This is a genomic window from Glutamicibacter sp. JL.03c (assembly GCF_025854375.1).
Taxonomy (GTDB): domain Bacteria; phylum Actinomycetota; class Actinomycetes; order Actinomycetales; family Micrococcaceae; genus Glutamicibacter.
Genome location: NZ_CP107575.1, coordinates 2868302 through 2925432, shown reverse-complemented (window position 1 = coordinate 2925432; position 57131 = coordinate 2868302). Strand labels below are relative to the sequence as shown.

Here is a 57131-nt window from a genome sequence, read left to right as displayed (position 1 = left end):
AGGCCGCTGTGGCGAAAATGAACAAGGACGCCATCATCTTCGCGTTGTCCAACCCGACTCCTGAAATCATGCCGGAGGACGCGAAGAAGTTCGCTGCGGTAGTCGCGACCGGTCGCAGCGACTTCCCTAACCAGATCAATAACGTTCTGGCCTTCCCAGGCATCTTCCGTGGCGCGCTGGATTCAGGCGCCAAGAAGATCACCGAAGGCATGAAGATCGCTGCAGCTCACGCGATCGCCGACCTGGTCGGCGATGACCTTGCTGAGGACTATATCGTTCCCTCAGCTCTTGACGAGCGCGTTATGCCAGCGGTCGCCGCTGCGGTGGCCGCTGAGGCTGAATCAGCAAAGTAGTGTGCTGAGCTCCTAACAGGGCGCTGCGCTGATGACGCTGCCTGCAATCACCACTGATTGCAGGCAGCGTTTTTTATTGTCCACATCTGGTTTGTTTCTTGGGTTCTGATTTCTGCTGCGGGCTGATGCTGATTTGCAACAAGTCGCTCAAGGAGGAACATCGTGGAAGATTTGCGGCTAGGACGCTGTTCGGTGCGTAGCACCCTGTCAGCACGAGCACAGGAAGCGATCCTCATTTTGGAGGAGCTGAAACTGCGCGGCTATTGCCTGTTGACCTACCGGGTGCCTCGGTCATCGCCCGTTATCGTTTCGACTGTGGGCCTGGGTTGCGTGAAGCATCCAGAGATCTCCATCAGCACTGGGCTTGGAAAGCACGACGTGGCCTCCGGCTTGTTGCGCTACTTGGCCGAGCAGGTGCTTCAACATGGCAAAGAATTCACCGCTGGCTGCCATGGTTCGAGCTTCTACGGGGAGTTCGTCTTCCGCGGGGCGCACTGCGGCATGGACCTTTTCGATGGCATTGATGACGGCTACGAGGAGGTATACCCGGATCGGCTAGTTTGTTCGTTGCCGGCCAAATCACCGGCTCCAAGCCACGGTCAGGAGGAACGGTGCCAAGTTAATGCCGCCTGGATGAGGTGGTGGCAGCGGGAGCATCAAAGGGAGCAATGCCATGTGCGACATCTGTGATGGGATGAGCATCGAAGACGCTGATGCGCGAACGGACCAATGCATCCGTGATTATGGGCGGCAGGTGCTGTTTATCGAACCGGATCGATTCAGCCAGCCCTACGCCTACACCATCGGCCTCACCCTCGTGGGGCACCCGGAATTGCTGGTCAGGGGAATGAACTACCCAGATAGCCTGCAAATGCTCAATGGCTTGTCGGGTGCTGTGCTCGAAGACAATGAAGTCTATGTACACGGCCAGACCTGCCGATGGGATGCGAACACGATCTTGTACTTCTCCAAGATCTCTTCGCGCATCAGCCACGAAGCGCCATGGGCTTACAGCCGCTATCGGGAAAGCATGGGGCTTCTGGAAGTCCTGCTTCTGGGCAGGGACCTGCCCTATAGCTGCCTGTCGCGACGAATCAATTGAGAGATTCCGGATAGCAGAAAGCCGGGGCTACCGATGAGTTGATCGATAGCCCCGGCTTACGGGATGGACTGAATGTCCTCTCTAGCTGTGCTTGGAAGCCAGGTAGGCAGCAGCCTGACGTTTCTCTTCGGCTACACGTTCCTCATGCGCTTTGCGCAGCGTGAGATGCTGAGCATTATTGCGCAGCAACACGTACCCAATACCCACCACGACGAACCAAATCGGCGTGGCGATCAAGCCAGCCAAAGTGTCCGCATCGCGGGTGAAGGCCCACAGCAGGAACACGAAGAAGGCCATGACGACGTAGGGCATGAAGGTGCCACCCGGCATCTTGAAGACCGAACGATCATGAGCTTCCGGACGACGCTTGCGATAGACCAGGTAGCTGATCAGGATGATCGTCCAGACAAACATGAAGCACAGCGACGAAATCGTCGTAACAATCGAGAAGCCGGTCGACTTATCCAGACCGAAGATCAGCAGGACGATGGAACTCAACAGCACCACCCCGGAGAGGAATAGCGCGTTGCGCGGAACCTGGCGACTGGTGAGCTTGGCGAACAGCTTGGGTGCATCGCCATCGGTAGCAAGTCCGAAGACCATGCGCGAAGTCGAGTAGATTCCCGAGTTGGCCGACGAGGTAGCCGAGGTCAGTACTACAGCATTCACCAAGTGAGCGGCTGCTCCAAGCCCAGCCAGCGAGAAGAGCATCACGAATGGCGACTCATCCGCGGAGAAACGATCCCAAGGAACGACGGACATCAAAATGACCAATGAACCGACGTAGAACAGCAGGATACGCACTGGAATGGCATTGATGGCCTTCGGCAGGTTGTGCTCCGGGTTCTTGGTCTCGGCCGCTGCGGTACCAACCAGCTCAATTCCGACGAAAGCGAAAACAGCAATCTGGAAGCCCATGACAAAGCCCATGATGCCGCCGCCGAAGAAGCCGCCTTCGACGTTGAACAGGTTCAGGAACGAAGCCCGGGCCCCATCATGTTCAAAGCCGGTGAAGATCATGATCAGGCCGATGACGATCAAGAGCACGATGGCGACAATCTTGATAAGCGCGAACCAGAATTCGGTCTCGCCAAACCCGCGTACTGACGGGAGATTCAACAGGATCAGCAGCACGATGACTGCCAAAGCAGGAATCCACAATGGGATGAGTGGTAGCCAGTAGGTGACGTACACCGAGGCGATAACAATAACGTCGGCGACGCCGGTGACAATCCAGCAGAACCAGTAGGTCCAGCCGGTGAAGAAGGCAGCCCATGGGCCGAGGATGTCCCCTGCGAAGTCAGAGAAGTTGCGGTATTCGGTGCGGCTGAGCAGTAATTCGCCCATCGCTCGCATCACGAAGTAGAGCATGAATCCGATGACCATGTAGACCAAGATGACCGATGGTCCTGCAACAGAGATGGTTTTTCCCGAGCCCATGAACAGGCCGGTGCCAATGGCACCGCCGATGGCTAGGAGCTGGATATGTCGATTGGACAATGCCCTTTTTAGCTCGGGTCCAGTCTCTGCGGGGTTGATTGTTTCTGTATTTTCCACGCAGGTCCTTTGTCGTGCGGCTTCCACTGAAGCGTAAAACTCGATGTTGGCAGGTCATATAAAGACCGCCATCGTGTGACATTACCGGAAATTCACTTCTAACTTGTAATTGCCCTCACACAAAGAACGGGTCACCGGCCGATTTGAGGCAAATAGTGTACATGCCTAGTGGAAGCACCATGGCACGAGTGAGTAGTCTGGGAACTATGGCATTTCGAAATCGTCGAGCAGCGGCTCTCCCGGCAAAACTGTCCCGTTCCTGGCTTTTGGTGAACGCAGCCAAAGAGGAGGATTTCGCTCCGGCTCTTGCGTGTGAAGCCGACTCAGTCATCTTCGACATGGAAGCGGCCGTCCCCGATGACAAGAAGCTTGCAGCCCGCGACAATGTAGTGCGCGCGCTGTCCAATGGCATGACCGCATGGGTGCGCGTCAACGGCATTGACACGGACTTCTGGGCTGACGACCTTGCAGCCCTCTCCGAAGCACCAGGCCTTCGCGGGATCATGCTCGCCATGACCGAGCAGCCAGAGCAGGTGACCTACAGTGCCATGCGCCTGCGCGCGGGCACTCCGGTCTTGGCTCTGATCGAAACCGCACTGGGCATCGAGAACGCGACGTCTATCGCTTCGGCTCCGGGAACGTTCCGTCTGGCCTTCGGCGTCAATGACTTCCGCAAAGACACCGGTGTCTCCGATGATCCAATGGCTCTGGCCTATGCTCGTGGCAAGCTGGTCATCGCTTCCCGTGTCGGAAAGCTGCCAGGCGCCATCGACGGTCCGCCACCAGCTGGCGCCGATGCCGCCAAGGTCACCGAAGAGACCCTCGTGACCGCGTCCATGGGCATGACCGGTAAGCTGTCGCTATCACCAGATCACGTCGACGGCATCAACGCGGCGCTGGCTCCGAGCGAAGACGAATTGTCCTGGGCCATGGAGCTTCTGGAAGCACACGCGGCTGGCGCCTCGGTGGGTGACGGCTCGTACCTGCCACGTCTGGCCCGTGCGCAGAAGATCGCCGACCTGGCCGACTCTTACGGTCTGTGGAACGAATAAGGGATCTGCAGTAAATTCCTAGCAGCTACAACAAAAGTTCATCCCGGCGAGCCCCTGAATCAGGGAGCTGCCGGGATGAGCTTTTTTGCTAGTCTGCTAAAACTCTAGCGCTGGCGGGAGGATCCAATTACGTCGCCGGACTTCCACTGGCTCCAGCCATCGCGGTCCTTCATGAAGTCCTCGATCTGGGCCTTGCCGGCTTCCAGCTTCGGGTCGTTCTTCAGGTACCAGCGGGTTTCGCGAGCGATCAAACCGGACATGATCAGCAAGCCAACCAAGTTCGGCAGTGCCATCAGGCCGTTCATCATGTCGGAGAAGTTCCATACTGCGGTCAGCTCGGTGGTGCAGCCTACGTAAACGATCAGCGAGAACAGCACGCGGAATGGCATGACAGCCTTGCGTCCTATCAGGCGCTCGATGTTGCGCTCGCCGTAGTAGCACCAGCCCAGAATGGTTGAGAAGGCGAACATCACCAAACCGAGGGTGACAATCCAGTGGCCCCACTGTCCAGGCAAGCCATGGGTGAAGGCCTCTCCGGTCATCAGGGCAGCGGAAACCTGCTCGCCGGTAGCTTCATCAATTTTGTTCCAGGTTCCGGTGGTGATGATGACCAAGCCGGTGCAGGTGACCACGATGATGGTGTCGATGAAGGTCTGGGTCATCGAGACCAGGCCCTGGCGGACTGGGTGGGTGGTCTGAGCCGCGGCTGCTGCGATAGCTGCCGAGCCCATGCCGGACTCGTTGGAGAAGATGCCGCGAGCCACGCCGTACTGGACGGCGATGATGATGGCTGAACCGGTGAAGCCGCCCACTGCGGAGGTGCCGGTGAAGGCATCGCTGAAGATCTCGCCGAAGGCCGCCGGGATGCCGCCAACGTTGGAGACCAGGATGTAGATCGATGCGGCGACGTAGAAAACAATCATGACCGGAACGAAACCGGCGGTCACCTTGCCGATGGACTTGATGCCGCCGACAAGTACGGCCAGTGACAGGACGGTCAGGATGACGCCGGTAACCCATGGAGTGACGCCGAAGGAGTTATCCAAGTTGGCTGCAATGGAGTTGCCCTGGGTCATGTTGCCGATGCCGAAGCTGGCCAGGGTAGCTGCGATAGCGAAGAACAGGGCGAGGAACTTGCCCAGTGGTCCGCGGATACCTCGTTGCAGATAGTACTGCGGGCCGCCGGATTTTTCACCGGCAGCGTCGGTGCCGCGATAGCGGACACCGAGGAAGGCCTCCGAATACTTTGAGGCCATGCCCAGCAGGCCGGTGACCCACATCCAGAACAGTGCGCCCGGGCCGCCGATGCCGATGGCAGTAGCGACACCAACGATGTTGCCAGTACCCACGGTAGCTGCCAATGCGGTGGTCAGCGCCTGGAATTGGGAGACATCGCCTTCGGCACCGTCGTCCTTGCGCTTGAGCAGACCAAGACGAAGGGAAGCAACAAGTCTAACGAATTGCAGCCCGCCGAGCCGGATGGTCAGGTACAGGCCGGTGCCCAACAAGAGTGGGATGAGGCAAAAGGGTCCCCAAATGAATGAGGAGATGTCTCCGAAGAGTGTTCCCAGCGCTTCCATAAGTCCAAAATTCCTTTGCGCGAGTGAGTGATGACATAAAAGCCGAAGCTTTCATAGCTCACATCCTAAGACACCATGCGACCCATGTCACTGAAAGTGCAGGTGGGTGGCGTGATTCACGCGTCAGACGGCTTGTCCCGCCGGCTTGTTACGGGATGACGCCGGCAGGACAATCCGCTATCCCTGGCGGGCTTTGAGGCGGGGATTCTTCTTGTTGATGACATAGACGCGTCCGCGACGCCGGACTACCTGGGACCCTGGCGCGTTTTTCAGGGCACGCAGGGAATTGCGAACCTTCATTTCATTCACCTCCTCGGTGATCAGAGTTATTTGCTGGAGTTGACGTGGCCGTGAGCAGTTCTTGAAGTTCGGTTTCGGTGACTTGGCAGTCCTTGAACACCTTGGAGACCTCTTCGGCTTCATGCTCCGAACCGTAGAGCAGTAGTTCGGAGGCGGCGATTTCCGTTGACCAGGAACCGGTGTTTTCCATCCAAATACGTGGGCCGGCGCCGCCGATGGCCACCCGCTCGCTGAGGGCGCTGGCTACCCACAGTCGTCCGCGCAGGCATGTGCACGATACGGCAAGCTCGGAGAGGGCTTCGCGGAATCGTTGCGGGTGCAAGGGGCGTTCAGCATACAAATGGATCGGCGCCTTGTCCGAGGGTGCATGCCGGGGGAGTGCCGGGATGTGCCCGGCTCTGGTTCGCTGCCGGACGTCCTCGTAGTTGAAGGACCCGAGCTCGTTGCCGTGGTGGCACAGTGCGGCATGCGGGGCGAGATGCTGGGCCAAAGCTATCCCGGCCATGAAGTCCTTGCCCCCGTCTCGACGAGGGCTGTCTTGCGGGTCAAGGAGCTGGGTTTGCATCCCTTCGACGGGAATCAGGGTGTCAGCCTGCATGAGTTCGGTAAAGAAGTACTCTCCTGCGGTTCGCTGATCCCGTTCCATGGAACTGAAACCCGATTCCCAAAGGTTATGCCGGTCCCACATCTGGTCCTCGAGTTCGGTGGGATCAAAGGACAGGACGATACTGCCGACGCTGATTTCCTCGGCCGCCAGTTTCCCGGCAAGGGACTCCAGCACGGATCCGCTGTGCCATGTGGCTGGCAGTCCGAGGAGCAAGGTTGCGCCTGGCCGGCGCGGCGCCAGTCGTTGGATGGCAGGGAAGATCTCGTATTTCACCGCGCAGCCGATGCATGGATGTTCAAGGACTGCCTCGCCGTATTCTGCGGGAGCATTCCCCGAAACGGTGCGCACCAAACGATTCCCTTCAATGAAATCGTAGGCAATGACCACGGCATCCGGCTGGTGGCTATTTAGATGCTTGAGGCCGGCGTCGCGGCAGGAACTATCGAGGGAAGAGAGAACGATAACTTTCACACCAGCTAGCCTATATGAGAATCATTCTCAATAACAAACGATGCGAAGAGGCATGCGAAAAGCAACAGGCTCACCAGCAGTGGATGAACTGGTGAGCCCGTTGCGAAATGTCGGCTAATCCTGCGGCGCGTGGAATGTTGTCCGGGCAACGCCAAGACCTTCGACCCGGGTCTCCAGCACATCACCGTGCTTGAGCCAAGGATGCCGACCGTTTTCGTCTCGGCGGCCCAATGCGACACCTGCGGGAGTTCCTGTGAGGATCACGTCGCCAGGCTGCAACTCATTAAAAGTTGATAGATAGGAAACCAATTCAGGTGCGGAGAAGATCAAGTCATCGATCTGGCCCTCCTGGACCACCGTGCCGTTGACCGCACTGGTGATTTTAGCGGCCGGATCCAGCTCGTCCGGCGTCACCAGCCATGGACCTAGGGGGGTGGAGTGATCCCAAATCTTTCCCTGCAGCCACTCCTGGGTGCGTCCCTGGTACCCGCGCATGGACACGTCGCTTGAAACGGCATAACCAGCAATATGAGCCGAGGCATCTTCCTCGCTGATGCGACGTCCCGACGTGCCGATGATGATGGCCAATTCAGCCTCGTAATCAACCCGATGATCCTCGACAGGAATCTCAACCGCGTCATTGGCGCCACACAGCGACGAAGCGAATTTCGCGAAGACAGTGGGGTACTTGGGCAGCTCTTCGCCGACTTCCGCTGCATGGGACTTGTAGTTCAGGCCGATGCAGTAGATTTTCGACGGATTCGGAATCAACGGAGCGTAGTCCGCTTCGCCTTCTGCAATCGACTCGCCCACCAAGGCCCGAGCGATGACCTCCTGCTGGGTTTCCTGATCAAGGCGCAGAAAGCGCTGGACGGTGTCGAGGTTGTCCAGATAGAAGACCCTGCCATCTTCGATGACGGCTGCCGTGGTGTGGCCGGGTTCGCTGGCGAGGCGGATCGTAGCAAGTTTCATGCCTCTATCTCACTACATTTCACCCCGAAATCACACCATGTTGCAGTTGCCCGTGGGGATTCTGGCCACCGGCATCACCGGGTGCGAAGAACCTGAATGCAGGCCCCCGAATCTTGGTGACCCACGTTACCAGCGGTAAGGTCGAAGGAAGAACAAGGCAGTTTTACTGCCTCGAGATAGCTCTGGATACGTAACTAATGTGAAGTAGGTTTTAATGTGGGTGACTATATTGGCGAGCGATATCGCCATATTTTCTTCGCCTCGTGGCAGCACTTTTCGCTTGTCGCTCAGTGCCTGATCCTGGCAACGATCATTTCCGTGCTTATTGCCGTTTTGGTGTACCGCAATAAGTCCCTTTCCGGCATCGCCAACTCTGTGAGCGCGATCGGCCTGACTATCCCGTCCTTCGCCCTGATTGGCTTGCTGATTGTTCCCTTCGGCTTCGGTGTATTGCCGGCGGTAATCGTGGTGACCTTCTTTGCCGCGCTGCCGATTCTGCGCAACGCCATTGTGGGATTGAACAATATCGAACCGTCCATTGTCGAGTCCGCCAAGGGCATTGGCATGAGCCGGCTGAAAACGCTCATCTCCGTCGAACTGCCCATCGCTTGGCCCGTCATCCTCACCGGCGTGCGCGTCTCGGCCCAGATGGTCATGGGTGTCGCCGCTGTGGTTTCCTATGCGCTGGGCCCAGGCCTCGGCGGCTTCATCTTCCAGGGCCTCTCCCGCCTTGGCGGAGCCAACTCCCTGGAATCTGTCGTCACCGGCGTCATCGGCGTCGTGATCCTAGCGCTCATTCTTGACTTGATTCTGCTCGGCATCGGCCGACTGACTACCCCGCGAGGTATCCGTGTCTGAAAATAAGAACTCCGAAACTTTGACCGCCCAGGATGTCACGGGCGCCTCAATCATGCTCGAAGAAGTCACCAAGACCTACCCCGGGCAGAAGAAATCCGCCGTCGGCGGCCTCACCTTGGAAATTCCAGCTGGATCCATCGTGATGTTCGTTGGCCCATCGGGTTGCGGCAAGACGACAACCTTGAAGATGATCAACCGACTGATCGAGCCCACCGGCGGAAAAATCGTGATCAACGGAGAAGACGTCACCGGGATGAACGGCGACGAACTGCGTCGACGCATTGGCTACGTCATCCAGGCTGGCGGGCTCTTCCCGCACATGACGGTGGCGACCAATATCGCGATGGTCCCCAAGATGCTGGGATGGTCCAAGGAAAAGATCGCGGCCCGCGTCGATGAACTGCTTGAGCTCGTCTCGCTTGATCCGGAACTGTACCGCGATCGCTTCCCGAAGGAGCTCTCCGGCGGCCAGCAGCAGCGTGTCGGCGTGGCCCGCGCATTGGCGGCCGATCCACCGGTGCTGCTGATGGATGAGCCTTTCGGCGCAGTCGACCCGATCACCCGCCAGCGCTTGCAGGACGAGCTGCTGAACATCCAGTCCGAGGTGCAGAAGACCATTGTCTGTGTGACCCACGACTTCGATGAAGCGGTGAAGCTGGGGGACTGGATCGCGATCTTCAACGAGGGCGCCCAGCTGGAACAATACGATTCGCCCGAACGCATTTTGGCCAACCCGGCCAGCGAGTTCGTCGAGAACTTCATCGGTTCCGGTGCCGGCTTGAAGCAGCTGACCCTGACCCGAGTCAACGAGGTGGATCTCGAAGAAGCCATCACCACGACTCCGGGAAAGCGCGCTTCCGATGTGCTCTCGCAGGTGCAGGGAGCAGGCCGCAAGTACGCGGTGGTCCTGGACTCGCGCGGTCGCCCGCTGCGCCGTCTGGATCGCAGGCAGCTATCTCGAGCGGAAATCATCGATGGCACCTACGACCAGAACATGCCGGTTGTCGGCGAACAAGCGACGCTGAACGATGCGCTGGATACGATGCTTGTCGCCAGCTCCGAATCTGCCTTGGTGACCGGCCGGCGCGACGTGCTGCTGGGCACCATTACCGTCCAGACGGTTATGGAAGCCATCGCAGCCGCCAATAGCGCCCAGGACGGGGACCACTCGGCGCCGGTAGGTTTGAACTCGGGAGCGATCAATGTCGTGGACATTGAGCGCGAGGCCACCAAGCAGGATGGTGAACCCGTATGAGCACAGAAAGACGATCTCTCATCTGGCAGATCGTTGCCATCCTAGCGGCCTTCGCGGTGCTCATGGTGTGGCTGCTGAACGCAGACCTGACCGAGACCGAGCGCCAGACACTGGACCCGGCCACGATCTGGGGCTACACCCTGGAACACCTGAAGCTCACCGTGATTTCCACGGTGATCGTATTGCTCATCGCGATCCCGTTGGGGATCTTGCTGACCCGTCCGAGCCTGCGTCGCGCGGCACCAGCGGTGCGTGCCATTGCCAACTTCGGGCAGGCCGCGCCGGCCATCGGCGTTGTTGTGCTGCTGGCCTTCTGGCTGGGCTTCGGCGCGAAAACCGCGATTGTCTCGTTGGTCATCTATGCCATACTGCCGGTGCTCTCCAATACCATCGTGGGCTTGCAGCAGGTTGACCAGCGCATCGTCGAAGCAGGGCGGGGCATCGGCATGAGCCTGATGGCCGTGCTCTTCAAAGTGGAACTGCCGTTGGCGGTCCCCGTGATGCTCTCGGGCATCCGCACCGCGCTGGTGCTCCTGGTAGGTACCGCCACCCTGGCAACCTTCATCAACGGCGGTGGACTGGGAATCCTGATTACCACCGGGGTGAACCTCAACCTCAACGTCGTGCTGATTACCGGTTCTCTGCTGGTCGCGTTGCTGGCCTTGACCATTGACTGGTTGGGGCGCGTTGTCGAACAGGTCGCACGGCCGAAGGGACTGTCATGAATAATGCGATGAAACTGTCCTTGGCATCCCTCGCCGCGGTCATCGGATTGACCGGTTGCGGCTTGAGCCCATCCACCGGCACTGTCCCGCCGGTGGGGCCGGGAAAGATCCAGCCCGTGGAAGGGAATTCGGAAAAGGCGGAAGTGACGGTCACGTCCAAGTCCTTCACCGAGCAGCTGCTCTTGGGCAAGATCACCGTGATTGCTCTGGAGGCCGCAGGCTTCGACGTCACGGACCTGACCAACGTGCCAGGATCCCAGCCGGCGAGACAGCTGTTGCTCTCAGGCGACGCGAGTTTGCTGTGGGAATACACGGGTACCGCGTGGCTGACCTATCTTGGCCATGAAGAACCGGTCGACGGCGAACAGGCCCAATGGGAAGCGGTGAAGAAGGACGACATTCCTAACGGCATTGACTGGGGCAAGCCGGCGCCCTTGAATAACACCTACGCGATGGCCATGAATGAAGAGACCGCTCAGCGCCTGGGAGTGACCAAGCTTTCGGAGTTGAAGAATGTTGATCCCAAGGATCTGACGTTCTGCGTCGACCCGGAATTCAATTCGCGTCGTGATGGACTGACCCCGATGCTGGAGCACTACGGCATTGACCGTGGCGCGGAAGTGCCCGAGAGCAACATCGGCCTGTATGACGTCGGTGCGATCTACCAGGCGACCGCCGATGGCGCGTGCAATTTCGGTGAGGTCTTCACTACCGATGGCCGCATCAAGGCGTTGAATCTGACGGTTCTGGAAGACGACAGGAAGTATTTCCCTAGCTACAACGCGGCCCCAGCGTTCAACGGGGAGTTCTTGAAGGAGCATCCGGAGGTCAAGGACATCATGGCCAAGATTGCTCCATTGCTGACCGATGAGGTCTTGATGGAACTGAACTACCAGGTGGATGTCGTTGGCCGCGAGCCAGCCGATGTCGCCTTTGAGTGGATGGTTGATCAAGGCCTGGTTTCCAAGCCTTGATCTAGCGAGCAGGGTCCAATGAGTTCAAAGGCTGAACCCCGACTTCTTCGAAGTCGGGGTTCAGCCTTTGTCGTTGGACATTCATTCGAGGTTGGTTCCCCCGGGCCAGCATAGAGCGCAGAATGAAGCGCAGCGGAAGCCTTGAGCGCGAGCTTTCCGAGTTTGGGCAGGGGATTTCGCAGAAGTTGAAAAGTTTTTCGCGCGATAAAAGTACAGGTCAATAGCAGAAACTGCGTGTGTACTTCACTGGGAGCGGGATTTTCTTGAGAAAACTTGTTGACGCTTCAACTTAATCGGTGCATACTGGTATCAAGGAAACAAATTGAAACGTCAACTACCTGTTGGCGTGACGAAAGGATTTAGACATGGCTGCAACTGCATTGACCGCTGGTACCTGGAACCTCGACGCATCGCACTCCGAGGTTGGCTTCTCCGTCCGCCATGCTGGCATCTCCAAGGTACGCGGTAGCTTCACGGAATTCGATGCAACCCTGAACATCGGCGAAACCCTGGAAACCTCCAGCGTCGAAGCAACCGTCCAGATCAACTCAGTCAACACCAAGGACGAGAACCGCGATGGCCACCTGAAGAGCGCTGACTTCTTCGACGCCGAGCAGTTCCCAACCATGACCTTCAAGTCGACCGGCGTCAAGGGCGGCGCAGACGAGTTCATCCTCGTCGGCGACCTGACCATCCGCGGCGTATCCAAGGAAGTTGAATTCGAAGTTGAGGTTGGCGGCCAGGCTGTTGACGCTTTCGGCGCCACCCGCGCAGGCTTCTTCGCATCGACCACTATCTCCCGCAAGGAATTCGGCATCACCTGGAACGCGGCACTGGAAGCCGGTGGCGTTCTGGTCAGCGACAAGGTCAAGATCGAGCTCGACGCTTCCTTCGTACTGCCTGCCGCAGCCTAGATAACTTCCCGAGCACCGTCATGGGGTTGACGGTATGAGGGCCGATACCGGCAAAGCCTCCGAACCATTGAGGTTCGGAGGCTTTGCCGTTAATCGAGTTCTGGTAGACCCTAGAAACCGTTGTCGTAGGTTTCATAGGAGTCGTATGACATTTCTGGGGCGAAGATTGCCACCAAAAACATGCCTACGAATCCGAGGACCCAGAATAGGCCAATGATGGTGCCGATCCATCCGGTCACCTTGCCTGCCGTCGCAGGCGTATTGAACACGCGCTCAGCACGGTTGGCCTTGGCGATCGCAATAGGCCCCAAAATGATATTCAAGATAAAAATCGACAAGATGCCCAACACCATGGACGTCTGCGCTAGCTGGCTTCCCTCGAACTGGGCCTGTGTCGCGTAGCCGGGATAGCCCTGCTGATACGTGGAATGCTGATACTGCGGCTGCTGGTATTGCGGCTGCTGGTATTGCCGGTACTGCCCGAACTGCTGGTTCTGGCCCTGATTTGGCTGCCCCGCGGTATATGGATTCTGCGGTTCGCCATTCGGAGTAGACATTGCCGCCTGCTTTCAAACTCGTTGGTGAACCTATTAAATCAACTTTTAGGCCAATTCTGGTAAGAACCAGCAAAAAGTGTGGCAGTACGACTGGAACACAGACATGATCTCGTCACCTTTTTGGTCCGGCGGGCCATGGCATTTCTAAACTGGTGCATTATGACTTGGGCTTCCTTCTGCGCGTATCTCGGCGTGTGCGTCATGGTGACACTTTCACCGGGACCAGACACCTTCCTCGTGCTGCGATATTCGCTGGTACGGCAAATGCACGGAATCGTCGCAGCGCTCGGCATGATGGTAGCCATTTTCGCCTGGGCGACATTGGCCGGAGCGGGAGCCGCCTCGGTGATTCAGCGGTATCCCAAAGTCGAGACCATCATCGCGATACTTGGTGGGCTGTATCTCGTTTATCTCGGCCTGACGGGATTCTTGAAATCCCGGGCTGTCGCGAAAGCGGACAGTGCCATCGCCCGGACCGAAACCCGCGAGGGGCCGCGCCAGGCCGATCACTCGCTGGGCCAGACCTTTACCTCCGGCATGCTTTCGGCCGCGTTGAATCCCAAGCTGGGCCTGTTGTTCCTGGCCATGGTGCCAAGCTTCATCCCCAAGGATTCGAATACCTTCCTCTGGGGCATGGGTCTGGGTGCCATCTTCGCGTCCGTTGGATTCCTGTACATGCTGATCTTGAGCACGGCAGCGGCAAAGGCAATGCACTGGTTCAAGCGCCCGGAAATCGCGTTGCGCCTGGAATGGACTGCCTGTGCCGCGTTATTCCTGATGGGGGTAGGCGTGATCATCAGCGCGTTCAAGTAACCAGCTAGGGTGCTTGATTCCTAGTTTGCCGAGGTGCTTTTGCGCCACAGCGCATGGGTTCCAGCGGCAACGACTACCAGCACCAAGCTCAAGCCAAGGCCGTAACCGAAGATCTGCGCGTAGTGCCCTTCTTCGGCCATGGCTGCGCTGAGATAAGTTGCCACCGAAGCGCCGGCAAATAGTGAAAACACGAAGAATGACACCGTCGTTGCCCGGGCATCGGGCGCGATATCGGTGGCCCAGCCTTGCATCGACGAATGCATGATGGCGTTCGTGGCACCCAAAAGCAGCGCTGTGGCCGTGTAGGACAATGCCGAGGGCCAGAATGCCGAGGGCAGGAAAGCTCCGCACAGCACGAGTCCTCCGCAGCTGATCAGCCAGGTTCTAGAGAAGCGGGCCACCAAGCGCCGCATCAGCCGCGCGCCAAGGATCACGCCAACGGCAAACCCGCACCCCAAGATGCCCGCAAATCCAACGGATACGCCGGTGTGCTGCAAGGCTGGAACGATGTAGGTCAGCAACCCCATGAGCAGCGCACCCTCCAAGAACACAATGGCGTACAGGGCCAGATTCATCGGGCGCAAGGCCGCGATCAAGCTGAACCCCGTGCGTGAATGCTGTGGCTCGCGCACTCGCCGCAATGAATACAGTGCGGCCGCGCATCCTGCGGCAGGCAGTGCAAACACCAGCCGCCAATCAAGGTAGGTCGCCAGCGCTCCGGCGGAAACCGTTGCCAACGTGGTCCCCAGTGACGAATAGATCTGAAGGTCGGAGAGGCCGCGAGCACGTTCCACGCCTTGGCGGGTGTCGCCGAGCAAGGTCAGCAGGGTGGGATACAGAGCGCCGAACATCAGTCCGGTAAAACAGCGTGCGACAAGCAATGGCACATAATCGCTGAACAAGATGCTCGCCAGCGCGCCAATGCCGGCGCCGACCAGCGCCGAGCGAAGGACAAGCAGGCGGCCAAAGCGATCGCTGACCAGTCCCCACAGCGGCTGCCCGATGGCGTAGAACAACGAGTATGCGGCAATGAGCTGCACTGCCTGGGCGAAATCCAACGAGGTACCCAGCGAGAGTGCCAGGAGCATCGGCGGGGTGCCGTACCGGTCGAAAAACGACAAGAACCCAATGAAGCGCAGCGCTGAGTCGGGAACGGCATGTACCGGTTCCGGTGGTGGCTGCTGGGTCATGACCGTCCTTCAAGGAATGCTTCGGCTTACCCACCAATGTAAGCAGACGTATCGCGAAAATTTGGTCACTGCGAACATGAACGTCGACGAGCGCCATCACTGAGTGTGGATGGGCTGCCTTCTTGGCTATCGGTCGATTGCGCCGCTCAAGATCACGTGAGGCGCAATGCGCCCGTCACGCAAGGTGATGGTCCGGTCCGCTAATCCTTGGGAATCCTGGTCATGGGTCACCAGTACCACCGCGGTGCCGTGGTTCGCTTCGGCGCGAAGGATTTCGTGGATCTTTTCCCGGCTGCCAGCGTCCAAAGCAGCCAGGGGTTCATCAAGCAGCAACACAGGGGTTTGCTGCACCAGTCCCTGGGCAATGAGTGTGCGTTGCCGTTGCCCTCCGGACAGCTGGGCGAAATTGCGGCGTTCGAATCCGGAAAGTCCCACCCGGCTGAGGGCCCCGGTGATTGATTCCCTGACCTGCGCGCGAGAAGCACGGGTTCGCCAAGTGCCCAATGCGACTACATCCGCAACAGTGAGCGGCAACCCGGCGGGAATGTTGGGGCGCTGGACAACGAGGGCCACCGGAACGATGCGCTCGATGTGGCCGTGGCTAGGGACATTGGTCCCGGCGATCAGCTCCAGCAATGTTGATTTCCCGGATCCGTTGGCACCGGTGATGGCAAGAATCTCGCCGGGATTCACTGACAGGGAAACGCCATGCAGGACCTGCTCGTGCCCGTAGGAGAAGTGCACCTCGTGAACGCGGACCAAGGGGGAAAGATTTGTCATGGCTCCAGTGTATCAATTGATAATGATTCTCATTTAAGGTTACTCTGTACGATGTGTTCATCAATCCTTTCGCATCTGACTTCATGGAGCGCGCCCTCATCGGCGGCTGCCTTGTCGCCGTGATCTGTGCTGTCGCCGGAACCTGGGTGGTCATCCGGGGGATGGCATTCCTCGGGGAAGCCATCGGCCACGGCATGCTGCCCGGCGTAGCCATCGCCACTGTTCTGGGACTGCCCGTGATGCTCGGCGCCGGTGTCAGTGCTGTGGTGATGACCGGGCTGCTCGGGGCGATGCAGCGTCGCGGAAAACTCTCCTACGACACCAGCATCGGCCTGGTATTTGTGGGCATGCTGTCCTTGGGAATCATCATCGTCTCCCATTCGCGCAGCTTTGCCACCGACGCCACGAGCATGCTTTTCGGAGACATACTGGCCATCTCCACTGCAGATCTATGGCTATTGGCCGCGGCGCTCCTGCTCAGCATGGCCATCGCGGCGAAATTCCATCGGGCCTTTGTCGCCAGCGCCTTCGACACCCGCATCGCCCAGACCCTGGGGCTCAGGCCTGGGTTGGCGCAGATCATGCTGGTGGCGCTAGTCGCCTTGGCCATCACCGCATCGTTCCGATCGGTGGGCACCTTGCTTGTGGTCGGAATGCTGCTGGCACCTGTCGTGGCAGCCAAAGCATGGGTCAACCGAATCCCCGCAATCATGGCGGTCTCTGCATGCATCGGAGTGCTCAGTGTCGCCGGGGGACTGCTCATTTCCTGGTACGCCCAAACGGCCGCCGGCCCCTCGATCTCCTGTCTGGCTATCGGGCTTGCAGGAATCTCAGCGCTGATGCGCCGAGTGCTCACACGCCGCCCGAAACCCCACGCATTAACCGAAAACGAATTACCCCTACAACGTGAAAGTGCCAAATGAAGGCCAAAATCTATGGATTGACCGCAGCGCTGGTGGGCGGAGCCCTGCTGGCAGGCTGCGCCTCGAATCCGGTGGCAACAAGTCAGCAAACCACTGCCGAACCATCCGACCACGGGGCAGTGGAAGGGGCGCAAGAAATGCCCGAAGCGCCGCTGCATCTGGTCACGATTGATGAATCAGGCAAGACCGGCATGCTGGATCTGCTCAGTGACGAAGAGATCGACTTGCCACAGCTGCCCGACGTCGTGAACCTGGAGACTGACGGGCGCTACCTTTTCGCTGATACCGGTTCCGGAGTCGAAGTACTGGATAGCGGAATGTGGAGCTGGAATCACACAGACCACTTCCATTACTACCGTGGCACACCACAGCAGGTGGGCCTGGTGTCCGGAGAAGGTCCGGCGCGAACCATCGGCGGACCCCTGTCCACTGCGGGAAGTACTGGCGTGTATTTTCCCGAAACCGGCAAGGGAATCCTGCTCGATAATGCAGAACTCGCCGAAGGCCGCATTAGCGAGCGATTCACCACGCAAGCAGCAGCCCATCAAGGACTGATAGCCCCGCTAGGCGACGGGGCCGTCCAAAGCGAGCCCGCCAGCGCGTCCCAGCCGGCCCAGGTGCAGTACCTCGATGCGCAAGGGCATCGAGTCGAGGGGGCCCACAGCGAGTGCGGAAACCCCGCAGACGCGACCCACACGGCAGCCGGATTGGCTATCGCCTGCGACCAGGGAATCGTCGTAGCGTCCGAAAAGCAGGCAGGAGGCGTGGAGTTTTCCTTGCTGAAGTATCCCAAGGGAACGAGCGCTGACCAGCGCATCAAAGAACTCAGCCATCGCAAGTCGCGCCCTGTCGTAGCCGCTGCGGCGGGGGAACGGGGTGCCTGGGTTATCAATACCCGGAACCTGACGATGACCAAGGTGATGAGCGATCAGGAACTGCGCAAGGTCAGCGCCGTAGGTGACGCCAAGGGGCACGTGGTGGCGCTCGATGCCCAGGGTCGCGTGCTGGTGTATTCGACAGAATCCGGAAAAGTCATCGGCACCACCGAGCCGCTGCTGAAGAAGAGCCTGCAGGATGCGCAGGCCTTGGACAGCGTGAATCTGGTTCTTGACGCGCAGCGCGCGTATGTCAATGCGCCAGCCGAAAAACGCGTCTATGAAATCGACTTTGCCGACTCGGCACGCATCGCACGAACCCTCAGCCCCGGCACCGATCCCATCTGGATGACGCAGGTGGGCAATTGAGAAGCTACGCCACGAACGCCGGCAAGGCGCTGGCTGCATTGGCGGTGCTGCCGCTGATCCTGACCGGCTGCATCGGCACCGCGCAACAGGACGACAAGCCAAACATCGTGGTCACCACCAACATCCTCGCGGACGTTGTGCAGAATCTTGCCGGCGACCAAGCAGAGGTTCATACGCTCATGCCGGCCAATGTTGATCCGCATTCCTTCGAGATCTCGGCCCAGCAGGCCGCCGTACTCAACGAGGCAGATCTGGTGGTGTCCAACGGGCTGAATCTAGAAGAAGGCTTGCAACGCCAGCTGGAAGCGGTCGACGCCGCCGGGGACAACCACTTCGTGGCAACCGACCACGTGAAGGTCTTGAACGTTTCGGGATCCAGCGATTCCAAGGACCCGCACTTCTGGACCGATCCTGCGCGCATGATCGACGTCGTTGATGCCTTGGAAGAAGACTTGGGGCAGGTTCCCGGAGTCTCCAAAGAACAGCTGCAGGCTGATGTCCTGGCCTACCGAAGCGAGCTGTCCGGGCTGCAACAGCAGATGAGCGAATCATTCGAGCAGATTCCGGAAGCTTCCCGTGCCTTGGTCACCAATCACCATGTCTTTGGATATCTCGCCGACAGCTTCGGTTTTCGAACCATCGGGGCAGTGATTCCTTCTGGAACTACGTTGGCCTCGCCAAGCGCCGCGGATCTGGCTTCCCTGGCCGAGGCCATCCGCAGCTCGAAGGTCCGGGCAATCTTCGTCGAATCAGCCCAACCCGACAAGCTGGCCCGGGCACTGGCCCAAGAAGCCAACATCGACGTGCAGATCGTAGAGCTGTATTCAGAGTCGCTGACCCTTCCCGACGAAGGCGCCGACAGCTATCTGCAGATGATGCAAGTAAACACCGAACGAATCACCCAAGCCCTGCGCAACTAAGCGCAACAAGAAAGGAACCATGAAAATCACATCACCTCGCACACTCAAAGCCGGGTCCGCGCTGGCTGTCCTGGGCCTGCTGGCCACCGGCTGCTCGGCGCAGAGCGCCGCCGACTCCAGCGCCACGACGCCCACCCGAGTCGCAGTGACCTACGCCAACGGGGTCTCCGTCCTCGATGGGCAGAGCCTGGAAGTGCTCAAGAGCTTCGACACCGAAGAGTTCACCCGCCTGAACTCGGCCGGTGACGGGAAGAACTTCATGCTCACCACGTCCAAGGGGTTCCAGGTCCTGGACGCCGTGACCCCGGAGCTCACACAGACCACCTTCGCCGCTTCGGCTGCCGGACATGTGGTTGCGCATGCGGGCAAGACGGCTCTCTTTGACGACGGCAGCGGAACCACCACGCTCTTCGACACCGATGAGCTTGCTGGCGCCGATGGAAAATTGCCGGAGGTGCAAACCGTTGAATCGCCGGCGCACCACGGGGTATCCGTGGCCCTGGAAGATGGCTCGGTGCTGACCACCATTGGCGATGCCGACTCGCGCTCCGGAGTACAGCTGCTGGATGGCAAGCACCAGAAGGTCGCCGAGAACACCGACTGCCCAGGGGTGCACGGCGAGGGCACCGCGGCACAGGGCCGCGCGGTCTTCGGTTGTGAAAACGGGGCGCTGGTCTTCGCGGATGGAAAATTCACCAAGCTCACCGCCCCGGATGCCTACGGCCGCATGGGCAACGCCTATGTCTCGCCGACCAGTGAACTGGTGATCGGCGACTACAAGGATGATCCCGATGCGGAGGGCAGCCTGCTGCACCAGATCACCCTGATTGACACCGCCAAGCCGAGCTACCAGGTGGTCGACTTGCCTGAGGGCGTGGAATACACCTGGCGCGGGGTGGCTCGTGGTCCGCAGGACCTTGGCTACTTGCTGGGTACTGACGGAAAGATCCACGTGATTGACCCAAGCACCGGGAAGATCACCCGAAGCCTTGAAGCCATCGACCCGTGGGAAGGCCCAGCTCAATGGCAGGAGGCGCACCCGTCCCTGCGCCTTGACGGCAACACCGCCTATGTCAGCGAGCCAGCCAAGAAATCGCTGTACGCGATCGACCTGGACACCGGTGAGAAGACCGCGACCGTGAAGCTGGATGCGGAGCCCAACGAAATGGCGGTGACCACCAAGTAGCGTCAGCAGTAGGCAAAAGGGGCCGGTCCCCTCTCCAGCTCTGGAGAGGGGACCGGCCGCAATGCTTGATGCGTGGTTTACAGCCCGCGCACCATCAGCACATCCAAGGTTCGTGGACCGTGGACGCCTTCAACGCGTTCCAGCTCGATATCGCTGGTGGCCGAGGGGCCGGAGATCCAGGTCAGCGGGCGAGTGATGGACAGGCGCGGCATGGCTTCGGGCAGCAGCTGCACGATTGTGGAGATCGGAACAATGCAGAGGTGGTGGTCCGGAACGAGCGAAATGGCGCGGCGTCCCTGGTCCGGCTGGCCATCGAGGATGATGGTTCCCGACTCGGCCACGGAGACCGCCGATGAGGTGACCACCGCACTGGTGGCATCCAATTCGGCCACGCTCAAGCGGGCGCCCGGTGCATCAACGCGCTGTTCCACGTTCTGGCCCAAGGCCGAAAGCCATGCGGTATCCAGGCCCTGCGGGTAGACGACGCTGGCAGCGTCCTTGAGCTTGGCGGCCACGAACTCGGGAATCTGCGCGGCCTCGATGACCTCGACCCCCGCCTTGTAGTCCACCAGGCGATCCACCAGCAGCTCGATCAGCTGTTCTTCGTTCATATCCGAGGTGGTGCGGTATTCGCGGGGAACCTCTTCGGTGGCCGGGGTGTCGGCCAGGGCCGAACGGATCCGCGAGAGGATTTCGTCTTTCGCGCTCACATGGACTCCTTTTCGTCGCTCCACCAGTCGCGGAAGGACTTGTTGGGCGGGGCTGGAATATCTCGGCTCTGGGTCCACCCGGCAGCGATGCCCGGCAGCTTCTTGATCTTCTTGTCCTTGCCTGCGGCGAGCCGGCCCAATGGCAGCGCCTTTTCGAGAAGGCCAATATTCTTGCCCTTGCCCAAGGCCCAGGACCCGCCCTTCATCAGCAGGTCCATCTGGGTCGGCAGCTTGTGCTTCTCGCGCTTGGCATCCACATCGTCGCCGCGCAGGTGCACCAGGATTTCCGGGATGTTGATCTTGACCGGGCAGGCTTCGTAGCAGGCGCCGCACAGTGACGATGCGTAGGGCAGGGAGCCGTTTTCCTCGACCTCGATGCCGGTCAGCAGCGGGGAGAGGATCGCGCCGATCGGGCCCGGGTAGGTCGAGCCGTAGGCGTGGCCGCCGGTGCGCTCGTAGACCGGGCACACGTTCATGCAGGCCGAGCAGCGGATGCAGTTCAGCGCGCTGCGGCCGAAGCGATCGGCCAGTGCGCGGGTGCGACCGTTATCCAGCAGCACGATGTGCACGTTCTGCGGTCCGTCGTCCTCGGTGACCCCGGTCCACAGCGAGGTGTACGGGTTCATGCGCTCGCCGGTGGAGGAGCGCGGCAGCAGCTGCATGAAGACCTCGACGTCCTCCCAATGCGGCAGGACCTTCTCGATGCCCATGACGGTGATCAGGGTTTCGGGCAGGGTCAGGCACATGCGGCCGTTGCCTTCGGATTCCACGACGCCCAGGGTGCCGGTATCGGCCAGCGCGAAGTTGGCTCCGGAGATCGCGACCTTGGCAGCGAGGAACTTCTTGCGCAGGTGGGCGCGGGCTGCCTCGGCCAGCTTGGCTGGCTCATCGGTCAGGTTCGGGTCGACCACCGGCATTTGGCTCAGGAAAATGTCGCGCACTTCGGTGCGGTTCTTGTGGATGGCCGGGACCAGGATGTGGCTTGGCTTATCGTGCCCGAGCTGGACGATCAGTTCGGCAAGGTCGGTTTCGAAGGCGTCGATGCCTTCGGCTTCCAAGTGCTCGTTGAGCCCGATTTCCTGGGTGGCCATGGACTTGACCTTGACCACTTCCTGGGAGCCGGTGGCCTTGACCAGTTCGGTGACGATCTTGTTCGCTTCATCGGCGTCGCGGGCCCAGTGGACCACGCCGCCACGCGCGGTGAAATTCTTTTCGAACTCGAGCAGGCGTTCTTCGAGGGTGGCCATGGAGTTGTTCTTGATGGTGCTGCCCGCATCGCGCAGGGCTTCCCAGTCGGGAAGCTCGCCCACGACCTTCAGCCGCTTGTCGCGGATGGTGTGGGTGGCATGGCGCAGGTTCTTGCGCATCTGGGTGTTGCCCAGTTCGCGGTGCGCCGCCTTGGGGAATGGCTCGGTTTCGAACAGGTTGCCCTGTCCGCCAGCGGGCATGCCGAGGAATACCTGGGTCACAGTGTCACCGTCTCTTCCATGGTGCTGGCCAGGATGTCGGCCAGGTGCAGGGTCTTGGGCTTGGCACCGGTGCGGGAGAGGCCGCCGCCGATGTGCATCAGGCAGGAGGCATCGCCGCCGGAGCAGGCCGAGGCACCGGTGGAGCAGATGTTCTTCACCTTGTCATCGAGCATGGCCGAGGAGACGTCCGCGTTCTTGATCGAGAAGGTTCCGCCGAAACCGCAGCACTGGTCTGCTTCGGGCAGCTCGTTGACGGTGATGCCGCCGACGGTCTTGAGCAGATCCAGCTGGCGGTCGCCGAGTCCCAAGGAGCGCATGCCATGGCAGGACGGGTGGTAGGTGATGGTTTCGGGGAAGTAGCTGCCCAGCTGCGCGGCAGCGTTGGTGATGCCCAGGACATCCACCAGCAGCTGGCTCAGCTCATAGGTGCGAGCGCCGACGGCTTTGGCGCGGTCCTTCAGCTCCGGCTTGCCCAGGCGCTGCGCCAGGTAGGGGTGCTGGTGCTTCACCGAGGCGACGCACGAGCCCGAGGGGGCGACGGCCACGTCGTACTCGTCGGTGTCGAAGGCCCTGACATGGTTTTCAACCACGGGCAGGGCTTCAGGCATGTAGCCCGAATTCATGTGCATTTGCCCACAGCAGGCTTGCGCCTTGGGGAAGATGACTTCGTGGCCCAGGCGTTCCAGGATTTTGACTGTCGACTTGGCCGTTTCCGGATACATGGCGTCCACTATGCACGTGGCAAAGAGAGCAATTCGCATAATATTAGGCACTTTCAGGTGTGGTCTGACCATACTATGCGAAAGATTTTGCAATAGTCAAGACTTGTTTGTGATGCCACTCACGCTGTACGGTATTGGTCGGACCACATATGGTCAGACCACCACTCGAGCAAAGGCGCCCACACCGTGTTTACTCCCTCCACAGAACCGATAGCAGGAAGTGTTGCGATCTCTGCGCTGATCGCACTGATTCCTCTCGTCACCTTTTTTGTACTGCTAGCCGTGATCAAGACCAAGGCCCACTGGGCCGGGCTGGGATCCTTGGCAGTGGCCATCATCGTCGCCATCCTCGGTTGGAAAATGCCGGTGGCCATGGCCCTGAACTCCGGGGTCATGGGCATGGTGTTCGGCGCGTTCCCGATCGTCTGGATCGTGGTCATGGCCATCTTCCTCTACCAGGTCACCGTCAAGTCCGGACGCTTCGAGGACCTGCGCCGCGTGTTCGACGTCATCGGCGGCGGAGATGTCCGCATCCAGGCAGTGCTGATCGCCTTCTGCTTCGGCGGACTGCTCGAGGCGCTGGCCGGGTTCGGCGCTCCGGTGGCCATTACCGCGACCATGCTGCTGGCCCTGGGCCTCTCGCCGCTGCGCGCAGCCTGCGCCGTGCTGATCGCCAATACCGCGCCGGTGGCCTTTGGCGCCGTGGCCATTCCGATCACCACCGCCGGCGCGCTGACCGGCATTCCGGCCAAGGAAATCGGGGCGGTCGTCGGCCACCAGTCGCCACTGCTGGCACTGTTCGTTCCCACCATCCTGGTCTTGATCCTCGATGGCTGGCGCGGTGTGCGCCAGGTGCTGCCCGCGACACTGACCATCGGCATCACCTTCGGCATCGCCCAGTGGCTGTGCTCCACCTACTTCTCCTACGAGCTGACCGACATCGTCGCATCGCTGGTCGGCCTGGCGGCCGCGGTGATCCTGCTGCGCTTCTGGACTCCGAAGGGTGCTGACGAGGCCCGCACCCGCGTGCTGACCCCCGAAGCCGCCGCACTGCCGGTGCAGAGCGGTACCAAGCTGGACAAGGCCAACACCTGGATGGCGCTGTTCCCGTACCTTTTGGTAATCGTGATCTTCGGCCTGGCCAAGCTCTGGAAGCTGGGCATCGACATCCCTGCCTGGCTGGCCAGCACCGATCTCAAGTTCGGCTGGCCGGGCCTGCACGGCAAGGTCGTCGACGCCCAGGGCGAGGCCGTCTCCTCGACCCTGTACACCTTCTCCTGGCTGTCCTCGCCGGGCACCCTGCTGCTGATCACCGGCGTGATCGTCGCCTTCGTCTACTCGCGCAACACCTCCGGCGGCAAGTACGCCATGACCTTCGGCGAGGGCCTGGGCGAGATCGGGAAGACCATCTACAACATGCGTTTCGCCGCCCTGACCATCCTCTCGGTCCTGGGACTGGCCTATGTGATGAACCTGTCCGGCCAGACCATCACCGTGGGCACCTGGCTGGCTGGCGCCGGCGGATTCTTCGCTTTCCTCTCGCCAATCCTGGGCTGGATCGGCACCGCGGTGACCGGTTCGGATACCTCGGCCAACGCGCTGTTCGCCAAGCTGCAGCAGACCGCCGGCGTGAATGCCGGAATCGACCCGCACCTGCTGGTGGCAGCCAATACCTCCGGTGGCGTGGTCGGCAAGCTGATTTCCCCGCAGAACCTGGCCATCGCCGCGACCAGCGTGAAGATGGAAGGCCAGGAATCGGTGATCCTGAAGAAGGTCGCCGGATGGTCGGTCGGCATGCTGCTGGTGCTGTGCTGCCTGGTCTACCTGCAGTCCACTCCGGTGCTGTCCTGGATGCTTCCGTAGTGCTCTGACCGGCTAAAATAAATCCGATGCCAATTAACCCAGCTCCGCGTGCGTACCAGATCGTGCTTCAGGCCATTGAGCAAGATCTGCGTATGGAGAAGTTGTCTGTGGGGGACCAGCTTCCCGGTGAACGTGCGCTCGCGGAGCAGCATGGGATCTCCCGCGCCTCGGTACGCGATGCCATCCGCATCCTTGACGTGATGGGCATTATCAAGACTTCCACGGGTTCCGGACCCAATTCCGGGGCGGTGATCATCTCCAACCCATCGGCCGGGATCTCCCAGGCCTTGCGCCTGCACCTGGCGGCCAAGGGCATCAATGTCCGAGAGATTGTCGAATCTCGCATCCTGCTGGAAACCTGGGCCGCGCAGATGAACCCCCGCGACCCGATCCACGCCCAGCAGGTCATCGACCGCACCGCGGTGCTGATCATGCGCATGGATGATGCGCAGCTTTCGCGCGAGGCCTTCCACCGGATCGATGCCGAATTCCATGTGCTGCTTGCGTCCATGGCCGGCAACTCTGTGGTCGAATCCATGATGGAATCCCTGCGCAACTCCATCAGCGATTACGTTGCCGCATCGATTCCGGATGACGAATCCTGGCAGCCGGTGGTCAAGGTGCTGCGCCGCCAGCACAAGGCCATCCACCATGCCTTCGCCACCGGGCAGCGCGAACGCGCAGCCCAGCTGCTCGAAGAGCACATCAACTGGTTCTACACTCAAACCCGGTCGATGTAGTTGAAAGCGTAACAACTAAATAAGTCGGACTTTATAGCACCATCGCTTCCTTATATCTGATATGTTTTGGGAGAGCGACGGGGCTGATTTTCGGATGCATCCACTGGTTTTTACCGGTGGTGAGTTCCCGTCGATGAACCATCGACACTTCCATGCGAGGGAATTCATGAGTCAACTCTTCGACCTATCCGGGCGATTGGCCCTAGTCACCGGGTCCTCCCGCGGCATCGGCCGCGAATTGGCCCGCGCCCTGGCTGACGCCGGAGCCACCATCATCCTGCACGGGCGAGATGAGCAGCGCCTGGCCGAAACCGCCGCGGACTTCGCCAACCGCTACGGGGCAGATCGCATCCACAGCGTCTGCTTCGACGTCACCGATGACGCCTCCGTACGCGAGAACATCGCGGCGATCGAAAAAAATATCGGTGCGATCCGCATCCTGGTGAACAACGCCGGCATCCAGCACCGCGTTCCCATGCTTGAACTGGACGTCGCCGACTGGCAGCGAGTCATCGAAACCAACCTGACCAGCGCCTTCCTGGTAGGGCGCGAAGTCGCCCGCGGCATGGTGCAACGCGGCGAAGGCAAGATTATCAACATCTGTTCGGTGCAAACCGACTTGGCTCGCCCCACCATCTCCGCCTACACCGCGGCCAAGGGCGGCCTGCGCAACCTCACCCGCGCCATGACCGCAGAATGGGCTGGCGCAGGACTGCAGATCAACGGCATCGCACCGGGTTACATCCACACCGAGATGACCCAGAACCTCGTGGACGACGAGAAATTCAACTCGTGGATCCTGGGCCGCACACCGGCCGCCCGCTGGGGTTCCGTTGAGGACCTGGCCGGCCCGGCGATCTGGCTGGCCTCGGATGGATCCAATTACGTCAACGGGCAAACCATTTTCATCGACGGAGGCATGAGCGTTGTCGTCTAGCACCCTTTCTTCCACGACCCTGGCCGTGGTCGCGCACGCCGCCGGCGACCTGCGCATCGAACAGATCGAGCTGCCAGCACCGAAGCCCGACCAGGCCCGCATCGCCATCGCCTACGGCGGCATCTGCGGGTCGGATCTGCACTACTGGAGCCACGGCGCCGCCGGGGAATCCATCCTCAAAGCCCCGATGATTCTCGGACACGAGATCGTGGGAACCGTCATCGAAGCCGCCGTCGATGGCAGCGGACCAGCAGCCGGAACCAAGATCGCGGTGCACCCGGCAACGCCCGGGGATACCGGCGAACCATATCCGGCCGATCGCCCGAACCTTTCTCCCGGTTGCACCTACCTTGGCTCAGCCGCCCGCTACCCGCATACCGAAGGCGCCTTCGCTCGTGAAGTGAACCTGCCAACGCGCATGCTGCGCGAACTGCCCGAGGGGCTCTCGCTGCGCGATGCCGCGCTGGCCGAACCCGCAGCGGTGGCGTGGCATGCGGTCTCGCGCGCGGGCGATGTCTCAGGCAAGAAGGCTCTGGTGATCGGCGCTGGCCCGATCGGCGCGCTTGCCGTGGCAGTACTCAAGCGTGGCGGTGCCAGCGAGATCATCGCGGTGGATATGCATGAGAAGCCATTGGCTATCGCCCGGGAACTGGGCGCCACCTCCACCTTGCGCGCCGATGACCAGGAAGCCATCGCCGAGGTCAACGCGGATGTGGTGATCGAGGCCAGTGGCAACTACCGCGGCTTGGCATCAGCGGTCAGAGGTGCGGTGCGCGGCGGCCGAGTCGTCATGGTTGGACTGCTGCCCACAGGCGAGCAGCCCGCGTTGATTTCCCTGGCCATCACCCGTGAGCTGGAACTCGTCGGCTCCTTCCGATTCAACGGCGAGATCGATCAGGTGCTCGAAGCTCTGGCCGATGGCTCCTTGCAAATTGGTGCGGCCGTCACCCACGAGTTCCCCGTGGCCGAAGGCCTTGTAGCCTTTGAAACAGCCAAGGATTCCTCGACTTCAGGCAAGGTACTGCTCAACTTCAGGGAACAGCAATAATCCTCAGCCGGACGATGAACTGTGGGGGCCACTGAAATCAGTGGCCCCCACAGTTCATCGCGCCTTCGGCTCGGGCTAGTTGCTTTGGACAACCTGCACCGAAGTGGTCACCGGCACCGGGTTGGCAAAGAGGTCCAAGACTGGGCAGTGGGCATCCACTGCCTGGCGTAGTTCCTCGTAGCGTTCGGTGGACTCGGGACCGGCAATCTGCACTTTCAGATCCACCGACGAGAAACCGGGGCGGATGGAGGCATCAATGCCGAAGAGCCCGCGGACGTCGAGCTGCCCATCTGCCGTGATTTGCACGTCATCAACTTGGATGCCCAGGTTCTCTGCGTAAAGTCGATAAACCACCACCTGGCAGGACACCAGTGCTGCCAAGGCGTATTCAACCGGACTGGCGGCGACATCATTGCCACCGAGAGCTGCCGGTTCATCCACGGTAAAGGTATGCTTGCCGGCACGGATATTGCTGGCAACGGAATCAAAGCCTTCGCCCTGAACGGTAAAGGTCAACGCGGCGCTGTGCGGTGCGGCGGAGATCCGTTCGCCCCAACCAGCACCTGCCTCTTGGAGCCGCTGTGATCGGTCTTCGGCCACTGAGGGTTTTGCTGTTGCGTGAGGCATGGGGAGTCATCCCCTTTCTGGCGCAGGGGGCGCCATCGTTTACGATCTTGGATTTCAAGATGCGTCGAATCTTCACCTGGGGCACCCCGCACAATGGCTCGAGGGTTGCCGTCCACTCAGCCAGGGCCTTGAGGAGTGGAACTCGTGATTCAGTAGTTCCTTTTTATCTGCCGGCAACGGGCTCGGTAAAGTATCCACTTAATGTTTCGTCATGACTGTCCTGTCCCGGAGCATCGATAGGATGGAGGGTAGCAATCCGCTCTAACGCACTACTTTTGGATGGCGATGATGGAATTCCAGCTGACTCTTTCCTCCTTGGACTCACTCGTCTCGGAGGAAGAATTTCGCATCGGGCAATTGTTCTATGAGACGGGCAAAGTCCAAGATGTTGAACGCTACGTCGAAGTCGGAAACGCCAGAGTTACCGCGGTAGTTCGAGGCAAACAAGTCATGGTGGGGTTTCGCATTGGAAACGATGGCGTTGAGTTCCATTGTTTTTGCACCGAGCATCCTTCAGAGTATTCCTGCCCGGAAGTCGCGGCATTGCTTTTGGAAATTGCCAGCGATTCAGAGGATCCGCTCCATGTTTCTGACCGTGTAGCTGACCCTTATGGATGGCAACGCAATGTGGTTCCGCAGTGGGAACGAAACCTCAACCGGCTGTTGCCCGTTGCCGACGAAGACCCAGAAATTGTTGAGGAGCCGCTGGGGTTGATTTTGAAAGTTGTCAGTGAACCCCGGTACGGCGGGGATGACGTGCTGTCTCTTCAAGCGAGGCCAGCGAAGCAGGGATCCAAGAGCCCTTGGGTGCAGACTGGTGTGAGCTGGAAAACGGTCGCTTTCGATGAGCGCTTTCCTCGCGCTCAACGCCGGGCCGTTGTCGAGCTGAACCGATTGCGCGAGCACGCCGAAAAGGTGAAGTACGGCCACTTTTGGGAAACCACCGACTGGATTTCCCTGATGGAACTGCCCGGAAAAGACCTTTTGGCCGCGCTCAAGGACCTCAAAGAGGCCGGCGTTGCCATTATTAATGGGGGAGTCGCGTCCAAGCCACCAGTGAATTTCAGCGACAAACTAGCCCACGCACACGTGGACTTACGACAGGGTGAACATGGCCTGACAGTCGAGGGGATGCTTCGCGGGCCCGAACCGGAGCACACGCATCTGTTGCCCATCGGAAATCCACCGACCCTTGTAGCATATTCTTCCCAGCCGCTGGCCGGGTCAAGAGACTTGGGCTTGGCCGAATTCGCTGACCCTGTTTCCGCCGAGCTCGGCGCATTCATCGCTTCTGGAGTCCAGTTCATACCTTCCTCGGACGTTGGCCGGTTTGAAGAAACGCATTTGGACAGAATCCGTCAGCTGGCGCCTTTGAAGAGTGCTGACGTGTCTTATGAAATTCCGGAGCCGCCTCGTCCCGTGCTGCGCCTGCGCATGTCCAGCACCACCGATGGGGTCGGCCTGCATTTTTCGTGGATGTACTCCGCCAAGGCACCACGACAGCGAAACGTCGAGAAAGAAATCATCGCCTCGATCAACGACAAATTGGGCGACGCCACTGTTCTGGGCCAACTGGAGGCACGCGGCACCTACGCTGACCGAGAGCTGACTATCGACGAGTCCATCGACTTCATGCTCTACATCTTGCCATTGCTGGAAGAACATCCAGACATGCTGATTGAAGCTCACAACCAGCTTCCTGAATATCGGATTCTCGACTCCCCAGCAACGGTTTCCATCGAAGCGGGGGAGAACACCGGCGACTGGTTCGATCTGACCGTCGAGGTCACTATTGATGACATCAAGGTGCCTTTCGCGCTGTTGCTCGCGGCGCTCACCTTGCACTTGGACTACCTGGTGCTTGAAGACATGACAGTAATTCCCATCAGTGGTGCGGACTTCGCCCAGCTGCGTACGTTGATTGATGAAGCCGGCGAATTGGGGAAGGTCGAAGGCAGCACTATTCGAGTCCACAAACTGAGCATCGATTGGTGGCAGGAGCTGCTGGATCTGGGCATTATCGAAGCTCAGCACAACCAGTGGCTGCAAAACATGAATGAGCTCACCCGCGGAGAAGAACTCCAGCAGGTGGAACTCCCCGAGACCTTCAAAGCGAATCTCCGACCGTATCAGGAACAGGGCCTCGCATGGCTGAACTTCCTGCGAACACACTCATTGGGCGGGGTCCTCGCTGATGACATGGGACTGGGTAAGACCGTTCAGTTGCTGGCTTGTCTCGAACAGGCTCGCCGTGAGAATCCAGATCAGAAGTTCCTTGTCCTGGCACCAACATCCGTGGTGGGCAACTGGATCAATGAAGCCCGTCGTTTCACCCCCAACCTCAAGACACGGGGCATTACTTCTACCACCAAGAAGGCCGGGCAAACTGTAGCCGACCAGCTGGGCGATGCCCAGCTGGTCGTAACCAGCTACACGATTTTCCGGCTGGCCTATGAAGAATTCGAAGCGGCCGGCTTCTCAGTCATGATCATGGATGAAGCGCAGCAGCTGAAGAATCACGTGTCCAAGGGGTACAAACAGGCCCGTCAGTTGCCGGTTCCATGCAAATTCGTGGTCACCGGGACTCCGATGGAAAACAACCTGATGGAACTGTGGGCTCTGGTCTCGCTGGCGGCACCAGGCTTGCTAGGCGGACAAAACGCGTTCAAGGATAATTACCAAAAGCTGATCTCTGAGGGAGACAAAGAACGGCTGGATCGGCTCAAAAGCCGTTTGCGCCCCTTCGTCCTTCGCCGTACCAAAGAGCAAGTCGTGCCAGAGCTTCCTGCCAAGACCGAACAGATCCTGGAAGTGGAGCTGGAGGCGAACCACCGCAAAGCCTACGACCGCCGTTTCCAGCGTGTGCGTCAGGAGGTCCTTGGCCTGGTGGATAACGTTGATTCGAACAGATTCAAGATCTTGCAGTCATTGACCTTGCTGCGCCAGTTGGCATTGGATCCGTCGCTGGTGGGCGAAGGGGACGGGGCTAGCGCCAAGCTGGAATTGCTGCGTGAGTTGATGGTCGATGCCGTGGCGGAGGGCCATAAGATTCTGGTCTTCAGCCAGTTCACCAGCTTCCTATCCAAGGCGAAAGATATCGCCGTAGAACTTGGGATAGCTCATGGCTACTTGGACGGCTCGACCAGTGGCGCCAAGCGCAAGGAATTAATCGAGGGATTCACCGATGGCGACTTCCCCGTCTTCTTCATTTCGCTGAAGTCTGGCGGGTTTGGTATCAATCTCACCGCAGCTGACTACTGCATCTTGTTGGATCCCTGGTGGAATCCGGCCGCTGAAGCCCAGGCCATTGACCGTGCACACCGCATTGGCCAAGAAAAGCCCGTCCACGTGTATCGCCTGGTTGCCAAGGACACCATTGAGTCCAAGGTGCTGGCGCTTCAAGCGAAGAAGACACAGCTGTTCAATGATGTCCTCGGGGACGAAGCCCAGGCGGGCCAATCCCCGGCGCTGAGTGCAGACGATTTCCTGGCCCTGATGGAATAGCCGGCAGCACTGCCTAGTGAAGCTCGTCGAAGCTGAGATTCAAACGGTGCAGCAAATTCCCGAAGTTCTGCAGTTCGTCAGCTTCCCATTCGGTCAGCTGACGGCGCAGTTCCTGGCGCAAAGTGTTGCCACTGGCACGCCACTTCTCCCTGGCCAGCGGCGTTGCCGAGACCAATTGCGCACGACCATCCGATGGGTCTTGGGTTCGGTTGACCAAGGCCAGGGACTCCAGATGCTGGACCAGGCGGGAAATCGTAGCCTTGTCCAAGCGAAGCTTTTCAGCCAAGACGCCCTGCTGCTGCGCATCGTCACGAATGACGATCGCAAGAAGCCGATATCCGGGGGCCTGCAGGTCAGGGTGGACAGCCTTGGCACGGCGGATAATCATCTCCCGCGCGTGCAATAGTATGGCCGTGAATTCGTCTTCTACTAATTGCAGCAGCTTCTCGTCTTGCATGGATACCATTCTACGGAGCATCAGCGCCGCGCACGCGCTTTGGCAGCCTCATTGTTAACCGCCAGCCTCCCCTTTGGCCTCAGAGCTGGTTGCTCGGAGTCCGGCCATCGGCAAAGGCAGTGATATTCTGAGCTATTTCGCGTGCCCTGGATCCGAAGGTGTCCAAGGTGTGCCCCGAGTTATGCGGAGTGGCGATGACGTTCGGCAGTTGGGCAAATCTGCGCACCGACTCCGGCGCGGTGGTGCCCGCCGGTGCGTCCCACCAGACATCCAGCGCGGCACCGCCGATGGAATTGCTGACCAGCGCCTCGAACAAGGCCTCCTCGTCGATGACCGCCCCGCGCGCCACATTGACCAGCAGCGCATTCGAGCGCATCTGGGCAAGCTGGCGTGCGCCGATCAGCCCCGTGGTCTGCGCAGTCAGTGGCACCCCGAGCACCACGACGTCGCTGATCGCCAAGAGCTCGGGCAAGGCATCCATGCCCTTGACCCAGTCCAGCCCGGCGGACAATTCCCCGTCAGGATTGCGGCGTACCGCGACGCTGCGAGCTCCCAGGGCCGTGCACAATGCCAGCGCCTGTTCGCCGATCCCGCCAAGGCCAACGAAGCCGAAGGTCAACCCCGAAAAAGTCGGGTTCATCGGGACATCCGGGGCCGTGGCGACGGTGCGCCATACCCCAGCCTGCAACTCGCGATTTGTTTCCAGCAAGCGGCGTTGGTGAATCATCGAGACCATCACGATGTGCTCTGCGATGGACCGTTCATGGTGGCCTGTTCGCGAAACGATCGTTCCAGCGGGCAGCTGGGCCACCGCAACGCGGTCTGCGCCGATTCCGGTAATGTGCACGTAGCGCGCGCTGCATCCCCGCGCTTGTTCAGCGGTGAGCCGTGCGCAGACGAGCACATCGCAGGAGGCAAGCAGGGCATCTTGCTGCTCTGGTGCGAGCGCCGCGGCGAAATGCCAGTCGTGCTGCCCTGCCTGAGCCAGGAATTCCTCGGAAAGGCGCTCCAGGATTGGATCGGTCACCACCACTTGCAGCCGGGCTACCACCGCGGTACCTGCAGCTCGTACTCTGGGTCGATTGATTGCATGTAGCTGGTGTCATCGCGCTTGGTCAGGCCCGCGTCCAGATACTGCTGGTGCATGCGCGCCAGTGCCGTTTCATCCAATTCCACGCCGAGCCCCGGGGCGGTAGGCACCTTGACACGCCCATCGGCGATGGACAGCACACCGGGGACGATCACGTCATCTTCCGCACGCTTCCATGGCCAGTGGGTGTCGCACGCGTAGTCGATATTCCTGGTGGCGCTCGCCAACTGGATCATCGCCGCGAAGCTGATGCCCAAATGCGAGTTCGAGTGCATGGACAGACGCAGATCGAACGTCTGGGCGATACCGGCCAGCAGACGCGAGCGGTTCAATCCGCCCCAGAAATGATGGTCGGAAAGCACCACATCCACCGCCTCGGCCTTGAGCGCTGGAGGCAGGTCGTTGAATGCGACGACGCACATGTTGGTCGCCAGTGGGAGATTGACCTGCTGTCGCACCCGGGCATTGTCTTCGATGGACAGGCAGGGATCTTCCAGGTATTCGAGGACCGGCTCGAGGCGCTTGCCGATGCGCACCGCAGTGTCGACGTTCCACACGCCATTGGGATCGATGCGCAGCAGGACATCAGGGAATGCTTCGCGCAAGGCTTCGATGGCGGCAGCTTCCTCATCCGGCGGGAAGACTCCGCCCTTGAGCTTCAGGGCTTTGAATCCATATTCGTTGACCATCTTGCGCGCCTGGGCCACGATGCCGCTCGGATCAAGTGCCGCGCCCCAGTCGTCTTCCACGTGGCCAGGGTGTCCTGCCCACTTGTAGAACAGGTACCCGCTGAACTCCACTTCATCGCGGATGGCCCCGCCCAGCAGCGTGCTGACCGGCACTCCCAGGACCTTGCCCTGGATGTCCAAGGCAGCAACGTCGAAGGCGGAGAGAACACGGTCTTCCAAGGAGGTTGTCGTCACCATGCCACCGGTGCCGTGTCCTCCCTGGCCGCTGTCCTCGGCCAGCGAATCTGCGACACGTGCGGCGATCTGGTTGGTGTTAAAGGCATCGGTGCCAATCAAGAACTCGCCGGCTCGTTTCAGTCGTGCCACATGCGCTTCGTCGCCGTAGGTTTCGCCCAAACCGTAGTGCCCGGCGTCCGTGCGCACCACTACAATGGCACGTAGCGCGTAGGGCTCATGCACGCCGACCGAATTGAGCAGCGGGGGATCGGCGAAGGCTACCGGGGTCACTTCGACCGAAGTGATGAGTGCACGGGGCGTCGACATGAATAAGCTCCAATTCTAGATTGCGTTCTGAATCACAGTATGATGATTTTTCGATACCTGTCCAAGCTAAAAAGTGCAAGATTCAATTCAAAAGGCGCATTGATGTTTTCTCTGGTGCAATTGGAATCCTTTATCGCGGTCGCTGAAGAGCTGCATTTCGGCGCGGCCGCGGAGCGGCTGAATATGACTCAACCGCCGTTGAGCCGACAGATCCAGTTGCTTGAGCGCGAATTGCAGGCCAAGCTGTTTACTCGCACCTCGCGCACGGTGCAGCTGACCACCGCGGGGAAGGTGCTGCTGCCCAATGCCCGGCGTATCGTGGACATGAGCCGAAAGACCAGCATGGAAGTGTCACGGGTGGCCACCGGCGATTTCGGAACCGTCGTGGTCGGCTACACGGCGGTTGCGGGCCAAGCCGTGTTGCCTGAATTCCTGGCTACCGCGGCCAGTGAGCTTCCAGGGGTCTCGCTGGTCCTTCGCGAAGCAGTTTCTGTAGAGCAACTGGACGGACTCAGCAAGGGCACTCTTGACTTGGGGCTGCTGAGGCCATTCACCAATCGTGCCGGGGTGGAAACGACTCTTGTGAAGAAGGATCGCCTGGTGGTAGCACTGCCCAGGGACCATTACCTCGTCACCGGCAAGGGGGTGTTGATCAAGGAATTGGTGGGCCTGCCGCTGATGATGTATTCGACTTCGGAGGGCCGCTATTTCCACGAGCTTGTGCTGCGGCTATTCGACTCGGTCGGCGCCAAGCCGACGATTACGCAGATCGCCAGCCAGATTCCTGCGCTCATTTCCCTCGTTGCCGTGGGGCTGGGAGTTTCACTGGTGCCTGCGGGTTCCATGGAATACTCGCCGGACTCCGTGGCATTCGAGGAATTGGTGGGCCCTTCGGGGCTTCAGGACATGAACCAGTCGGACATTGTCCTGGCCATGGAGGAGACCAATGCCAATCCGGCCGCTCGGCGTCTCAAAGAGATCTATCTGCAATCCATCCAGACGGTTGAAGGGCCGGCAATCAGAGACAAACGGGGCTAGAAACCGGACTACCGGTAGCAGCCAGTTCTCTGTGCCGTAGCAGTGCCAGACGCGGGCTAGGCAGCCAGATAGTGCGACGCTGCAGGCTTCGAAATCGCGGAGCCCCGAAGCCTTTCCGGTTGATCCGTGTCGGCAGACTCCGCTGAACCCATCATCGAATTCGATGAGCGTAGGCAGAAGACGCAACAGGTTGGCCAGGCGATTAGTCCGGCCGGAAATCCCGGCGGGCCATCGCCCTGGTGGCTATCCCACATGCAATAGCAGCGCAGCAAATCCGAGCATCGCCGGAATTCCCAGCACCGTGGTGAGCAGGACGGTGTCCTTGGCAATGGTGACACCCGACCCATATCGGTCAGCATTGACAAAGATATTCTGCGCCGTGGGCAGTGCGGCCATGATGACTGCGATGTATTGCCCGGTGGAATCCAGCCGGAATACCCAGGCAGCCAGTGCCCAGGCCAGCAGCGGATGCACAACCAATTTGCTGAAGGATGCGACCCATACCTCAGCACGCCGCCCGGAACTGCGCTGCAGCGGCCGGGACCCCACCAGGGATAGGCCGAATCCCAGAAGCATCGCCGGGATCGAGGCACCGGCCAAGAGCTCTATCGGGGTCATGATGATCTGTGGTGGACGCCATTGGTAGATCGAGCACAGCAGGCCCAGCACGGAAGCGATGATCATCGGATTGCTGATGGTGCGCCACAGGACACCAGCGAATTTGGTACCGCCCTTCGCGGTGGCCTTCTCCATGAGCGCCAGCGAAAGCGGGGTCATTACCGACATCTGGAATAGCGCAATCGGAGCGGCCAGGGATATGTCTCCCAGCGCATAGATGGCAATGGGAAGGCCCAGATTGCCGGCGTTCACTGTGGAGGCCGCCATGGAACCAATGGTTCGTTCCCCGGCGCTGCGCTTGAAAGCCAGTCGCGAAAAAACCCAGTAAGCCAGGAAAACGGCCATGGCTGCAATCCCGGCAATAAACAACTGGGGTCCGAGCGCTTCGTGTGGTTTCGCAGCGGAAATGGTGGTGAACAGCAGCGTGGGGGAGGCGATGAAAAAGGTGAGCCGATTCAGGATGTAACGCCCATTATCGCCGAAGAGATTCTTCTTCCCTGCCCAGTAGCCAACACCGATGATGACCCAGATGCCGAAGAATCCCTCGATGACGCCGTACATTATTCTCCCGTTGATTTCAGGTCGAGACTGCGGCCAGCAGGTGGGCACCGAGCCGATGAGAACTTGGATGCGGCGTGCCCGTCGGCTAAGTCAGCAAGAACGTGGCCAGCAAAACCACTGGCAGGGTAAGCAGGGTGCTGGTCAGGATTACTTCGCGTGGAACTACCGGGTTGAGCCGGAACTGCTGGGAAAAAAGCAGCACATTCTGCGCGGTGGGCAGCGCGGCCATGATCACTACACCCAGCAGGTCCGTGCCTTGCAATCCAAACACCACTCTAGCAAGCAGGTAGGCGGCCATTGGCATGAACACGACCTTGAGCCCGGCGCCCAGCAGCACTTCGCCACGCAGTGCCTTGTCTGCCAGGGGTTTCTGGCCGTACAGCGACATGCCGAAGGCCAGGAGCAACAGCGGAATCGACGAGTCGCCCAGCATTTGCACCGGGGAGTGCAAGACCTCGGGCAACCGGATCTGGAACCATGAGAACAAGGCGCCGATAAAGGTGGCGATGGTGACAGGGTTGGCGACCGATTTGAGGATGGTTCGACCCAGCGGTGCCGAACCCGAGGCGCCGTGGCGACGCGACACCAGAGCGAACAGGCACATGTACAGCGGCGCGATAATGAGCAGCTGGGCGACTAGCACGGACACCACCGGGGTGGTGCTGCCCACCGCATACAGGGCTAGCGGCACGCCGATATTGCCGGCATTGACGTAGCTGGTGGCCATGGCGCCGGCAGGAATGCGCTGCAACGGCGTCTTGCAGAAGACCGTGGCGAGCAGCGCGTACACGCCGCCGGTGAGCACCGCCGTGATCAAGGCGATCGGGGTGAACACTCCAACCACCGCGTGCAAATCGGTCCCTGCCAGCAGGATGAACATCAGCGCGGGATTGGTGATGTAGTAGATCAGCGGGGTCAGACCCTTGGCAATGGCTTCCCTGCGCTGCGGCATGAATCGCGCAGTGCAAAAACCGATGCCTATCAGGATGATTACCACCGCAAAGCCCTGTAAGACTCCCTGCATCAGGCCTCCAAGCCGAAAATGCCGCTCTCGGAGCTCCGCAACATGCCGCGGCACACCGAGGGGGACGGTGAATGCGAACTTTTCAGCTCAGGCATCCACCGCCCCCTGGGCAAGGTGTTTCTTGTAGTTGCTCGCTGGTGCTAGCGCACCAGCGCAGGGCTCTTGGAATCGAAGGTCCACCCCGGGATCAGGTACTGCATGGAGACCGCGTCATCACGCGAACCCAAACCGTGCTCCTTGTACAACTCATGGGCTTCGTTCACGCGATCCATATTCAGGGTGACACCGAGTCCGGCAGCTTCTGGAACCTTGACTTCGCCGTCGACGATCTTCGGCGCCTTCTCGGTCAGGTCCTGGCCATCCTGCCAGATCCAGTGCGTGTCCAGTGCGGTGATCTCTCCCGGTGCGGCGGCCCCCACCTGGGTGAACATGGCCAGCGAAATATCGAAGTGGTTGTTCGAATGCGAACCCCAGGTCAGGCCGAACTCGTTGCACAACTGCGCCACGCGTACAGAGCCGGACATGGTCCAGAAGTGCGGGTCGGCCAGCGGGATATCGACGGCATTGGTGCGTACCGCATGGGCCATTTCGCGCCAGTCGGTGGCGATCATGTTGGTTGCGGTCTGCAGGCCGGTAGCCCTGCGGAATTCGCTCATGACCTCGCGGCCGGAGAAACGGCCTTCGGGGCCGCACGGATCCTCGGCGTAGGCGACGATTCCCTGCATGCGCTTGCCCAAGCGGATTGCGTCTTCCAGCAGCCAGCCGCCATTGGGGTCAAGGGTAATGCGGGCTTCGGGGAAGCGCTGCTTCAACGCGGTGACGGCATCAACTTCCAGGTCGCCTTCTTGCACGCCGCCCTTGAGCTTGAAGTCCTTGAAGCCGTAGCGGGCCTGCGCGGCCTCGGCCAGGCGGACCACGCCTTCAGGGGTCATGGCCTCTTCGCGGCGTACTTTCTCCCAGTCATCTGCGCCCTGTGGTTCGCGCAGGTATGGCAGGTCGGTGATGTCCGGGTTGCCTACGTAGAAGAGGTAGCCAAGCATGGGCACCGCCTCGCGCTGCTGGCCATCGCCCAGCAGTTCGGCCACCGGCACGCCCAGGAATTGTCCGTGCAGGTCTAGGAGCGCGGATTCCAGGGCGGTGACGGCGTGCACTGTGGTGCGCAGATCGAAGGTCTGCGCGCCTCGACCGCCCGCATCGCGATCAGCGAAGAGGGAGGACACCTTGCGCAGCAGCGAGCGGTAGGTTGCTACCGGAGCGCCGGCAATCAGCGCCCCTGCTTCTTCGATGGTGGAGCGAATCGCTTCGCCACCGGGTACTTCGCCCAGGCCGGTGCGGCCGTCGGAGTCGGTGACGATGGCGATATTGCGGGTGAAGAATGGCCCATGGGCTCCCGATAGGTTCAGGAGCATGGAGTCGTGGCCGGCCACCGGGATGACCTGGACCGAAACAATGGTTGGGTTAGTCATGCGCTTACTCTCCTGCGACGGTCAGGGTGCCGTCGACCAGACGGTTCAGGTTCCACTCGTTGGCCTGCGCGATTGGCTTAGGCAGCAGAGCTTCGGGGAAATTCTGGTAGGCAACCGGGCGCAGGAAACGCTCGATGGCCAGCGAGCCGACCGAGGTGGTCTGCGGTGCGGAAGTGGCCGGGAAGGGACCGCCGTGGACCATGGCGTGGCCCACCTCGACACCGGTTGGCCAGCCGTTGAGCAGGATGCGCCCCACCTTGAGTTCAAGGGTGGGGATGATGCCCGCGGCCTGTGCGTAATCGGCTTCGGCCAACTGCAGGGTTGCGGTCAGCTGGCCTTCGAGCTTGGACAGTGCCGAGTCCAGCTCTTCAACGGACTCGTAGCGGATGACCAGTGAAGCGGCGCCGAAGATTTCGTCCTGCAGGACAGGGTTTTCATTCAGCTGCTTGACCCCGGAAGCGAAGACGCGCGGAGCCGGGGCGTTTTCGGTGGAACCCTCGCTGCCCTGGCCCACAAGTTCAACGCCCTCCTGGGCGCCGAGTGCCTCAACACCGGCGACCCACGAGGTGTAGATGCCGGAGGTCAGCATGGTCTGCCCGGAGTGGGATGGCGAATGCGCGGAGATGGCAGCCACAAATGCGTCGCCGGCCGCACCAGCGGGAACGAATACCAGTCCCGGCGCGGTGCACAGCTGGCCGGAGGAACCGGTCAGCGAGCCCAGGTAGGCCTTGGCCTGCGCCTCGGGGTCGGCCAGAGCGCCCTCGAAGAAGATTACCGGGTTGATCGAAGACATCTCAGCATAGACCGGGATAGGCTCTGGACGCTTGGCGGCGGTTTCCATCAGTGCCACTCCGCCGGAGCGCGAACCGGTGAAACCGACAGCCTTGATGGCCGGGTCCGAGACCAAGGCCTGGCCGATCGAAGCACCTGGTCCATAGACCAGCGAGAACACGCCCGGGTGCAGGTCGAATTTCTCGATGGCCTTGGTGATGGCGGTGCCTACAATTTCACTGGTGCCCGGGTGGGCGTTGTGCGCCTTGAACACGACCGGGCAACCGGCAGCCAGTGCCGATGCCGTATCGCCACCAGCGGTGGAGAAGGCCAGCGGGAAGTTGGATGCGCCGAAGACTGCAACCGGGCCCATCGGCACCTTGCGCTGGCGGATGTCGACGCGTGGCAGCGGGGTGCGTTCTGGCAGGGCTGGATCAATGCGGGCGCCGTGGAAATCACCGGTGCGCACGACGTTGGCGAACAGGCGCAGCTGGCCTGCGGTGCGGGCCGTCTCGCCGTTCAGGCGGGCTTCGGGAAGGCCGGTTTCGGCCATGGCGCGGGCCACGAGTTCGTCGCGGACAGCTTCGATGTTCGCGGCGATGGCGTCGAGGAAGTCAGCGTGCTTGGCCGGTTCCAAGGCTCGGAACGAGGCGAAGGCCTCGGCGGCGGCCGTGGTTGCGGTCTTCAGCTGCGCTTCGTCGATCAGGCTGTAGGCAGGTTCCAGCGGCTGGTTGGTTGCCGGGTTGTAGCCGTGTACTTCGCGTCCATTGCCGGCGGTGCGAACGCCTGCGAGGATGGACTGGCCGGTCAGGTTCTGGGTGATGCTAGTCAAAGTTGCTCCCTGGTCAGCGGTTGAAAAGATCTTGTCGTGGAACGTGGTGCTAGAGGCTGGCGCCGGCTGGCACGATGCCTGCGGTCTTGATGAGGGTGGTCAGATCCGCCAAATCCTGCTCGGACATGTCCTGCAGCGGGGTGCGTACCGAACCGCAATCGCGGCCAATCGCCTTCATGCCGCCCTTGACGATCGATACCCCGTAGCCCTTGACCCTATCGCGGATGTCCAGGTAGGGGAGTACGAAGCGGTTCAGCTTTTCATTGACGGCAGCGCGATCGAGGTTGCGCACGTCCTTGTAGAAGTCCAGCGCGAACTCCGGAACGAAGTTGAACATGGCCGACGAGTAGGTGCTCATGCCCAGCTGCAGCAGTGGCAGCGCAAAGGTTTCCGCGGTTGGCAGGCCACCGAGGTAGAACAGCCGGTCGCCGTTCTTCGCGTACATCTTGGTGTTGTGCTCGATGTCGCCGATGGCGTCCTTGAACCCGATGAAGTTCTCGTGGTTCTCGGCCAGGCGCGCCACGGTGTCAGGGGAGTAGATGGCATTCGCGCGGTTGTAGACGATGATGCCGACCTTGGTGGACTTGGCGATGGCCGAGACGTGCTGGTACAGGCCCTCCTGGTCGTTCTCGGTGAGGTATGGCGGAAGCAGCAAGAGGCCTTCGGCGCCGACTTCTTCAGCATTCTTCGCCTGCTCGATGGCCTGGAGCGTGGATCCGCCCGCGGAAGCCAGAACGGGGACGCGGTCCCCGGCTTCTTCCACGGCCATGCGCACGACCTGCTTGGATTCCTCGGTGCTCAGGGAGAATCCTTCGCCGGTACCGCCGGCGGCAAACAGGCCCGCCACGTCGTAGCTGGACTGCCAGTCCAAGTGCTTGCGGTAGGTTGCTTCGTCGACTTTCAAGTCTGCATCGAACGCGGTGACCGGGAACGATAGCAGGCCGTCCTTGAGCTGTGCGGCGAGTTCAGCAGGGGTGTACTTGGTCATGAGAAATCCTTTGATCGACCCGCCGACCGGCTAGGCCGGGAATGCGGAGTTTACGGAGGAGAGCTGTGGATATGACTCAAGGTTAGGACCAATCAGCTATGCCTGTCTAAGCCCTAAGTTGTATTGATTGATACCCTCAGAGCATTGAAGAGCGTTGCGGTGATCCAAGTGATTGGCAGTGCCGTGGATGGCCTAGTTCAGCGGATCGGAATTGATGACCTGGAGCAGCCGGGCCAGCGCGGGGTTGCGTGATTCGCGATTCCAAATGGCGTGCAGCTCCACCGGGTGCTCCACCGGGCTGATCAGCCGCAAATACCTCACCCCTTGGACGCCGAGCACCTTGGCGCTTTCCGGGACGAAAGCCACCCCGTGTCCGGCAGCCACCAGCGAGATCATGGTGAGGATCTGGCTGACCGTATGCCGAACATTCTTGTGCTCGATCTCAATTTGCCGGACGACGAGATCGTAGAAGTAGCGTGCCTTGGTCGCCGAATGCATGATCAGCGGCTCGCTGATCAAGTCGCTGGCAACCAGATCGCGTTGCAGCTGGGCCAGGCGGTGCCCGGAAGGCACCGCGACGAACAGGCCCTCGGAGAGCAGCAGGGATGAATCGAAGAGCTTTTCGTCAAAGGGCGGACGGGCCAGGCCCAGATCCAAATCGCCGTCGAGCAACGCCGTGACCTGTTCGCTGGTGACCAGCTCCGTCAACTCCAGATGGACGTTGGGCATCTTCAACGCGATCTCTTCGAGCAGGGAGCCGAGCATCGAAAAACCGGTGGCTGCGGTGAATCCGATGCGCAAGGCGCCAATTTGTCCGCTGGCGATGCGGCGCGCGCTTTCCGGGGCGCGCTCAGCAGCGACCACCAGCCGCCTGGCTTCGGAGAGGAACGCCTCCCCGGCGGCGGTGAGCGTGACGTGCCGATTGTCGCGCTCGAGCAGCTCGACTCCGACGATGCGTTCCAGCTTCTGGATTTGCCGGCTCAGAGGAGGCTGGGTCATTTGCAGCCGTTCGGCAGCTCGCCCGAAATGAAGTTCTTCGGCGACGGCTACGAAGCTGCGGGCCTGATCAAGGGTAAACAAGTCTTACCTTCCAGGCATCATGCCATGCAAATAGGGTCTTGGACATGTATCCTATCTCGTTTCTACTCTGGTCTAGTGCTCGTGTCAGTGAGCAGCTTCACAGCACCCTATGACATCGAATACACCACACTCGAAAATCCAGGAGAGATTTAATGAAGACTCGCACTTTCCGCCGGACGCTGTTGTCCGTATCGGCAGCCGCCGTGGCCCTGTCCCTGACCGCCTGCGGCGGCAACGTCGGTGGGGGCTCCAGCGAAGGAGAATTCCCCAGCGGGCCGGTGACCCTGACAGTGGGCCAGGCGCCTGGCGGTTCCACCGACCTCATTGCCCGGTCTGTGGCAGAAGGCATGTCGGAGTCCCTGGGCGTCCCTGTCCCAGTAGAAAACAAGGCCGGTGCCAACGGAGCCATTGCGACCAAGGAAATTGCCGGCAAGCCGGCTGATGGCCAGAACCTGGTGCTGCTCAATGCCTCGCTGATCACCATCACCTCGCTGACGGTGCCGGAAGCTGAAGCAGTTTCCCTCGATGACCTGGATGTCCTTATGGGACTCTCGCAGGACGACTACGTCATGATCGCGAGCAAGGACTCGGGCCTGAAGAGTTTCGATGATGTGAAGAACAGCAAGGACAAGCTGTCATTCGGCACCACCGGCGTGGGTACCGGATCGCAGCTGGCCCAGGAGCTGACGCTGGCCCAAGCGGATCTGGACGGTACTTTCGTGCCGTTTGATTCCGGTTCGCCTGCATTGACTGCTGCCATGGGCAACCAGGTCCAAGTCACCACCGTCCAGCTCGGCGAGGCCAAGCCGCAAATTGATGCGGGCACCGTGACTCCGCTGATGGTCTTCTCAGAGGACCGCAACGAATTCCTGGGCGATGTGCCAACCGCCAAGGAATTGGGCTATGACGTGCCCGTCGCCCAGTACCGCGCGGTGGCCGCTCCCAAGGGCTTGAGCGACGAGGTCAAGGAAAAGCTCGTCGGCTCGATCGAGGATGCGGTGAAGACCGACGGCTACACCGGCCTGAATGAAAAGTCATTGCTGACAGCCCACGAGATTTCCGGCGAAGAAGTCGTCACGGAATGGAACGAGCTGGCCGAGAAGTACAAGGCTTTGACCGAGGAATACGACATCGACATGGGCGGCGAGTAGCAGAACGGGCCAGGTCCCAATCCGATTCTGATTTCAAGGAAAATTGTTATGGAAGCGAAGAGCACAGATGTGTCGCACGAAGACGAAATCCCGGAGGCACTGACCCCGGAGGAACTAGCAGCCCAGTGGGAAGCTGAAGCGCCGGAAAAAGCAGGCCCGGTAGCAAACCTGGCGTCCTCCCTCGTGGTGCTGGCCCTGGGTATCTTCGGCATTGTCTTGTCAATTGGGCTGGGACTTGGCACACCCTCTGAACCTGACTCCGGCACCTGGCCGTTCGTCGTGGCGCTGATTGCCACGGTCATGTCAGCAGTTCAGATCGTGGTGGGCCGCAAAGGCGGGGCAGACGGCGAAAAATTCAGTGCCATGAGCTGGTTCGCGCTCGTTGGCTTTGCAACGCTCATTGCCATGGCGCTGCTGATGCCGGTCATCGGATTTGAAATCCCGTCGCTGCTGCTGTGCTTCGTATGGATGCGATGGCTTGGCGGTGAGACCTGGCGCTCGGCGACGATCTACTCGATCATCGTGGTTGCAGTCTTTTATCTCCTGTTCATCGTCGCATTCGGCACCTCCATTCCACGACTGTTCTAAGTCGCAACTAAAGGCATATCCACATGGAATTCTTTGGTCCAGTACTGGACGGTTTCGGCACCGTCCTCGACCCCACAAATCTTCTCTACTGCCTTCTGGGCGTCGTGGTAGGCATGCTCATTGGTGTGCTCCCAGGCCTAGGCCCGGCAGCAACAATCGCTATTCTGCTCCCGTTGACCTATGGAGTGGAGCCAGTTACCGCGATCATCATGCTCGCCGGCATTTTCTATGGCGCACAGTACGGCGGAACCATCACCTCGGTGTTGTTGCGCCTGCCGGGCGAGGCAAGCTCCGTGGTGACCGTTTTCGACGGCTACGTCATGGCACAACAGGGGCGCGCCGGGACGGCCCTGGGCATTGCGGCTATCGGGTCATTCGCCGGTGCCACAATTTCCATCATCGGCCTGACCTTCCTGGCCCCGCTCGTGGCCAGCTTCGCATTGGATTTCGGGCCACCGGAATACACCGCACTGGCCATGCTGGGAATCTTGCTGGTCGCCACGATTTCCGGTGGCTCCAAGATCAAGGCGATCATCGCTGCCGCGGTGGGCTTGTTCCTGGCCACCATGGGCCGTGACGGCTTCACCGGGGTGGAACGCTTCACCTTCGGAAACTTGTCTCTGGCTGATGGCATCGACTTCGTGCCTATCGCCATGGGCCTGTTCGGTGTTGGCGAGATTCTCTACAACCTGGAAGAGCGGCACCGCGCGGCCAAGGCCCCGATCAAGGTCAAGCGCGTCTGGCCTTCGGGCAAGGACATCAAGCAGGCCGCTCCGGCCATGGGCCGCGGCTCGGTGCTGGGTTTCTTCCTCGGCATCCTGCCTGGTGGTGGCGCAACAATCGCTTCACTGGCTTCATATGGCATGGAGAAGAAGTCCGCGAAGGATCCAACGCGGTTCGGCAAGGGCGCCATCGAAGGTGTAGCCGGTCCTGAGACAGCGAATAACGCGGCCGCCACGAGTTCGTTCATTCCGCTGCTGACCCTGGGGATCCCGGCCAACGCCACGATGGCCATCATCTTCGGTGCACTGCTGATCCAAGGCGTGACTCCGGGCCCCCAGCTGATTCAGGAGGACCCCGATCTGTTCTGGGGTGTTGTGAACTCCATGTACATCGGGAACATCCTGCTGCTGCTGATGTCCATTCCCCTGGTGGGCGTCTTCATTCGCATCCTGCGCATTCGCGCTGCCATCTTGGCGCCGATCACCGCCATGATCACCATGCTCGGTGCCTACACCATTCGGAATTCGATGTTCGACGTGATGATGGTGGTCATCTTCGGTGCCATCGGCTACCTGATGAAGAAGTTCGGTTTTGAACCGGGCCCGCTGGTGCTGGCATTCGTGCTGGGCAGCCTGCTCGAGTCAAACTTGCGCCGTTCGCTGCTGGTGCTCAATGGCGATCTTGGCGGATTCTTCAGCCGTCCAATTTCCGCTGTGCTGATCATCATCTTTGTCGCTGTCGCCCTCTGGCCGATGGTGAAAGGCGCGATCGTCAAGAACAAGAAGAAGCCGCTGGCCGCACAGGTCGCGGACGAAAAGGAAAAAGTATGAGCATCATCGTCGGCTACGTTCCCACAGCGGTGGGCAAAGCAGCAGTGGACGCCGCCATTGCCGAGGCAAGGATCCGCTCTGAAGAGCTGCTGATCGTGAATTCATCACGCGAAGGAGCGCTCGTGGACAAGAACACCGCCTCCACCGATGACTGGGCGGAAGTCCATGCAGCGGTGGCCAAGGCGGGAATCAGCAGCAGGATCATCGAGTCCACCTACCGGGATGACCTCACCGAGGAGTTCCTTCGCTTGGCGCAGGAGCACGAGGTGTCCTTGATCGTCATCGGCCTGCGCCATCGAACCCAGGTTGGAAAGTTCATCATGGGTTCACATGCCCAGCGCATCCTGCTCCAGGCGGATCGACCTGTGCTGGCCGTGAAAGCCGCCGAGGGGTAGCGTCCCGGCAGTCCGAGGGGCTCGCCCGCGTTCTCGAAAGGGAACGCGGGCGAGCCCCTTTGTTATGCCCGATAGGTATTAGATGCAACCGGGGCCCAGGTCTCCTTGAAGCCGGGCCAAAGATCGCCACTGGCAAAAACGCCCGGTAAACCGGTGATTGTGGTCACAGTTTGCGTCCGCATCGAACGGGATTCATTGTCGAATCACTTTTCTCGAGTGCCCAGAACCCCAGTTCGTCCGCCGGTTACGTGGCAAATGCGTAATATTTTCCATCGAATAATACCGAGCGGGCATTACTGAATGCCTCTGCGGTCTTGGACGCAATGCGTGTGGCGTGGCTAACGTGATTGCTGGCACAAATTCCGAGGCTGGATTGCTCGATCCCCCAAATAAGGTCAAGTGCCCGCATGCCACGGAGCATGCCCCCAAATTTTTCAAGAAGATCGGAGAGGCATTATGCCAATGGTCATTGTTGGCCTGTCAGTCGTTGTGCTGCTTGTCCTCATGATGAAGTTCAAGCTCAATGGCTTTATCTCGCTGCTGCTCGTCTCGGCGCTCGTCGCATTCTGGGCGGTGGCCACGGGTAATTTCTCGGTTGACGGCGAGCCGGCAGGCCTGGCCGAGATCCCCGAAGTGATCAAGGACGGTGTGGGTGGCCAGCTGGGCGGAACCGCCATCGTTGTCGGCCTCGGAGCGATGATTGGCCGCGTCATGGGCGACGCTGGCGCCGCTCAGCGAATCGCCGGAAAGATCCTGAATGTGTTCGGCGCCAAGGGCGTGCAGTGGGCGATGATCGTTGCCTCGATGCTGATCGGCGTGACGATGTTCTACGAAGTCGCCTTCGTGATCCTGGTGCCGGTGGCGTTCACGCTGGTGCGTGCCACCAAGGTCAATCTGCTGTGGGTCGGCCTGCCGATGTCCATTTCGCTGTCCACGATGCATTCATTCCTGCCACCGCATCCGGGTCCGACCGCTGTCGCCGGGCTCTACGACGCCTCGGTGGGCCTGACCCTGGCCTATGGCCTGCTGATTGCCGTGCCTGCGGGCGCCCTCATGGCGATGCTCTGGCCTCGACTGCCTTTCGTGCGCCGCATCAACCCCGAGATGCCACAGGGGCTGCTTGCTGACAAGGAATTCAAGGAGAGCGAGTTGCCTTCCGGCTTCATGTCCTTCTTCGTCGCATTGCTGCCGGTGATCCTCATCGCCGGCGCCGAGGTGATCCTGATGAGCCTGGGCGAAGAGGAAACGACCTGGCACCATGTCCTGAAGCTGATCGGCTCGCCCGAAATTGCGCTGCTCTTTGCCTTGATCGTGGCAACGATCGCCTTTGGCCCGGCGCACAACCGCACGATGTCCCAGGTGGGCCGTTCCATGAGCGAAGGCGCCCGGGCCATGGCCATGATCATCCTCGTCATCGGCGCCGGTGGAGCCTTCAAGCAGGTGCTCGTTTCCGCGGGCATTGCCGACTACATCGCGCAGCAGGCCAGCGGCTGGGACCTGAACCCGATTATCCTGGCCTGGCTGATCGCTGCGGTGCTGCGCATTGCCCTGGGCTCGGCCACCGTTGCCGTGTCAACTGCCGCTGGCATCGCGGCACCACTGGTCGCAGCAACCGGCGCATCGCCCGAGTTGATGGTGCTGGCCACCGCGTGCGGATCGTTGGCCTTCAGCCACGTCAATGATCCTGGTTTCTGGATGTTCAAGGAATACTTCAACCTCAATGTCGGCCAGGCGCTGGCGGTGCGCACCTCGTACACCACCGTGCTTTCGGTGCTGGGCTTGCTGGGCGTGCTGCTCTTGAGCACCTTCCTCGGCTAGTCGGTGATGCCACCGCGCTGACACCGGCTGCGGTGCACTGCCTCCAAAGCCCCCGCCGTGACTCCAAGGAGTCGGCGGGGGCTTTGGCGCGCCCTGCGCTCCGGCTGCATTCGCGCGAAGGCGGGTCCATGCGGTCCAGCCGGGAAGAATCTCGCAGAAATCACTTGTTAGATAACTTATCAGCTTGTACTATAAGTTGTAGGTTGAGCGCGCAGCGCCCATTGGATTTTTGTGAAGGATTCTCCCCATGAGCTACACCCCTGATGCCATCCGCCACGTCAAGTTCTCCACGGCGCGGCTCCCGCTATCCACCCCCATTTCCGATGCCAAGGTCTTCACCGGTCGCCAGAAGCCGATGACCGAGGTGGCGTTCCTCTTCGCCGAAATCACCACCGAGCAAGGCCATGAGGGCCTGGGCTTCTCCTACTCCAAGCGCGGCGGCGGACCGGCGCAGTATGCCCATGTGAAGGAAATCGGCGCGAACATCATCGGCGAAGACCCCAACGATATCGCCAAGCTGTACACCAAGATGCTGTGGGCTGGCGCTTCGGTGGGCCGTTCCGGTGTTGCCACGCAGGCCTTGGCCGCCATTGACAACGCGCTCTACGACCTCAAGGCCAAGCGCGCGGGTCTGCCGCTGGCCAAGTTCCTCGGATCGCACCGGGACTCGGTGCGCACCTACAACACCTCCGGGGGCTTCCTGAACGCTTCCATTGAAGAGGTCAAGGATCGCGCGACCCAGTCGATTGAAGAGGGCATCGGCGGAATCAAGATCAAGGTCGGCCTGCCTGACAGCAAGGAAGACCTGCGCCGCGTGGCCGCAGTGCGCGAGCATATCGGCCCCGACGTTCCGCTGATGGTGGATGCCAACCAGCAGTGGGACCGGGCCACCGCGCTGCGCATGGGCCGCCGTCTCGAAGAGTTCGACCTGGTCTGGATCGAGGAACCCCTGGATGCCTATGACGCCGAAGGCCACGCGCAGCTGGCCGCCGCGCTGGATACCCCGATTGCCACCGGCGAAATGCTCGCTTCGGTGGCCGAACACGAGCGGTTGATCGAGGCGCGTGCCTGCGACATCATCCAGCCCGATGCTCCCCGCGTCGGCGGCATCACCCAGTTCCTGCGCCTGGCTACCCTCGCCGACCAGGCTGGATTGGATCTGGCCCCGCACTTCGCGATGGAAATCCATCTGCACCTGGCCGCGACCTACCCTCGCGAGCCATGGGTCGAGCACTTCGACTGGTTGGACCCGCTGTTCAATGAGCGACTGGAGACCGAGGGCGGACGCATGCTCCTGCCTAACCGCCCGGGCCTGGGGTTCACCCTCAGCGACCAGGCACGCGCCTGGACCCTGGAAACCGTGGAGTTCGGCCAGGCCTAGGCCTAGCCGATAACCGGCGCGGAAGCATGCGTGGCGTGCTTCCGCGCTTATTCTTAGAGCTATGCAGAAGAGCAAGACGAATCTCACCAGCCGGCTGGTCGAGTCGCTGCGTGAAATGATTACCGACGGGCAGATAGCCCCCGGTGACAAATTGCCCAGCGAGAATACCCTCATCGCCCAGCATGGCGTCTCGCGGACGGTGGTGCGCGAGGCCATCCTCCGGCTCCAGGCCGAAGGGCTGATATATACCCGGCGCGGGGCCGGAAGCTTCGCGTTGACGCCGCCGCGCGATGAGAGCGACTCGCCGTCCGGGAAAGTTCCGCGCACCCTTCAGGAGCGGCGCCAGCTGCTCGAATTCCGCATGGGCGTCGAATGCCAGGGCGCGGCGGCCGCGGCCCGGCGCCCGAGTTCTGCGGCCCTGGCCGACATGGACTTTGCCCTGGCGGCGTTCCGGGCGTCGGGGTCCAATGCCTCGCAGACCATGAGCTGCGACTACGAATTCCATTTGGCCGTGGCCAAGGCGACGGCGAACCAATATGTCATCCAGGCCCTGGAAACCCTCGGGCCGGCCATGATCGCGATGCCTCGTCAGCGGTTCGACCAGCAGTCGGGGGAACTTTCGCCGCGGCTCCAGCAAGTCGCCGAGGAGCACGAGGCGATACGCGAAGCCATCGCCTCGGGCGATCAGCTGCTGGCCGCCTCCAGCATGCGCCAGCACCTGGCCAATTCCATCAAGCGCCTGGAACGCGAATCGGGAGCCCACCCGAAGAAGTTCGGCTAGGCGCAGCGCAACGCCGCGAGCGGGGCCGCCGGCATCGGCGGCCCCGCTCGCGGCGTTGCGCAGCTCCCTGCGTCAGTAGATGGGCGTGAGCAGCGTGCGGTCCTTGAGGAAGGAACGCAAATTCCCGATGGTCACCGCTGTCATGTCGGCGCGGGTTTCCACGGTGCCCGAGCCCAGATGCGGCAGCAGCACCACGGAGTCGAGTTCCAGCAGCTCGGCCGGAACCTCGGGCTCGTTGGCGAAGACGTCGAGGCCGGCGCCGGCCAGGGTGCCTTCTTGCAGCGCGCGGATCAAGGCCGGCTCGTCGATGACCGAGCCGCGGGCGATGTTGATGATGAATCCTTCGGGGCCCACCGCTTCGATGACGTCCGCATTGACCAGGCCAGCGGAGTCCGGTCCGCCGGCGGCGGCCACGATGAGCACCTCGGTGGCCGCGGCAAGGTCCCTAGCCGATGCGTGATAGGGGTACTGGACATCCTGCTTCGGATTGCGCGAGTGGTAGTGGATCTCGCAGCCGAACCCTTCAAGCCGGTCGGCAATGGCCTGGCCGATGCGGCCCAGGCCCAGGATGCCCACCTTGCGGCCGCTGGCCTTGGTGGCCAAGGGGAAGTTCTGCCCGCTGGCCCAGGTTCCAGCCCGCACGAAGCGCTCGGCCGCACTGAGCCGGCGCAAGGTATCCAGATAGAGTCCCAGCGCGGTGTCCGCGACGCAGTCGGTGAGCACATCGGGGGTATTGCTCAGCGGGATTCCGCGTTCCTTGGCCTGGGCCACGTCCGTGGCGTCGTAGCCGACACCGAAATTCACGATGGCCTCGAGGTACGGCAGCTTTTCCAGCAGCTTGGTGTCCACGCCGATCTTTCCGGAGCAGACGGCGACGCGGATGCCTGCACCGTGTTCCTCCAGCCAGGCATCGCGGTCATCGGCTCCGGGCAGCACCGCGGCCTGGAACTCGTCATTCAGGATGGCGGCCACGGCCGGGTTCACCGGTCCAACGCGCAGGATCTGGTCGCCGGTAATGGGGTTCTCGTTACTCATACCTGCATCGTAGGGAGAACTCACTGATGCCGTCCAACATGCAGATTGCATAGATCAATACTGCTTCAGTATTGATTCCCATTCTGGTGCCAAATGTCGGGAAAGTCACAGTTGCTTCACATCCTGTAGCGGCATGGCGGCCGTGTCGCATGGCGGCCAAAGCTGGTCATGCGCCTTGACCCGGTGTGCGGGCGGACTGAATATTTGTGGGACGGACAAGGTGGCGCCGATCACATTCAGCTGCCGACCACACTCGCGAAGCGAAGGAAACGATGATGTTCAATCCGCAACGAATTTCAGGAAAACGCTACAAGATCTCCATGGCTGTAGCGGCCGGCGCCCTGCTGGGCACCTCCGCGCTCTCAGGCTGCTCGGTGGCCAATTCGGGGGAGGCCGGAGGCCAGAGTGCCGCGGCCTCGGATACCTTGAGGGTGGTCCTGCAGCAGGAGCCGCCAACGCTCGAAGCCTGCGATTCCAACCTGACCTCCACCGGCATCGTCGACCGCTCCACCATCACCGAGCCGCTGATTGAACGCAACCCCACCTCGGGCGAGCTCGAGCCGAAACTGGCCACCGAGTGGAGCAGCGACGACGAGCAGACCTACACCCTGAAGCTGCGCGAAGGGGTCAAGTTCCACGATGGCTCCGATTTCACTGCCGAGGACGCCAAGGCGACCATCGACCGGGCCGTGAACTCGAAGATCGGCTGCGACGTCGAAGGCTATGTCTTCGGCGATGACGACCTGGATGTCAAGGTGGTCGACGACTACACCGTGAGCGTCACCTCGGTGAAGAAGGACCCGATCCTCCCCTTGCGCCTGTCCTTCCTGGAGGTCGTGCCTGCGGAGACCTCGGCCACCGAGAAGGTGCGCGAGCCGATTGGCACCGGCCCCTACAAGCTGGAGACCTGGACCGCCGGCCAGTCGATCGATCTCGCGGCCTTCCCCGAGTACTGGGGCGATCAGCCGGCCTTCGCCAAGGCCAATTACCAGTGGCGTTCGGAGGCCAGCGTGCGCGCCTCGATGATCACCGCGGGCGAAGCCGACATCGCCACCGGGCTCAGCCCGGAGGACAATATCGGCGAATTGGGGGTCTCCTACCCGAACAATGAGACCGTGGCCCTGCGCATGCACGACAACGCGGCCCCGCTAGATGACATCCGCGTCCGGCAGGCCATCAACTACGCCATCGACCAGGAGACGATCGTCAAATCCCTCTACGGGGACCGCGACAAGGTCGCCTCGCAGCTGGTGCCCGAGGGCGTGGTCGGCCACAATGCCTCGCTGCCGATCTGGGAATTCAACATGGACAAGGCCAAGTCGCTGGTCGCCGAAGCGAAGGCCGACGGCGCCGATGTCTCGGCCCCGATCGAGTTCGTCGTGCGCACCGCGCAGTTCCCCCGCATCCAGGAATTGGCCCAGGTGATCCAGCAGAACCTCACCGACATCGGGCTGAGCGTGGATCTGAAAATGCTGGAAACCAGCCAGCAGCTCAAGTACCAGGTACGCCCCTTCCCCGAGTCCGACAACGCACTGATGGTCATGATCCAGCACGGCAACCAGGCCGGTGACGCCGCCTTCACCGTGGACCAGTACATGACCACCAAGGGGGCCCAGTCAGCCTTCGGCACCGAGCAGATGGACAAGCTGATCGAAAAGGCCGACAACGCCACCGGCGAGGAACGGCAGAAGGACTTCGAGGAGGTCTTCAAGTACCAGAATGAGAACCTCGTCCAGTTCGCGCACATCAGCCACCAGACCGGCATGCTCGGAATCTCCAAGGCCGTGAGCTACACCCCGAACTCCTCCTCGGGCGATGAATTGCGCCTGGCCGAGGTCACTCCGGCCGGCCAGTAGCCCGCCACGCTGGCTGAACCACCACACACAAGGAAAGCACGTAGCACCATGCTGACTTATCTTCGCAAGAGAATCCTCTCGTCCGCCATACCGCTGATCGTCGTGGTCATTGGTGTTTTCGCCCTGGCGCGCATGACCGGAGACCCCTCCTCGCTGTACCTGCCGTTGAATGCCACCGAGCAAATGCGCGCCGACTTCGCGGCGCGCAATGGACTGGACCAGCCCATCTGGGCCCAGATGCTCGATTACTTCGGCGGATTGCTGCAGCTGGATTTCGGGACTTCCATGCGCACCGGGGAGGACGCAGGCCTCATGGCGCTGCGTGCTTTCCCTGCCACCTTGCAGCTGGCCGCGTTCACGATGGCTATCGCGATCCTGCTGGCGATCGTTGTCGGATCGATCGCCGCGCTCAAGCCCAACGGCGTGCTGGACCGCTTCGCCTCCTTCGTCTCCATGATCGCCGCATCGATTCCCGACTTCTGGCTGGCCATCGTGGGCATCTGGGTTTTCGCGATCACCCTGGGCTGGGTGCCGACCTCCGGCGTGCTCGGCGCCGGAGCCTGGGTGCTGCCGATTGCCACGCTGGTCATGCGGCCGTTCGGCACGCTGGTGCAGGTCATCCGCGGCGCCATGGTCTCGGCGCTGTCCGAGCCCTACATCAAGCTGGCCCGGGCCAAGGGCGCAACCCAGGCCCGCGTGATCAGCCAGCATGCCCTGCGCAATGCCGCCGCCCCGGCCTTGACCGTCGCCGGCGACCTCACCGTGGGCCTGGTCAATGGCGCGGTGGTGGTCGAGTCGATCTTCGGATGGCCCGGTATCGGAAAGCTGATGATCGACTCCATCCTGCAGCGTGATTTCGCGGTGCTCCAGGCCTGCGTGTTCGTCACCGCGGTGGCCATCTTCATCCTGAACATCATCATCGATCTGCTCTACGCGCTGCTGGACCCGAGGGTGCGGCCCTCGGCCGGGCGCCGCCAGCGCCGCAAGGCCCGGGAAGAGCTGAAATCGCACGATGCCAACAACAACGAGCAGACCGGCGCCGCCGCACCGGTCGGCGCCTAGGCAAGGGGCTGTAACTATCATGAGCGAAACTGCAACGGGCGCCGCGGCCACGGCCGTGCTGCCTTCCAAAGCCGAAGCGCGCAAGGCCCTGCGCGCCGGCAAGCCCTCCATGTTCAAGATGCTGCTGCGCGACAAGTTCGCCACCGTCGCGGCGGTGTTCTTGCTCTTCGTGGTATTCGTGGCGGTCTTCGGACCCGTGCTGATGGGCGAGACCGCCGTGAAGCAGGATCTGATGTTCATCAACAAGGCGCCCTTCGACCCGGCCAATGGATGGCAATACATCCTGGGCTCGGATTCGCTGGGCCGATCGATGCTGGCCCGCATCGTGGTGGCCACCCGCACCACGCTGCTGGTCGCGGTGCCCGCGGTGGCCGTGGCCCTGGTCATCGGCTCGCTCTGGGGCGTCTGGGCCGGATACCACCGGGGCCGGCGGGAGACGATCTCGATGCGCATTGCCGACATCATCATGTCCTTCCCCTCGCTGCTGCTGGCGGTGGTGGTGCTGTTCGTCTTCTCGCCCTCGGCAGCGAACATCGTGCTGATCCTGGCCATCACCCGCATCCCGGTGTACCTGCGTACCGCCCGGGCCGAGTCGGCAGAACTGCAGTCGCGGACCTTTGTGGACGCAGCGCGAACCTTCGGAACCAGGCCGACGCTGATCATCGCCCGCCATGTGATCCCGGTGGTGATCCCGACCCTGCTGACCTTGGCCACATTGGAGTTCTGCTTCGTGATGCTGGCCGAATCCTCGCTGTCCTTCCTGGGCATTGGCATCCAGCCGCCGGACGTGTCCTGGGGCCTGATGGTCGCCCAGGGGCGCCAGTACTTGCAAACCGCATGGTGGCTGTCGATCCTGCCCGGGCTGGCCATCGTGCTGACCGCCGTGGCCGCCAACGTGCTGGCCGCCTGGATGCGCATTGCCACCGACCCGGCCCAGCGCTGGCGCCTGACGGTCGACAAGCAAGCCGTGAAATCGATGAAGAAGAGCACCATCAAGGATGCGAAGTAGGATCATGAGCCAGTTGACCATAGATAAGAACGCCGCCACCGGCGGCACCGTGTTGGAAGTCATCGACCTCGATGTGGATATCCGCACGCCCCGCGGGGTGGTGCGCGTGGTCTCCGAGGTGGGGTTCACCGCCACCGCCGGACGCACCCTGGCGCTGCTCGGCGAGTCCGGGTGCGGCAAGTCCATGACCGCCAAGGCCGTGGCCGGGCTGCTGGATTCGGTGGCCTACGTGGCCGGGGGCCAAGCCATCCTCGAGGGCCGCGACCTGAACCAGATGTCCGATCGCGAGCGGCGCGCCGTGGCCGGGCCAGGCCTGGGCATGGTCTTCCAGGATGCGCTCACGGCCCTGAACCCGGTCTACACCATCGGCACCCAGCTGGGGGAGGCCTTCAGGATCCACCGGGGCCTGTCCAAGAAGCAAGCCAAGGCCGAAGCGATCGAGCTGATGCGCCGCGTGGGCATTCCGGAACCGGAGACCCGCGTCAACTCCTATCCCCACCAGTTCTCCGGCGGCATGCGCCAGAGGATCCTGATCGCGATGGCGGTGGCGCTCTCGCCGCGCCTGCTGATCGCCGATGAGCCGACCACCGCGCTGGACGTGACCGTGCAGGCGCAAATCATGGAGCTGCTGGCCACGTTGCGCCGGGAAGCCGATATGGCCGTCGTGCTCATCACCCACGACTTGGCGGTGGTGGCGGAGCAGGCCGACGACGTCTGCGTGATGTACGCCGGCAACGTGGTGGAGCAGGGCACCGTGGCCCAGGTGTTCGCCAACCCGACCCATCCCTATACCAAGGGCCTGCTGGATTCGGTGCCCACCGACGCCCACCGTGGCAGCGGCTTGTCCTCCATCCCGGGATCGCCTCCGGAACTGTCCAAGATTCCCGCCGGCTGCGTCTACCAGGATCGCTGCCCGCTGGTCTCCCAGATCTGCCGCGACCAGCGTCCGGCCTTGCGGGCCACGGCAGGGAACCAGCAGGCTGCCTGCCACTTCCCGCTGAACGCCTTGGCCGAATCGGCGGCCAATGCCGGCTCGTCCACCCCCGCCAGCAACGCCGCCCACGCGATGAACGAAGGAGCCTGAGTCCCCATGCATACCACGAACCCTGCCGCGCCAGCGGCCGACACCGTCCTGGACGTCAAGGACGTTTCCAAGACCTTCCATGTGGCTGGCGGGCGCGAGCTCAAAGCCCTGGACGGCATCAGCCTGAGCGTCGAGCGCGGGCAGACGCTGGGCCTGGTGGGCGAATCCGGGTGCGGCAAGTCGACCCTGGCCCGCACGCTGATGATGCTCGAGACCCCGGATTCCGGCACGATCTCCTTCGACGGGCAGGATCCCTTCGGGCTCAAGGGCCGGGAGCTGCTGCGCTGGCGCCGGCGGGTGCAGATGGT

54 protein-coding genes and 1 riboswitch (2 of these 55 running past the window's edge) are annotated in these 57131 nt (G+C 61.1%); of the genes, 32 read left to right on the top strand and 22 right to left on the bottom strand.

Features of this window, described 5'->3' with window-relative positions; translation table 11 throughout:
* The 3 genes from OF385_RS13570 to OF385_RS13560 all read left to right on the top strand — a co-directional run.
* Positions 1-353, top strand: partial view of an NADP-dependent malic enzyme gene (locus OF385_RS13570; protein ID WP_264275835.1) — the 3' portion only. 823 nt of this gene lie to the left of the window's left edge; only the last 353 of its 1176 coding nucleotides appear in the window; its start codon lies off the left edge, out of view; its stop codon occupies positions 351-353.
* A gap of 162 nt (positions 354-515) precedes the next feature.
* Complete coding sequence (locus OF385_RS13565) at positions 516-1043, top strand: hypothetical protein (RefSeq protein WP_264275834.1); 528 nt, start codon at positions 516-518, stop codon at positions 1041-1043.
* Positions 1044-1047: 4 nt separating this feature from the next.
* Positions 1048-1455: a DUF4262 domain-containing protein gene (locus tag OF385_RS13560; RefSeq protein ID WP_264275833.1), complete on the top strand. Its 408-nt coding sequence runs from the start codon at positions 1048-1050 to the stop codon at positions 1453-1455.
* A gap of 81 nt (positions 1456-1536) precedes the next feature.
* Here the strand turns inward: OF385_RS13560 and OF385_RS13555 are convergent, their stop codons facing one another.
* On the bottom strand, positions 1537-3012 hold the full coding sequence (locus OF385_RS13555; protein ID WP_264275832.1) for an amino acid permease: 1476 nt from the start codon (positions 3010-3012) through the stop codon (positions 1537-1539).
* Between the two features lie 206 nt (positions 3013-3218).
* Between OF385_RS13555 and OF385_RS13550 the strand changes: the two genes are divergently transcribed.
* Positions 3219-4064 carry an HpcH/HpaI aldolase/citrate lyase family protein gene (locus tag OF385_RS13550; RefSeq protein ID WP_264275831.1) on the top strand — a complete coding sequence of 282 codons (846 nt, stop codon included), beginning with the start codon at positions 3219-3221 and terminating at the stop codon, positions 4062-4064.
* Positions 4065-4168: 104 nt separating this feature from the next.
* On the opposite strand, the gene OF385_RS13545 is transcribed toward OF385_RS13550, so the two are convergent.
* From OF385_RS13545 to OF385_RS13530, 4 genes are all read right to left on the bottom strand, one after another.
* Positions 4169-5644, bottom strand: a complete 1476-nt coding sequence (locus OF385_RS13545) for an alanine/glycine:cation symporter family protein (protein ID WP_264275830.1) — start codon at positions 5642-5644, stop codon at positions 4169-4171.
* 177 nt (positions 5645-5821) lie between these two features.
* A complete protein-coding gene (gene ykgO, locus OF385_RS13540; RefSeq protein WP_022876157.1) occupies positions 5822-5944 on the bottom strand; it encodes a type B 50S ribosomal protein L36 in 123 nt (40 codons plus the stop codon).
* 1 nt (position 5945) lies between these two features.
* Positions 5946-6449 (bottom strand): GTP-binding protein, encoded by a 504-nt coding sequence (locus OF385_RS16755; protein ID WP_413468162.1) that lies wholly within the window; start codon positions 6447-6449, stop codon positions 5946-5948.
* Between the two features lie 687 nt (positions 6450-7136).
* Positions 7137-7994, bottom strand: a complete 858-nt coding sequence (locus tag OF385_RS13530) for a fumarylacetoacetate hydrolase family protein (protein ID WP_264275828.1) — start codon at positions 7992-7994, stop codon at positions 7137-7139.
* Positions 7995-8210: 216 nt separating this feature from the next.
* Here OF385_RS13530 and OF385_RS13525 point away from each other — a divergent pair, with 216 nt between their 5' ends.
* From OF385_RS13525 to OF385_RS13505, 5 genes are all read left to right on the top strand, one after another.
* Positions 8211-8852, top strand: a complete 642-nt coding sequence (locus tag OF385_RS13525; protein ID WP_264275827.1) for an ABC transporter permease — start codon at positions 8211-8213, stop codon at positions 8850-8852.
* A 52-nt stretch (positions 8853-8904) separates the two neighbouring features.
* The gene (locus OF385_RS13520; RefSeq protein ID WP_413468161.1) at positions 8905-10107 is read left to right on the top strand and encodes a betaine/proline/choline family ABC transporter ATP-binding protein; all 1203 of its coding nucleotides are present in this window, start codon (positions 8905-8907) and stop codon (positions 10105-10107) included.
* On the top strand, positions 10104-10832 hold the full coding sequence (locus OF385_RS13515) for an ABC transporter permease (protein ID WP_264275825.1): 729 nt from the start codon (positions 10104-10106) through the stop codon (positions 10830-10832). Before OF385_RS13520 ends, OF385_RS13515 begins: the two co-directional genes overlap by 4 nt.
* Positions 10829-11806, top strand: a complete 978-nt coding sequence (locus OF385_RS13510) for a glycine betaine ABC transporter substrate-binding protein (protein WP_264275824.1) — start codon at positions 10829-10831, stop codon at positions 11804-11806. Before OF385_RS13515 ends, OF385_RS13510 begins: the two co-directional genes overlap by 4 nt.
* A 365-nt stretch (positions 11807-12171) precedes the next feature.
* Complete coding sequence (locus OF385_RS13505; protein ID WP_022876150.1) at positions 12172-12720, top strand: YceI family protein; 549 nt, start codon at positions 12172-12174, stop codon at positions 12718-12720.
* A 110-nt stretch (positions 12721-12830) separates the two neighbouring features.
* Here the strand turns inward: OF385_RS13505 and OF385_RS13500 are convergent, their stop codons facing one another.
* A complete protein-coding gene (locus OF385_RS13500) occupies positions 12831-13277 on the bottom strand; it encodes a DUF4190 domain-containing protein (protein WP_264275823.1) in 447 nt (148 codons plus the stop codon).
* Positions 13278-13436: 159 nt separating this feature from the next.
* On the opposite strand from OF385_RS13500, the gene OF385_RS13495 reads away from it, so the two are divergent.
* Entirely contained in the window at positions 13437-14090 is a 654-nt protein-coding gene (locus OF385_RS13495) for a LysE family translocator (RefSeq protein WP_264275822.1), read from the top strand.
* Between the two features lie 20 nt (positions 14091-14110).
* Here the strand turns inward: OF385_RS13495 and OF385_RS13490 are convergent, their stop codons facing one another.
* Positions 14111-15280: an MFS transporter gene (locus OF385_RS13490; protein ID WP_264275821.1), complete on the bottom strand. Its 1170-nt coding sequence runs from the start codon at positions 15278-15280 to the stop codon at positions 14111-14113.
* A 126-nt stretch (positions 15281-15406) separates the two neighbouring features.
* Entirely contained in the window at positions 15407-16060 is a 654-nt protein-coding gene (locus tag OF385_RS13485) for a metal ABC transporter ATP-binding protein (protein WP_264275820.1), read from the bottom strand.
* Positions 16061-16113: 53 nt separating this feature from the next.
* On the opposite strand from OF385_RS13485, the gene aztB reads away from it, so the two are divergent.
* Genes aztB through aztD form a run of 4 tightly spaced genes read left to right on the top strand, consistent with a single transcriptional unit; the run spans position 16114 to position 20333 of the window.
* Positions 16114-16983 carry a zinc ABC transporter permease AztB gene (aztB, locus tag OF385_RS13480; RefSeq protein WP_319019126.1) on the top strand — a complete coding sequence of 290 codons (870 nt, stop codon included), beginning with the start codon at positions 16114-16116 and terminating at the stop codon, positions 16981-16983.
* Positions 16980-18227 carry an ABC transporter gene (locus OF385_RS13475; protein ID WP_264275819.1) on the top strand — a complete coding sequence of 416 codons (1248 nt, stop codon included), beginning with the start codon at positions 16980-16982 and terminating at the stop codon, positions 18225-18227. Before aztB ends, OF385_RS13475 begins: the two co-directional genes overlap by 4 nt.
* Positions 18224-19147, top strand: coding sequence for a metal ABC transporter substrate-binding protein (locus OF385_RS13470; RefSeq protein ID WP_264275818.1), 924 nt, complete (start codon positions 18224-18226; stop codon positions 19145-19147). The genes OF385_RS13475 and OF385_RS13470 overlap by 4 nt, the downstream gene beginning before the upstream one ends.
* 19 nt (positions 19148-19166) lie before the next feature.
* On the top strand, positions 19167-20333 hold the full coding sequence (gene aztD, locus OF385_RS13465) for a zinc metallochaperone AztD (RefSeq protein WP_264275817.1): 1167 nt from the start codon (positions 19167-19169) through the stop codon (positions 20331-20333).
* Positions 20334-20410: 77 nt separating this feature from the next.
* Here the strand turns inward: aztD and OF385_RS13460 are convergent, their stop codons facing one another.
* Genes OF385_RS13460 through OF385_RS13450 form a run of 3 tightly spaced genes read right to left on the bottom strand, consistent with a single transcriptional unit; the run spans position 20411 to position 23273 of the window.
* Complete coding sequence (locus tag OF385_RS13460) at positions 20411-21043, bottom strand: LutC/YkgG family protein (protein ID WP_264275816.1); 633 nt, start codon at positions 21041-21043, stop codon at positions 20411-20413.
* Entirely contained in the window at positions 21040-22491 is a 1452-nt protein-coding gene (locus OF385_RS13455; protein ID WP_413468160.1) for a LutB/LldF family L-lactate oxidation iron-sulfur protein, read from the bottom strand. Before OF385_RS13455 ends, OF385_RS13460 begins: the two co-directional genes overlap by 4 nt.
* Before the next feature lie 17 nt (positions 22492-22508).
* On the bottom strand, positions 22509-23273 hold the full coding sequence (locus OF385_RS13450) for a (Fe-S)-binding protein (RefSeq protein ID WP_264275814.1): 765 nt from the start codon (positions 23271-23273) through the stop codon (positions 22509-22511).
* Between the two features lie 147 nt (positions 23274-23420).
* On the opposite strand from OF385_RS13450, the gene OF385_RS13445 reads away from it, so the two are divergent.
* The 4 genes from OF385_RS13445 to OF385_RS13430 all read left to right on the top strand — a co-directional run bounded on the left by OF385_RS13445 (position 23421) and on the right by OF385_RS13430 (position 27822).
* A complete protein-coding gene (locus tag OF385_RS13445) occupies positions 23421-25097 on the top strand; it encodes an L-lactate permease (RefSeq protein ID WP_264275813.1) in 1677 nt (558 codons plus the stop codon).
* A 26-nt stretch (positions 25098-25123) separates the two neighbouring features.
* A complete protein-coding gene (locus OF385_RS13440; protein WP_264275812.1) occupies positions 25124-25837 on the top strand; it encodes a FadR/GntR family transcriptional regulator in 714 nt (237 codons plus the stop codon).
* A 166-nt stretch (positions 25838-26003) separates the two neighbouring features.
* A complete protein-coding gene (locus tag OF385_RS13435) occupies positions 26004-26774 on the top strand; it encodes an SDR family oxidoreductase (RefSeq protein WP_264275811.1) in 771 nt (256 codons plus the stop codon).
* Complete coding sequence (locus OF385_RS13430; RefSeq protein WP_264275810.1) at positions 26764-27822, top strand: L-idonate 5-dehydrogenase; 1059 nt, start codon at positions 26764-26766, stop codon at positions 27820-27822. Before OF385_RS13435 ends, OF385_RS13430 begins: the two co-directional genes overlap by 11 nt.
* A 75-nt stretch (positions 27823-27897) precedes the next feature.
* Here OF385_RS13430 and OF385_RS13425 read toward each other — a convergent pair whose 3' ends face one another.
* Positions 27898-28449, bottom strand: coding sequence for an OsmC family protein (locus OF385_RS13425; protein ID WP_264275809.1), 552 nt, complete (start codon positions 28447-28449; stop codon positions 27898-27900).
* Positions 28450-28479: 30 nt separating this feature from the next.
* Positions 28480-28599, bottom strand: a riboswitch (SAM riboswitch).
* 135 nt (positions 28600-28734) lie between these two features.
* Here OF385_RS13425 and OF385_RS13420 point away from each other — a divergent pair.
* Complete coding sequence (locus OF385_RS13420; RefSeq protein ID WP_264275808.1) at positions 28735-31953, top strand: DEAD/DEAH box helicase; 3219 nt, start codon at positions 28735-28737, stop codon at positions 31951-31953.
* A gap of 13 nt (positions 31954-31966) precedes the next feature.
* On the opposite strand, the gene OF385_RS13415 is transcribed toward OF385_RS13420, so the two are convergent.
* The 3 genes from OF385_RS13415 to OF385_RS13405 all read right to left on the bottom strand — a co-directional run bounded on the left by OF385_RS13415 (position 31967) and on the right by OF385_RS13405 (position 34732).
* The gene (locus OF385_RS13415) at positions 31967-32410 is read right to left on the bottom strand and encodes a MarR family winged helix-turn-helix transcriptional regulator (protein WP_264275807.1); all 444 of its coding nucleotides are present in this window, start codon (positions 32408-32410) and stop codon (positions 31967-31969) included.
* A 79-nt stretch (positions 32411-32489) separates the two neighbouring features.
* On the bottom strand, positions 32490-33437 hold the full coding sequence (locus OF385_RS13410; protein ID WP_264275806.1) for a 2-hydroxyacid dehydrogenase: 948 nt from the start codon (positions 33435-33437) through the stop codon (positions 32490-32492).
* A gap of 17 nt (positions 33438-33454) precedes the next feature.
* On the bottom strand, positions 33455-34732 hold the full coding sequence (locus tag OF385_RS13405; RefSeq protein WP_264275805.1) for an enolase C-terminal domain-like protein: 1278 nt from the start codon (positions 34730-34732) through the stop codon (positions 33455-33457).
* A 102-nt stretch (positions 34733-34834) separates the two neighbouring features.
* On the opposite strand from OF385_RS13405, the gene OF385_RS13400 reads away from it, so the two are divergent.
* A complete protein-coding gene (locus OF385_RS13400; RefSeq protein WP_264275804.1) occupies positions 34835-35770 on the top strand; it encodes a LysR family transcriptional regulator in 936 nt (311 codons plus the stop codon).
* Positions 35771-36013: 243 nt separating this feature from the next.
* On the opposite strand, the gene OF385_RS13395 is transcribed toward OF385_RS13400, so the two are convergent.
* The 6 genes from OF385_RS13395 to OF385_RS13370 form a co-directional block, all read right to left on the bottom strand.
* Complete coding sequence (locus tag OF385_RS13395) at positions 36014-36949, bottom strand: AEC family transporter (RefSeq protein ID WP_264275803.1); 936 nt, start codon at positions 36947-36949, stop codon at positions 36014-36016.
* Positions 36950-37034: 85 nt separating this feature from the next.
* Positions 37035-37973 (bottom strand): AEC family transporter, encoded by a 939-nt coding sequence (locus OF385_RS13390; protein WP_264275802.1) that lies wholly within the window; start codon positions 37971-37973, stop codon positions 37035-37037.
* Between the two features lie 140 nt (positions 37974-38113).
* On the bottom strand, positions 38114-39439 hold the full coding sequence (locus OF385_RS13385) for an enolase C-terminal domain-like protein (RefSeq protein ID WP_264275801.1): 1326 nt from the start codon (positions 39437-39439) through the stop codon (positions 38114-38116).
* A 4-nt stretch (positions 39440-39443) separates the two neighbouring features.
* Positions 39444-41042, bottom strand: coding sequence for an aldehyde dehydrogenase (NADP(+)) (locus tag OF385_RS13380; protein WP_413468018.1), 1599 nt, complete (start codon positions 41040-41042; stop codon positions 39444-39446).
* A 49-nt stretch (positions 41043-41091) separates the two neighbouring features.
* On the bottom strand, positions 41092-42030 hold the full coding sequence (gene kdgD, locus OF385_RS13375; RefSeq protein ID WP_264275800.1) for a 5-dehydro-4-deoxyglucarate dehydratase: 939 nt from the start codon (positions 42028-42030) through the stop codon (positions 41092-41094).
* Between the two features lie 192 nt (positions 42031-42222).
* Positions 42223-43110 (bottom strand): LysR family transcriptional regulator, encoded by an 888-nt coding sequence (locus OF385_RS13370; RefSeq protein ID WP_264275799.1) that lies wholly within the window; start codon positions 43108-43110, stop codon positions 42223-42225.
* Between the two features lie 152 nt (positions 43111-43262).
* Here OF385_RS13370 and OF385_RS13365 point away from each other — a divergent pair, with 152 nt between their 5' ends.
* The 7 genes from OF385_RS13365 to OF385_RS13335 all read left to right on the top strand — a co-directional run bounded on the left by OF385_RS13365 (position 43263) and on the right by OF385_RS13335 (position 50777).
* Positions 43263-44261 (top strand): Bug family tripartite tricarboxylate transporter substrate binding protein, encoded by a 999-nt coding sequence (locus tag OF385_RS13365; RefSeq protein WP_264275798.1) that lies wholly within the window; start codon positions 43263-43265, stop codon positions 44259-44261.
* A gap of 48 nt (positions 44262-44309) precedes the next feature.
* Positions 44310-44849, top strand: coding sequence for a tripartite tricarboxylate transporter TctB family protein (locus OF385_RS13360; protein ID WP_264275797.1), 540 nt, complete (start codon positions 44310-44312; stop codon positions 44847-44849).
* A 23-nt stretch (positions 44850-44872) separates the two neighbouring features.
* Entirely contained in the window at positions 44873-46402 is a 1530-nt protein-coding gene (locus tag OF385_RS13355; RefSeq protein ID WP_264275796.1) for a tripartite tricarboxylate transporter permease, read from the top strand.
* Positions 46399-46797 (top strand): universal stress protein, encoded by a 399-nt coding sequence (locus OF385_RS13350; protein ID WP_264275795.1) that lies wholly within the window; start codon positions 46399-46401, stop codon positions 46795-46797. The genes OF385_RS13355 and OF385_RS13350 overlap by 4 nt, the downstream gene beginning before the upstream one ends.
* 456 nt (positions 46798-47253) lie before the next feature.
* Positions 47254-48615 carry a gluconate:H+ symporter gene (locus tag OF385_RS13345; protein WP_264275794.1) on the top strand — a complete coding sequence of 454 codons (1362 nt, stop codon included), beginning with the start codon at positions 47254-47256 and terminating at the stop codon, positions 48613-48615.
* A 247-nt stretch (positions 48616-48862) separates the two neighbouring features.
* On the top strand, positions 48863-49996 hold the full coding sequence (locus OF385_RS13340; protein WP_264275793.1) for an L-talarate/galactarate dehydratase: 1134 nt from the start codon (positions 48863-48865) through the stop codon (positions 49994-49996).
* A gap of 61 nt (positions 49997-50057) precedes the next feature.
* Positions 50058-50777: a FadR/GntR family transcriptional regulator gene (locus OF385_RS13335; protein ID WP_264275792.1), complete on the top strand. Its 720-nt coding sequence runs from the start codon at positions 50058-50060 to the stop codon at positions 50775-50777.
* A gap of 72 nt (positions 50778-50849) precedes the next feature.
* Here the strand turns inward: OF385_RS13335 and OF385_RS13330 are convergent, their stop codons facing one another.
* Positions 50850-51812 (bottom strand): 2-hydroxyacid dehydrogenase, encoded by a 963-nt coding sequence (locus OF385_RS13330; protein WP_264275791.1) that lies wholly within the window; start codon positions 51810-51812, stop codon positions 50850-50852.
* A gap of 272 nt (positions 51813-52084) precedes the next feature.
* Here OF385_RS13330 and OF385_RS13325 point away from each other — a divergent pair, with 272 nt between their 5' ends.
* The 5 genes in view from OF385_RS13325 to OF385_RS13305 are tightly spaced (at most 48 nt apart) and all read left to right on the top strand, a layout consistent with a single transcriptional unit that may run on beyond the window.
* Positions 52085-53668 (top strand): ABC transporter substrate-binding protein, encoded by a 1584-nt coding sequence (locus tag OF385_RS13325; RefSeq protein WP_264275790.1) that lies wholly within the window; start codon positions 52085-52087, stop codon positions 53666-53668.
* A gap of 48 nt (positions 53669-53716) precedes the next feature.
* The gene (locus OF385_RS13320) at positions 53717-54730 is read left to right on the top strand and encodes an ABC transporter permease (protein WP_264275789.1); all 1014 of its coding nucleotides are present in this window, start codon (positions 53717-53719) and stop codon (positions 54728-54730) included.
* A 19-nt stretch (positions 54731-54749) separates the two neighbouring features.
* Positions 54750-55739: an ABC transporter permease gene (locus OF385_RS13315; RefSeq protein ID WP_264275788.1), complete on the top strand. Its 990-nt coding sequence runs from the start codon at positions 54750-54752 to the stop codon at positions 55737-55739.
* Positions 55740-55743: 4 nt separating this feature from the next.
* Positions 55744-56823 carry an ABC transporter ATP-binding protein gene (locus OF385_RS13310; RefSeq protein WP_264275787.1) on the top strand — a complete coding sequence of 360 codons (1080 nt, stop codon included), beginning with the start codon at positions 55744-55746 and terminating at the stop codon, positions 56821-56823.
* Positions 56824-56829: 6 nt separating this feature from the next.
* Positions 56830-57131 carry the beginning of an ABC transporter ATP-binding protein gene (locus tag OF385_RS13305; RefSeq protein WP_264275786.1) on the top strand. It continues 772 nt past the right edge of the window, so only the first 302 of its 1074 coding nucleotides appear in the window; it begins with the start codon at positions 56830-56832; the stop codon falls past the right edge of the window.

What these genes read in the sequence shown, in the direction of transcription:
- OF385_RS13560 (WP_264275833.1), top strand. Translation starts at nt 1,048, where the DNA reads ATGAGCATCGAAGACGCTGATGCGCGAACGGACCAATGCATCCGTGAT.
- OF385_RS13550 (WP_264275831.1), top strand. Translation starts at nt 3,219, where the DNA reads ATGGCATTTCGAAATCGTCGAGCAGCGGCTCTCCCGGCAAAACTGTCC.
- OF385_RS13545 (WP_264275830.1), bottom strand. Translation starts at nt 5,644, where the DNA reads ATGGAAGCGCTGGGAACACTCTTCGGAGACATCTCCTCATTCATTTGG.
- ykgO (WP_022876157.1), bottom strand. Translation starts at nt 5,944, where the DNA reads ATGAAGGTTCGCAATTCCCTGCGTGCCCTGAAAAACGCGCCAGGGTCC.
- OF385_RS16755 (WP_413468162.1), bottom strand. Translation starts at nt 6,449, where the DNA reads ATGGCCGGGATAGCTTTGGCCCAGCATCTCGCCCCGCATGCCGCACTG.
- OF385_RS13530 (WP_264275828.1), bottom strand. Translation starts at nt 7,994, where the DNA reads ATGAAACTTGCTACGATCCGCCTCGCCAGCGAACCCGGCCACACCACG.
- OF385_RS13520 (WP_413468161.1), top strand. Translation starts at nt 8,905, where the DNA reads ATGCTCGAAGAAGTCACCAAGACCTACCCCGGGCAGAAGAAATCCGCC.
- OF385_RS13515 (WP_264275825.1), top strand. Translation starts at nt 10,104, where the DNA reads ATGAGCACAGAAAGACGATCTCTCATCTGGCAGATCGTTGCCATCCTA.
- OF385_RS13510 (WP_264275824.1), top strand. Translation starts at nt 10,829, where the DNA reads ATGAATAATGCGATGAAACTGTCCTTGGCATCCCTCGCCGCGGTCATC.
- OF385_RS13505 (WP_022876150.1), top strand. Translation starts at nt 12,172, where the DNA reads ATGGCTGCAACTGCATTGACCGCTGGTACCTGGAACCTCGACGCATCG.
- OF385_RS13500 (WP_264275823.1), bottom strand. Translation starts at nt 13,277, where the DNA reads ATGTCTACTCCGAATGGCGAACCGCAGAATCCATATACCGCGGGGCAG.
- OF385_RS13495 (WP_264275822.1), top strand. Translation starts at nt 13,437, where the DNA reads ATGACTTGGGCTTCCTTCTGCGCGTATCTCGGCGTGTGCGTCATGGTG.
- OF385_RS13490 (WP_264275821.1), bottom strand. Translation starts at nt 15,280, where the DNA reads ATGACCCAGCAGCCACCACCGGAACCGGTACATGCCGTTCCCGACTCA.
- OF385_RS13485 (WP_264275820.1), bottom strand. Translation starts at nt 16,060, where the DNA reads ATGACAAATCTTTCCCCCTTGGTCCGCGTTCACGAGGTGCACTTCTCC.
- OF385_RS13475 (WP_264275819.1), top strand. Translation starts at nt 16,980, where the DNA reads ATGAAGGCCAAAATCTATGGATTGACCGCAGCGCTGGTGGGCGGAGCC.
- aztD (WP_264275817.1), top strand. Translation starts at nt 19,167, where the DNA reads ATGAAAATCACATCACCTCGCACACTCAAAGCCGGGTCCGCGCTGGCT.
- OF385_RS13455 (WP_413468160.1), bottom strand. Translation starts at nt 22,491, where the DNA reads ATGCCCGCTGGCGGACAGGGCAACCTGTTCGAAACCGAGCCATTCCCC.
- OF385_RS13450 (WP_264275814.1), bottom strand. Translation starts at nt 23,273, where the DNA reads ATGCGAATTGCTCTCTTTGCCACGTGCATAGTGGACGCCATGTATCCG.
- OF385_RS13440 (WP_264275812.1), top strand. Translation starts at nt 25,124, where the DNA reads ATGCCAATTAACCCAGCTCCGCGTGCGTACCAGATCGTGCTTCAGGCC.
- OF385_RS13435 (WP_264275811.1), top strand. Translation starts at nt 26,004, where the DNA reads ATGAGTCAACTCTTCGACCTATCCGGGCGATTGGCCCTAGTCACCGGG.
- OF385_RS13425 (WP_264275809.1), bottom strand. Translation starts at nt 28,449, where the DNA reads ATGCCTCACGCAACAGCAAAACCCTCAGTGGCCGAAGACCGATCACAG.
- OF385_RS13420 (WP_264275808.1), top strand. Translation starts at nt 28,735, where the DNA reads ATGATGGAATTCCAGCTGACTCTTTCCTCCTTGGACTCACTCGTCTCG.
- OF385_RS13415 (WP_264275807.1), bottom strand. Translation starts at nt 32,410, where the DNA reads ATGCAAGACGAGAAGCTGCTGCAATTAGTAGAAGACGAATTCACGGCC.
- OF385_RS13405 (WP_264275805.1), bottom strand. Translation starts at nt 34,732, where the DNA reads ATGTCGACGCCCCGTGCACTCATCACTTCGGTCGAAGTGACCCCGGTA.
- OF385_RS13400 (WP_264275804.1), top strand. Translation starts at nt 34,835, where the DNA reads ATGTTTTCTCTGGTGCAATTGGAATCCTTTATCGCGGTCGCTGAAGAG.
- OF385_RS13395 (WP_264275803.1), bottom strand. Translation starts at nt 36,949, where the DNA reads ATGTACGGCGTCATCGAGGGATTCTTCGGCATCTGGGTCATCATCGGT.
- OF385_RS13390 (WP_264275802.1), bottom strand. Translation starts at nt 37,973, where the DNA reads ATGCAGGGAGTCTTACAGGGCTTTGCGGTGGTAATCATCCTGATAGGC.
- OF385_RS13385 (WP_264275801.1), bottom strand. Translation starts at nt 39,439, where the DNA reads ATGACTAACCCAACCATTGTTTCGGTCCAGGTCATCCCGGTGGCCGGC.
- kdgD (WP_264275800.1), bottom strand. Translation starts at nt 42,030, where the DNA reads ATGACCAAGTACACCCCTGCTGAACTCGCCGCACAGCTCAAGGACGGC.
- OF385_RS13365 (WP_264275798.1), top strand. Translation starts at nt 43,263, where the DNA reads ATGAAGACTCGCACTTTCCGCCGGACGCTGTTGTCCGTATCGGCAGCC.
- OF385_RS13360 (WP_264275797.1), top strand. Translation starts at nt 44,310, where the DNA reads ATGGAAGCGAAGAGCACAGATGTGTCGCACGAAGACGAAATCCCGGAG.
- OF385_RS13355 (WP_264275796.1), top strand. Translation starts at nt 44,873, where the DNA reads ATGGAATTCTTTGGTCCAGTACTGGACGGTTTCGGCACCGTCCTCGAC.
- OF385_RS13350 (WP_264275795.1), top strand. Translation starts at nt 46,399, where the DNA reads ATGAGCATCATCGTCGGCTACGTTCCCACAGCGGTGGGCAAAGCAGCA.
- OF385_RS13345 (WP_264275794.1), top strand. Translation starts at nt 47,254, where the DNA reads ATGCCAATGGTCATTGTTGGCCTGTCAGTCGTTGTGCTGCTTGTCCTC.
- OF385_RS13340 (WP_264275793.1), top strand. Translation starts at nt 48,863, where the DNA reads ATGAGCTACACCCCTGATGCCATCCGCCACGTCAAGTTCTCCACGGCG.
- OF385_RS13335 (WP_264275792.1), top strand. Translation starts at nt 50,058, where the DNA reads ATGCAGAAGAGCAAGACGAATCTCACCAGCCGGCTGGTCGAGTCGCTG.
- OF385_RS13330 (WP_264275791.1), bottom strand. Translation starts at nt 51,812, where the DNA reads ATGAGTAACGAGAACCCCATTACCGGCGACCAGATCCTGCGCGTTGGA.
- OF385_RS13325 (WP_264275790.1), top strand. Translation starts at nt 52,085, where the DNA reads ATGATGTTCAATCCGCAACGAATTTCAGGAAAACGCTACAAGATCTCC.
- OF385_RS13320 (WP_264275789.1), top strand. Translation starts at nt 53,717, where the DNA reads ATGCTGACTTATCTTCGCAAGAGAATCCTCTCGTCCGCCATACCGCTG.
- OF385_RS13315 (WP_264275788.1), top strand. Translation starts at nt 54,750, where the DNA reads ATGAGCGAAACTGCAACGGGCGCCGCGGCCACGGCCGTGCTGCCTTCC.
- OF385_RS13310 (WP_264275787.1), top strand. Translation starts at nt 55,744, where the DNA reads ATGAGCCAGTTGACCATAGATAAGAACGCCGCCACCGGCGGCACCGTG.